This is a genomic window from Streptomyces sp. NPDC041713, from assembly GCF_055591085.1.
Genome location: NZ_JBVIZY010000005.1, coordinates 234,690 through 291,741, shown reverse-complemented (window position 1 = coordinate 291,741; position 57,052 = coordinate 234,690). Strand labels below are relative to the sequence as shown.

Genomic DNA, 57,052 nt, shown 5'->3' with positions numbered 1-57,052 from the left:
CTCGCGGCCGATGATCGGTCCGAGCGCGGCGGGCGGCGGGGCCAGGGAGTCCAGCATCCCGCGAGGGAACGGCCCCGCGGCCGCTTCCTCGACTCTGGCCCGCTGGGCGCCGGTCAGCCGCAGGCCGTCGAGCAGCAGCCTGAGGGTCTCCCGGCGCGGGTTCTGGGTGAGATCGAGTTCGAGATCGCGAATCGCCCGGACGCTCACGGACGACAGGTCGGCGAGCTGACTCTGGGTGACGCCGATGCGCCTGCGTGCTGCTTTGAGTACAGACCCGAGACTCGGCGACGCCTGCTGGTCCACCGCTCTCGTGCACTCGTCGTGGTTCTGTGACGAATTCAAAGGTCCTCGCTGGTGTGTCCCTTGCCATTGAAGGCAAAACCATCGCGAATGCGCACTCCGTCGCATTTTCCCCCGAAAGGCGACGTCTTTGCCTCTGTCTGCGAGGCGGCAGGTCACTGAGGTCGCCCAACTTACCGGCGGCCACCTGGCTTTATCAACACCCTGGACAACGGTCGTCGCTCTGCGTACTGTCGTGTCAGCGGGGCAACACCTTGCCTGGTATCTCGAAGCGCGATCATTCTCGCGCTCGGTTTCCCCGATCATTCAACGTGCGTCGCGACCGCCTCTGGCGGATAACGCCGGACGCAGCGGCCTGCTCGGTCCTTCTCGGGAATTGATCCCTCCGGCGGGCGACGCACATCTCCCTGACGACTGCAATGGCAGTGAGTCGGCCACGGAAGGAAATACAGGCAATGGAATCGTCGCCGCTGGCGCAGGAAATCGCAAAGCTGTGGGGAGAATTCATCGAGGATCACGAAGTCGAGGTGAACGACAACTTCTTCGAGATCGGCGGCAATTCACTCATCGGTATCCGGATCCTCGAACGGCTGTCGCAGGAGTACGGCGTCCAGCTGTCCGTGCGCGATTTCTATCTCGCGCAGACGCCGGCTCGGGTCGCCGAGCTGATCGAGCGGGCGAAGGCGCTGGCATGAGGCTGACGCCGGGCGCCGGCCGCGACATCGACCTGGACGCCGTCGATCTCCTCGACCTGGACCTCTTCACCTCGGGCGACCCGCACCTGATCTGGGACGTGATGCGGGAGAGGGCGCCGCTGCACCACCAGACCCTGCCGGACGGCCGGGAGTTCTGGTCGGTGACCCGCTACGACGACGTCTGCCGCGTCCTTGGCGACCACCGGGAGTTCACCTCCGAGCGCGGCACGGTGATCACCCATCTGGGACAGGACGACGTGGCGGCGGGCGTGCTCCTGACCTCCACCGACCCGCCCCGGCACACCGAGGTCCGCAGGCCGATCGCCCCCAAGCTCACCGCGCGGGCGGTGAGGTCCTGGGAGGACGGCATCCGGCGCGCGGTCGTACGCTTCCTCGAACCCGCTCTCGACGGCACCCCCTTCGACCTGGGCGAACAGGTACAACGCCTGCCGGCGATCGTCACGGGCCCGCTCCTGGGCATCCCGGAGAAGGACTGGGACGAACTCGTCCAGCTGACCTCGATGGTGATGGCCCCCTCGGACCCGCACTTCAAGCTCGGCAGCGAAGCGGCGACGCTGGCCATCTCCCACCACGAGCTCGTCGACTACGTGACCCAGTGGGTCAAGCGGCGCAGGTCGGAGGGGGCCGACGAGGAGAACGGCAGCCTGCTCGACCACCTGATGAGCGTCCGCGCGGGAGACGCCCCGCTGACCGACGAGGAGATCGCCCTCGACGGATACAGCATCCTCCTGGGCGCCAATATCACGACTCCGTACACCATTTCGGGCACGGTGCAGGCGCTCATCGACCACCCCGAGCAGTACGCGAAGGCGGCGGCCGACCTCTCCCTGGTGCCCAACCTCGTCGAGGAGGGGCTGCGCTGGACGTCGTCCGCGTGCAACTTCATGCGGTACGCGGTGCAGGACGTCGAGATCGCCGGGGGCACGGTGCCGGCCGGCGGGGCGGTCGTCGCGTGGATCGGATCGGCCAACCGCGACGCCTCCCGGTTCCCCGACCCGCACACGTTCGACATCACGCGCGACGGCGCCAAACGCCAGGTCGCCTTCGGCTTCGGACCGCACTTCTGCATCGGCGCACCGCTGGCCCGGATGACCCTGCGCATTTTCTTCGAGGAACTGCTCCAGCGGTTCAGTTCGATCGAGGTCGTGGGGGAGACGCAGCATCTGCGGTCGATTTTCATCGCAGGGATGACGCATTTCCCCGTCGTCGGCCACAAAAGAGTGTGAATTCCGGACCGAACCCGGAAGTCCGGCCGACTGATCGGCCGATCACCGGGTAGGCGAAGCCTGCCCGCGTGCGCGCCCCGACGATCGCCGGGATTCCCCTTCAGCCGGACTCATTCATTCCGGAGCGAGGGGGAAAGCGGCAGCCGAGTGCCGGTGCGGTGGCCGACGCCGCCACCGACGCCGCACCGCCCAACAAAAGGGGGTAAGTCGGGCGCCCCCTAGTTGCCTCCGTTCTGCCTCATGAGGTGCCGGTGCCCGTCAACGGCGGGTTCTAGTTTGGATTTCCGGGCTCCACCAGGCAGGGCCACCATCCTCGAGCTCACCCACCTTTATCCCGACCGGAGCAATGATGAGCGAAACCTCCTTGGATGCGGCGGAGAGCGCCGCATGGCTGACCGTGCGCAGTGAGCAAGGGCGGCACAGCATTTGGCCCGCCGGACTTTCCGTGCCCACCGGTTGGAGCGAGACCGGGCACCGCGGCGATAAGACAAGTTGCTTGGAATGGATTTCCCGGAATTGGGTGGACGCGCGCCCGGCCGGTGTGGGCCGGGTGCAGAGTTGAGCACCCGCGAGGGCGGCCGCAAATGGCTCGTCCGCAATACCGACCCCGACGCGCGGGCCCGGGTGTTCTGCTTCCCGGTGGCCGGAATGGGCGCTTCCGCCTATGCCGGCTGGCCCACCCGGATCGACGACATCGAGATCTGCCCCGTACAGCTCCCGGGCCGTGAGAACCGGATCACCTCGCCGGCGCACACGTCCATGGAGGAGTTCGTCAAGGACGCGGCCGACGCGCTGCAGCCGTACCTGGACAAGCCCTTCGCCTTCTTCGGGCACTGCTTCGGGGCGCGCCTGAGCTACGGCCTCGCGGTCGAACTCGCCTCCCGCGGCGGCCCGTTGCCCGTCCAGCTCTTCGCCTCCTCCTGTCTGGCCCCGCACCGCGGCGGCTACTTCGGCGGCGGCCGCTCCGGCCCGTTCACGCCTCAGACCACGGACGAGGAGTACATGGCGGAGCTGCGGTACGGCTGCGAGCAGCGCGGCGAGCCCACGCCCCCGTCCGAACTGCTCGAACTGTCCATCATGGTGCTGCGCGCGGACATCGAACTGACCTGCGGCTACCAGCCCCCGGGCCCGGACAGCACCCCCCTGGACGTCACCACCGTCTCCTGGACCGGTGACACCCACATGCGTCCCGAGGAGATGGACGAGTGGGAGGCGTACGGAAACGTGCGCCAAGTCCTGCTGACGGGCGACGACTTCACCCACCGATCGGCACCAGCGGACCTGCTTCAGGTCATCGCAGACGGTATCCCCGCATGAGGAGGAACGCGCACACCGTGAAGACAGCTGACCGGACTGCCCCGGCCGCCCCTCTCACCCTCACCGAGCTCTTCGCCCGGTCGGCCGCCGAGCACGGCGACTCCCCGGCCGTGTCGGACGACTCGGGCCGCCGTCTCACCTACGCCGAACTCGACCGCGCGTCGGCCGAGTTGGCCCACCGGCTCATCGCCGAGGGGGTGCGCCGCGAGGACCGGGTGGGCATCCACCGCGAGCGCGACGTCGACCTCGTCATCAACATCCTCGGCGTCCTGCGGGCCGGCGCGGCCTACGTGGCCGTGGACCTGCGCTACCCCAAGGCCCGCCGCGAGCTCATGCTCCGCGCCGCCGACGGCCGCGTCACCCTGATCGGGCCGGGCGAGCGGGAACAGCTCGGCGCCGACGTGCCCACCCTGGTCTGGGAGTACGACGCCGAGCGCGCCGCCGGCGCGTCCTCGGCGGGCCTGCCCGAGCCCGCGACGCAGGACGCGGCGTGCGTGCTGTTCACCTCCGGCTCCACCGGCACCCCCAAGGGCGTCGTGGTCGAGCACCACAACCTGGTGCACTTCGCGGTGAACCCGCTGCTGCCCGAGCTCAGCCCCGCCGACCGGGTGGCCCAGATCGCCAACATCTCCTTCGACACCTTCCACTGGGAGCTGTGGAGCTCGTTCTGGTTCGGCGCCGAGATCGTGATGATGCCCTCGGTGCCCGACCTGGTGAAGGGCGACCCGGGCCGCGAGCTGCGCCGCCGCCGCATCACCGCGCTGCTCTCGCCGACCATGGCCTTCAACCACATCGCGGCCGAGGACGCCGACGTCTTCTCCTCGCTCCGCGTGCTGCAGACCGGCGGCGACGTCGTCCGCCCCGCCGCCTGCCGCGACGTGCTCGCCAGCAAGTTCAAGGGCCAGCTCGTCAATCTGTACGGGCCCACCGAGGGCACCACCGCGGCGACCGCGTACACCATCGCCGAGGTCGCGCCGGACGCGACGAGCGTGCCCATCGGCGCCGGACTCGCCGGCGTCCAACTCCACGTCCTCGACGCGCGGTTGCAGCCGGTGCCCAAGGGCACGCCGGGCGAGCTGCACATCGGCGGAGCCGGCGTGACCCGCGGCTACCTGCACGATCCCGCCCGTACGGCGGAGCGGTTCCTGCCCGACCCGTTCGGCACCCCCGGATCCGTCATGTACGCCACCGGCGACCTGGTCAGCGAGCGCCCCGACGGCGTCCTCGACTACCTCGGCCGCAACGACGACCAGGTGAAGATCCGCGGCTACCGGGTCGAGCCGCGCGAGGTGGAGCGTTCGCTCCTGGCCTGCTCCGGCGTCCTCGACGCCGCCGTACTGCCGCAGGGCGAGGGCCAGGACAAGCGGCTCGTCGCGTTCGTCGTGCCGCAGGGCAGGACCACCATGCCCGAGGTGCGCGCGTACGCCGAGGCGACCATCCCCGACTACCAGGTGCCCTCCGAGTTCGTCCAGGTGCCGGAGATCCAGTCGACCCCGCACGGCAAGCGCGACACGGCGGCGCTCCTCGCGCTCCTGGCCGACCGGGACCGGCGCCGCAGCGACTACGTGGCCCCGCGCACGGACAGCGAGCGCTACCTCACCGAGGTCTGGGAGGAGCTGCTCGGCACCGAGCGGATCAGCGTCAACGACGACTTCTTCGAGCTCGGCGGCAACTCGATGCTGGCCTTCCGCATGAGCCGCCGCATCAGCCGCGACCAGGCCAAGGGCATCAGCCTGCAGGACGTGCTCGGCAGCACCGTGCTCTCCGACATGGCGCTCGCCGTCGACGCGGCGCAGAGCAAGGGACAGGGCGAATGACGCAGATGCTGAGTCCGGCCCCCGACATCGACCTCAACGACACCGAGGCCTTCGTCACCGGCGACCCCCACGAGCTGTGGGCGCGGCTGCGCAAGGAGGCCCCGGTCCACTGGAACCCCACCCCCGAGGGCGGGTTCTGGGCCCTGACCAAGTTCGACGACGTGCTGATGGCCTTCCGGGACACCGAGACGTTCAGCTCGGAGCACGGCACCGTCATCGGCGGCTCGTTCCGCAACGAGGTCGACACCGCGTCCGGGCGCATGCTCGTCACCTCCGACGCGCAGCGCCACCGGCAGCTGCGCCGCCGCATGCACCGGGTGTTCTCCGCGAAGATGATCGAGCGGGTCACGGAGACGGTCCGCGAGCGGGTCGCCGTCGCGCTGGACAAGGTGTGGGCCGACGGCGGCGGCGACTTCGCCGCCGACGTGGCCCGCGAGCTGCCGGCCGGCGGTCTGATGGCCCAGCTGGGCATCGGCCACGCCGACGCGCTGCACCTGCTGCGCCTCACCCAGACCATGATCGGCTACCGGGACCACGAGCACAGCCTCGGCATCGACCACGAGGGGCTGCGGCTCGCGACCGCCCAGGCGGACATCTTCGACTTCTTCCTCGACCTGATCGCCGACCGCCGGGTCAACCCGGGCGACGACGCGGTGAGCATCCTGCTCAAGCCGGAGCCGGGGGAGCGTGAACTCGACGAGGACTCGCTCCTGTTCAACCTGATGAACCTGGCCATCGGCGGCAACGAGACGACCCAGCACAGCGCCAGCGGCGGTCTGCTCGCGCTGATGGACGACCCGGCCGAGTGGGAGCGGCTGCGGGCGGACCCCAAGCTGATCGGCACCGGCCTGGAGGAGTTCGTCCGCTGGACGTCCACCGCCTCGTACGTGCAGCGGCAGACCACCAAACCGGTCGTGGTGCGGGGCGTCGAGCTGGCCGAGGGCGACTCGGTCACGCTGTGGACGGCGTCCGCCAACCGCGACGAGGACCAGTTCCCCGACCCGGACCGGTTCGACCTCGGCCGTACGCCCAACCGCCACGTCGGCTTCGCCAGCGGGCCGCACCACTGCATCGGCGCCGCCATGGGCCGCACCGCGCTCGCCGCCCTGCTCCAGGGCCTGCGCGAGCGGCCCGGCAGGCTGGTCCCGGCAGGCCCGACGGTCCGGCTCCGGTCGAACTTCATGCTGGAGTACAAGAGCGTGCCCGTCGGGGTGACCGCGGCATGACCGTCATGACCCGCTGGACCCTGCAGCCCGTGCCGGACGACGGGGACTACCTGGTCTTCGGCGTGCCGTACGCGGGCACCGGGGCCTCGTCGTTCAAGGCGTGGCCGCGGGAGCTCGGCGCCGGCCGGTTCTGCGCCGTGCAGCCGCCGGGCCGCGAGAACCGGTTCGGCGAGGAGAACGTCATCAGCCACCAGGAGTTCGCCGAGGGCCTGGTGGCGGAGATCGCCGACCGGCTCGACCGGCCGTACGCGCTGATCGGGCACTGCGGTGCCGTGCCGTTCCTGCTGCAGACCGCGGCCCATCTGGAGAAGCAGGGCCTGCCGGCTCCCCGGCGGATCTTCGCCTCCGGGTGGGGCGCCCCGCACCGGGGGCTCTACGGCAAGCTGAACTTCGTCGACCTGGACGAGGTCGACATGGCCGCCGAGATCGAGGAACGCAGCACCGCGCTCGGCTACCAACTGCCGGCTGAGTTCGTCGAGATGGCGGCGGACACGCTGCTCGCCGACGTGCGGCTGCAGCGCGGCTACCGGGCGGAGGCGCTCCCCAGCAGGGACGTCCCCGTCTCGGTGATCGCCTGGACGGATGACGCCGTCGTGCCCCGGGCCGAGGTCTGGCCCGGCTGGGACGAGTGCGCCGATGCCACGCTGCACGTCCTGGAGGGCGACCACTGGGAGTTCCTCCGCTTTCCCCGGGCGCTGCGCGACCTCATCGAGCACGAGATGACCGCCGTACGCAACGAGTAGGCCGCCACGGCGGACCGTGACGGCCAGAGCCCGCGCACGAACGCGGCGCGACGTGTCGCAGCGAGGCTGCGGAAACGCCAAAGGACCAGACATGCCCTTGCACGTGTTGGATCACCGAACCCCCGAGGACATCGACCAGTCGAGCCTGACCCTGACCGACCGGGAGCGCACCGAGGTGCAGGCCCTGGCGGAGGAGCTGCGCCGGTCTCCGGCCGTCGGTCCGGTCGACGATCCCCGATGGCTGGCGCGCGTACGGCAGCACAGCTGCCGCCTCCCGGTCCGGCTGCTGGAGGCCCTGCGCACCTTCCGTACCGAGCCCGGCCTCGGCGGCACCCTGCTGATCGGGAACCTCCCCATCGACGCACAGACGCTGCCCGACACCCCGTCGGTGCCGGACTCGGTGGAGCGCAGGGCCACCGTCCCGGCCGCGACGGCGATGCTCATCGGCCAGCAGCTCGGCGACGTGTTCGCCTTCCGCAACGAGAAGCACGGCGCGCTGGTGCACAACGTCGTGCCGGTCCCGGCGCTGGCCGACTCGCAGAGCAACGCCGGTTCCGTCGAGCTCGAACTGCACAACGAGAACGCCTTCCACCCGCACCGGCCGGACCTCATCGGGCTGCTGTGCCTGCGCAGCGACCACGAGGGCACGGCGGGCACCTCGTTCTCCTCGATCCGCAGGGCGCGGGTGCTGCTCGACGACGCCGACCTCGCGGTGCTGCGCCAGCCGCGATTCGTCACCGAGGCGCCGCCGTCGTTCCGCTCGGGCGACGCGACCGTCGCGCACCGCGTCCTGAACGGCTCCTCCGACGACCCGGACATCCAGGTCGACTTCAACGCGACCCGGGCCACCGACGAGGAGGCCGCCGCGGCGCTGGGCAGGCTCGGCGACGCGCTGACCGAGGTGGCGTCGAAGCTGGTGCTGCGCCCGGGTGACATGGCCTTTCTCGACAACCGCCTCGTGGTGCACGGCCGCACCGAGTTCACCCCGCGCTACGACGGCAGGGACCGCTGGCTCCACCGGGTCTACGTCCATCTGGACGGGCGGCGCAGCCTGTCGCACCGGATCGGCCCCGGACCCGTACTGGCCTAGGGCCCGTCCCAGTCAACCGCCCCGCGAGACTTCCGAAAAGGACACCGCACATGAACGCGACGGAGACGGCCGCCGACCCGTCGGCCGGCCCGGTGGAACCGAGCCTGGTGCGACACATACTCCTGGACATCTGGAGCACCACGCTCAAGCACGACGTGAGCGTGCACGACAACTTCTTCCAGGCCGGCGGCGACTCGCTGACGGCCCTCGCGACCATCGAGCAGATCAACCAGCGCCTCGGCTGGCAGCTCAACATGGGCGACCTGATGCGGTTCCAGTCCATCGCCGCGCTGAGCGCGGAGAAGGCGCAGCCGCAGGCCGCCAACGCCGAGCACGCGCTGATCCGGATGAGCAACCAGGGCTCGCGCACGCCGATCGTCTTCGTCCACGCCGGGCACGGCATGGTTGACGGCTACGGCCGGCTGATCCGGGAGCTGGGCACGGACCGCGCCTGCTACGGGCTGCAGTCGCCCCTCCTTGTCGAGGGCGCCTCGGGCGTGCCGGACGACATCCAGGGCCTGGCCGAGCTCTACGCGGACGTGCTGCAGGACGAGTTCGGCGAGGACGAGTTCCACCTCTTCGGCTCCTGCGCCGGCGGCGCGATCTGCGTGGAACTCGGCCGCATGGCCGCCGACCGCGGGCTCAGCATCGGCCGGACGGTCGTGGTCGACGGCTACCTCGAACTGAACCCGGCCAGTGTGATGTCCGACGACGAGCTGCTCGTGGACTTCTACGAGGGTGTCCTGCGCATGTCGGGGACGACGGAGCAGTTCCCCGGGATGACGCCGGAGAACGCCGACCTGGAGGTGGCGCTGCGCAACTCGGCCGCCGCGATGTTCGGCACCGGCCTGGGCTTCGACGACCGGGCCGAGGCGTTCTGCCGCCGCCTCTACACCTCCTTCATCAACACCTCGCAGGCGCTGGCCTCGTACCGTCCCGAGCCCGCGGACGTCGACCTGCTCATGCTGCTCGCCAAGGACAACTACACGCTGGACGACTGGCGTTCGGTCATCAAGGGCGAGCTGACGGCGGAGGTCCTGGACTCCGAGTTCTACGGCCAGCGGCTCTGCATCGAGGAGGCCTCCTACCTCGCGGCCCGCACCATCGACTACCTGGGCGAGAACTGAGCGGCATGGACAGTACAGCCACCAACCCGTTCGAGGACGCCGCCGGCGTGTACCTCGTGCTGCGCAACACCGCCGGCGAGTACTCCCTGTGGCCGGACTTCGCCGAGGTGCCGGCCGGCTGGAACACCGTCTTCGGCCCCGGGCCGCGGGCGGCCTGCGCCGAGCACATCGAGCGGAACTGGACGGACCTGGCGCCCGCGCGCCGGGGCGTCACGTCGGGGGAAGTGGCTTCATGACCACGCAAGTGCGGCGCTCGGACGCCGACGCCAGGGGAGCGGCACCGGCGACCGGTCTCGTCGCCCGGTTCGAGGAGCGGGCCGCGCGCGCCCCGCACGCGCCCGCCCTGATCGCCGGGGACGCCGTCGTGACGTACGGCGAGCTCGACGCGCGGGCCGAGCGGGTGGCGCGCCGGCTCCGCGCGCGCGGGGTCGGCCCGGAGGACGTCGTCGGGGTGCTCCTGCCGACCTCCCCCGACCTGGTCGCCGCGCTCCTCGGCACGCTCAAGGCCGGGGCGATGTATCTGCCCCTTGACCCCAACTACCCGCCGGACCGGCTCGCGTACATGGTGGCCGACGCCGCGCCGCGCGCGCTGCTCACCAGCGAGGACACGGCGGCCGCGCTCGACGGCCCGCTCGTGGCGGGGGCGGGCGCGGTCCTGTACCTGGACGGCCGGGCGGAGGACGTACGGGACCCGGCTCCGGACGACCGTGCCGGTGCCGATACCGGTACGGGTACCGATACCGGCACCGGCGCCAGTACCGCATACGAGCCGGACCGCGGCGCCTACACCATCTACACCTCGGGTTCGACGGGCCGACCCAAGGGCGTCGTCGTCACGCACCGTTCCCTGACGAACTTCCTGGACTGCCTCTCGGACCGGTTCCAGGTGCACTCCGGTGACGTGGTGTTCTCCACCACCTCGATCTCCTTCGACATCGCAGGGCTTGAGCTGTACCTGCCGCTGGTGAACGGCGCCGTGGTGCATCTGGTGCCGCGTGAGACCGCCGTGGACGGGGTGGCGCTGCGCCGGTACCTGGCCGAGGCCGGGCCCACGCTGGTGCAGGGCACCCCGGCGCTGTGGCAGCTGCTGCGGGAGGCGGGCTGGCGGCCCTCCGAACTGTCCGGCACGGCGCGCCTGTTGTGCGGCGGCGAGGCGCTGCCGCAGGATCTCGCCGATTTCCTCGCCACGGGTACGGCGGCGGTGTGGAACCTCTACGGCCCGACCGAGACCACCATCTGGTCGCTCCTCGCCCCGGTGGTCGCCGGGGAACCCGTCGCCGTCGGGACCCCGCTGTGGAAGACCGGGGTCCACGTCCTCGACGACCGTCTGGCGCCGGTGGCGCACGGCGAGACGGGCGAGCTGTACCTCTCCGGTGACGGCCTGGCCCGCGGCTACCACGGGCGCGGCGCCCTCACCGCGGAACGGTTCGTGGCCTGCCCGTTCGGCGGCGCAGGGAGCCGGATGTACCGCACCGGAGACCTGGTACGCCAACGCGCCGACGGCACCGTCGACTTCGTCGGCCGCGTCGACGAGCAGGTGAAGATTCGCGGCTACCGCGTCGAGCTCGGCGAGATCGAGGCGGCGCTGCGCCGGCTCCCGCAGGTCGCCCAGGCGCGCGTGGTGATGCGCGAGGACGGCCCCGGCCCGGCCCGCCTGACCGGGTACGTCGTACCGGCGGCCGGCCACGCCCCTACGGCGGACGAGCTGCGCCACGCCCTCGGCGCCTGGCTCCCGGCGTACATGGTGCCCGCCGGCATCGGCGTGCTCGACCGCTTCCCGCTGACCCCGGCCGGCAAAGTCGACCGCAAGGCCCTGCCGCCGGTGGACTTCTCCACCGCCGCCGCGGGCCGCGCCCCCGCCACCCCGCAGGAGCGGGCGCTCGCCGCGCTGTTCGGCGAGGTGCTGGGACTGGACGGCGTCGGCGCCGACTCCGGCTTCTTCGACCTCGGCGGCAACTCGCTCCTGGCCACCCGTCTTGTCTCCCGCGTCCGGGCCGAACTGGGCGTCGAGATCCCGATCCGTACCGTCTTCGACGAGCCCACCCCCGCGGCCCTCGCGCTGCGGCTCACCGACGCCGAGCAGGCACGGCCCGCCCTGCGCGCGATGGACCGCGGCGCCACGCTGCCGCTGTCGTACGCCCAGCGCGGCCTGTACTTCCTGCACCGGATGGAAGGCCCGAGCGCCACCTACAACCTGCCCGTCGCGGTACGGCTGACCGGGGAGCTCGACCCGGCGGCGCTGCGCGAGGCCCTCGCCCATCTGCTGCGGCGGCACGAGAGCCTGCGCACCCGGTTCGCGGACGGGCCCGCCGGCGCCGAACAGGTCGTGGTGGACGCGTCGGATCCCGCGGTGGCGGCCGCCGCCGACCTCTCCGTGCACGAGATCACGGACCAGGAGCTGCCCGCCGCCCTCGACATCGCGGCGGGGCACCTCTTCGACCTCACCACCGACATCCCGGTACGCGTGGACCTGTTCCGCACCGGCGCCGGTGAACACGTGCTGCTGCTGTGCGTCCACCACATCGCCAGCGACGGCGCGTCGCTGGCCCCGCTGGTGCGCGACCTCTGCGACGCGTACGCGGCCCACCGCGCGGGCACGGCCCCCACGGCGCCGCCCCTGACCGTCCAGTACGCCGACTACACGCTGTGGCAGCGCGAACTCCTCGGCTCGGCCGACGACGCGGACAGCCTCATGGCGAGGCAGGTGGCCTACTGGCGCGCCCAACTCGCGGGCGCCCCCGAGCTGTTGGAGCTGCCCACCGACCGCCCGCGCCCCGCCACGGCCACGTACCGCGGTGACGTGGTGCCCTTCGAGGTGCCCGCGGAGCTGGCGGACCGTCTCGCGGAGCTGGCCCGGCGCGAGGGCGTCAGCCTGTTCATGGTCCTCCAGGCGGCCCTCGCGACCCTGCTGACCAAGCTCGGGGCGGGCACCGACATCCCGCTGGGCAGCGTCCTCGCCGGGCGCGGCGACCGCGCCGTCGACGACAACGTCGGCTACTTCGTCAACACCCTGGTGCTGCGCACCGACACCTCCGGCGACCCGGCCTTCACCGACCTGCTGGCCCGGGTCAGGACCTCCAACCTGGCCGCGTACGAGCACCAGGACCTGCCGTTCGAGCACCTCGTCGAGGTCCTCAACCCGGCCCGCGGCACCAGCCACCACCCGCTCTTCCAGGTCCTGCTGGTCCTGCAGAACAACGTGGCCCCGCAGTGGCGCCTCGACGGGCTGACGGCCGCGCACGAGGTGGTGCCGACCCGCACGTCGAAGTTCGACCTGACCTTCGAGCTGACCGAGCGGTTCGACGCGGACGGACGCCCCGACGGGCTCGGCGCCGAGATCGAGTACGCGACCGACCTCTTCGACCGCTCCACCGCCGAGACCCTGACCGAACGGCTGCTGCGGGTGCTGCGGTCGGTGGCCGACGACCCGGACCGCCCGCTGGCCGCCGTCGACGTCCTCGGCCCCGCCGAGGAGCACCGGATCCTGCGGGAGTGGAACGACACCGGCCTGGAGCTGTCCGGGGCGACCTACCCGCAGCTGCTGGCCGAGCAGGTGGCCCGTACCCCCGACGCCGTCGCGCTCGTCCACGAGGACACCGAGCTGACCTTCGCCGACCTCGACCGCCGGTCGAACCGGATCGCGCACTGGCTGATCGCCCGCGGCGTCGGCCGCGACGACGTGGTCGGACTCGCGATGCGGCGCCGCCCCGAGCTGCTGCCCGCGCTGCTCGGCATCCTCAAGGCGGGCGGCGTGTATCTGCCGCTCGACCCGGACTACCCGCCGGACCGGCTGGCCTTCATGGTCGCGGACAGCGCGCCGCGCATGCTCCTGACCACGAGCGACGTCGTCGCCAAGCTGCCCGAGGAGGCGCGGCGGGTGCCGCGCCTGGAGTTCGACGACCTCGCCGCGCTGGACGAGGTGGCGCGCTGCCGCACGGACGCGCCGACGGACGCGGACCGCCGCGCGGAGCTGCGCCTCGACGACCTGGCGTACGTCATCTACACCTCCGGCTCCACCGGGCGCCCCAAGGGCGTCGCGGTCACGCACCGCGGCATCCCCAACCTCGCCCACAGCTACCTGGAGCGGTTCCGCCTGGCGGAGGGCTCGCGGTTCCTGCAGTTCTCCTCGATCAACTTCGACCCGACCTTCTGCGAGCTGTGCTGCACGCTGCTGGCCGGCGCGACCGTCGTGCTCACCTCGCCCGACGACCTGCTCTCCGCCGACCGGCAGCGCGAGGTCATGGCCAGGTACCGGCCGACGCACATCACCTTCTCGCCCACCATCCTCGGCGGCATGGCCGAGGACGCGCTCGCGGACTGCGGCAACGTGATGGTCGCCGGCGAGGCCTGCCTGCCCGCCCTGGCCGCCGCCTGGGCGCCGGGCCGCCGGATGATCAACGCGTACGGGCCGACCGAGGCCACCGTCGACACCCTGTACTGGGAGTGCGGCAGCGGCCCGGACGGCTTCGAGGACGCGACGGTGCCGGTGGGCCGCCCGCTGAGCAACACCAGTGTGTACATCCTCGACGCCGCGCTGCGTCCGGTGCCGCCCGGCGTCACCGGTGAGCTGTACATCAGCGGCGCGGGTCTGGCCCGCGGCTATCTCGGCAGGCCGGCCCTGACCGCCGAGCGGTTCGTGGCCTGCCCGTTCGGGCCCGCGGGCGCGCGGATGTACCGCACCGGCGACCTGGCGCGCTGGCGCGTGCACGGGGAGAGCGGGGTGGTGGACTTCGTCGGCCGCGCCGACGACCAGGTCAAGATCCGCGGGATGCGCATCGAACTCGGCGAGATCGACGCCGTGTTGAAGGACCACGCGCAGGTGGCACAGTCCGCCGTCGTCGTCCGCGAGGACACCCCGGGCCATCAGCAGCTCGTCGGTTACGTGGTCTCCCCGGCGCACGACGCGAGCAGCGAGCAGCACGGCCTCGCCACCGAACTGCGCCGCCACGCGGCACACCGGCTGCCGGCCCACATGGTGCCCGCCGCCGTCGTCGTCCTGGACGCGCTGCCGCTGACGCCCAACGGCAAGCTGGACCTGCGGCAGTTGCCCGCGCCCGACTTCGGGTCCCGGGCGGGACGGCCGCCGGCCACACCGCGGGAGAAGACGATGGCGGCGCTCTTCGCCGACGTGCTCGGCCTGGCGGAGGCCGGCGCCGACGTCCGCTTCTTCGACCTCGGCGGCGACAGCATCCGGTCCATCCAACTCGTCAGCAGGGCACGCGCGGAGGGCTTCCTGCTCACTCCCCGCGACGTGTTCCACGACCAGACGGTCGAGGCGCTGGTGGCCCGCGCCGCGCAGAACGCCGAGGCGCGCCCCGCGGAGGACGGCGCGGCCGTGGACGTCGACGCCTGGGAGAAGATCCTCGGGACGCCCGACCCCGCGTACCCGGTGTCCGAGGCCCCGCCTGCGAGCCGGGGCCGCCTCACCCGGCGCGTGGCCGGCCGGGACGCCGAGCAGCTGCTCACCGGTCTGCCGCACCTCTACCGCTGCGCCCCCGAGCACATCGCACTGGCCGCGCTCGCGCCCGTGCTCATCGAGTGGCGGCGCACGTATCTCCCGCAGGCCGGGGCCTGGTTGCGGCTGGACGTGGCCACGGCGACGCGGCCGGCCGCGCATCCGGTACGTCTCAACCCGGGCGCCCCGGACCTGGCCAAGGCCCTGGCCGAGCCGCCGTACCTGGCGCGCGTCCTGAAGCGGGTCAAGGAGCAGGTGCGGGCGGTGCCGGACGGCGGCCGCGGCTATCCGGCGCTGCTCGCCGACCCGGAGGCCGCGCGGCGGTTGTCGGCGTACGGGGCTTCCCAGGTGGGCCTGAGGCTGCTGCCCGCCGGTGCGGCCGGTGACGGCGACGGCGACGGCGTGCCGGGGGCCGGGGACGACGGCGGCACGGGCCACGCCCTGCGCGTCGATGTCCGGCCGGACGCGGACGGCACGGCCCTGGAGACCGTGTGGCACTGGGACGCCACCCGGTTCACGGAGGCCGCCGTGGGCGCGCTCGCCGACCGGTGGACGCTCTTCCTGGGCGCGCTGGCCGACCTCGCGGACCACCCGGAGCTCGGCGGACTGACCCCGTCGGACGTCCCGCTCGTCGACGTCAGGCAGCCGGCCGTCAACCAGCTGGAGAGCGACTACCCCGGCCTCAGCGACATCCTGCCGCTCGCCCCCCTGCAGCAGGGCCTCCTGCTGCACACCGCCGTCACCGGTGAGGGCCCCGATCCGTACCAGAGCCAGACCGTGTTCGACCTGGACGGGCCGCTGGACGCCGAGCGGCTGCGGCGGACCGCGCACGCGCTCCTCATGCGGCACGACAACCTGCGCGCCGCGTTCATCCACCGCGGCCTGCAGGCCCCCCTGCAGGTGGTGTGCGACCGGGTGGAGGTGCCGTGGACCGTGCACGATCTGTCCGGGCGCACCCCCGCGGAGCAGGAGCACGCGGAGGGGGAGATCCTCGCCGCGGACCTGGGCCTGCGCTTCGACCTGGCGGTGGCCCCGCTGATGCGCTTCACCCTGCTGCGCCTGGGCGCCGAGCGGCACCGGCTGCTCGTCAGCGACCACCACATGCTGCTCGACGGATGGTCGACGCTGCTGGTGTGGCAGGAGTTCTTCGCCCTGTACCGCGGTGAGGAACTGCCGAAGGCGCCGCTCTTCCGCGACTACTTGGCGTGGCTCGCGGCGTGGGACCGCGAGGCCGCGGTGGCGGCGTGGCGGGAGTATCTGGCGGGTGTCGACGGGCCGACCCGGGTCTGTGCGGCCAAGCCGGCGGCGGACGTCGCGCTGCGCGCCACGGGTGTCACGGTCCCGGCGGAGCTGACCGAGGCATTGCAACTGCGGTGCGCGCAGGCCGGGGTGACGCTCAGCTCGGCCGTCCAGACCGCGTGGGGTGTCGCGATCGGCCGGCTCACCGGGCGCGACGACGTGGTGTTCGGCAACACCGTCTCCGAACGGCCCGTGGACCTGGACGGCATCGAGTCCATGGTCGGGCTCCTGCTCAACACCGTGCCGCTGCGGGTGAGCCGCCGTCCGGGCGAACCGGTCGGCGACACCGTGGCCCGGGTGCACGAGGCGCAGCTGGAGACGTTGCCCCACCGCTCCCTCGAACTCTCCGAGATCCAGCGGCTGGTGGGCGCGGGCGAACTGTTCGACGCCTGTTACGTCTTCCAGAACTACCCCGCAGGAACCCTGGAGGAGACCGGCGCCGACGGGCTGCGGGTGCGGGAACAGGCGCAGGACCCGCAGGACACGAGGGGGCTCCCGCATTACCCGCTCAGCATCACGGTGATTCCGGGCCGGGAACTCGACATCACCGTCGGATACCACCCCGAGGTGTTCGACGACCACCAGATCAGTGCGCTCAAGGAGTCCCTCATCGGTACGCTCGAATCGATCGCGGCAGGAAAAGAATGAAGAACTTTCTGACAATGGTCCGCGAACTTCCGTTCGCGATGAAGGTCTTGCTGGCCTGCAACGCCGCGAGAAGCCTGAGTTTCTTCGCGATCCTCGCCTACATGCCCATCTACCTGTACGACACGGTGGGCATGAACGGTTCGACCATCGGCTATGTGATCGGTGGCAGCGTACTCGTCGGCACGATCGCGAGCGTGTACGGCGGCTATCTCGCGGACCGGGTCACGAAGATCAACCTGGTCATCGTCCTCGACATCGTGATCATCCTGCTCTATCTCAGCCTGACGGTGATCCACGATCCGTTCACGGTCACGGCCGTGCTGCTGCTCACCAATGTCGCCTCCTCGACCATGGGGGTCGCGGGCAGCGCCCTGCTCTCCGATCTGGTCCCGCCGGAGAATCGCACCAAGGTGTTCTCGCTGCGGTATTCGCTGCAGAACATCGGCGCGGCGGTGGGTCCTTTCCTGGGCGTCGCCGCGGTCGCGGTCGGATCCGGCGGACCGTTCGTCCTCAGCGTCGGCATCATCGGTGCTTCTCTGCTGCCCCTCATTCTCTTCCGCGGCCGGTTCCTGACCGCTGTCGGCGAGAAGCCGCATTCCGCGGTGGAGGAGCCGGCCGAAGAACCGGTCCTCGAGCGGGTCGAAGAGGAGAGCGAGGAGGAGACCCCCAAGTTCCGCCAGGTCCTCAAGGTGATGGGGACGGACCGCCGCCTCGCGTACTTCACCATCGGCGGCATTCTCAGCATCGTGGCGTACGGGCCGCTGCTGACCTTCATGTCGCAGTACCTGATCATGGTCGAGGACCGCGCCACCGCCTACGAGCTGGTCGCCTACATCTCGGCCGCCAACGCCGTGGTGGTCATCACCTCCCAGTACGTCCTCGGCAGCCGGCTCAAGCAGGACACCCTGCTCAGGTGGCTGACCATCGGCACCGCCGCCTTCGTCGTCGGGCTGCTCGCGATGTCGCTCTCCACGAACGCCGTCGTCCTCGTCGTCGCCGTGGCGATCTTCAGTCTCGGCGAGGTCATCGTGGTGCCCGCCGAGTTCACCTTCATCGACTCCATCGCGCCCGAGAAGCTGCGCGGCAGTTATTTCGGCGCACAGAACCTCATTCACATCGGCATTTCCCTCGGCCCGATCCTCTGCGGTTTCCTCCTCCAGCACTTCGCACCGGTCGTCATGTTCTACGTCCTGATCGCGATCGTCGTCGCCAGCTGGTGGTTCTACGTCATCGGCTGCCGGGCCACGACACCTGTTCGTGCATCAGTGAAGGTGGAGACTTCCGCATGAGCTTCGAGGAGATCACCCAGAAGACGTACTGCCCCTTCGCCAAGCCGTCGAAGATGGGCCCCGGAATCACCATCAAGACCGCCGACGTCAGAAGTGAGCTGAAGGAGCACCGGGAGGCCATAGCGGAATTCTTCCGCACCGCCGCCGAGCTCTCCCGCGACGGCATGATCCTCACCTTCGAGGACCCGTCGCTCGGCAGCACGCTGGACGCCCTGGTGGAACTGACGCGGTGCTTCTACACCACGCTCGACGAGATGTTCGTCAGCGTCTACATCCCCGACGATCCGCGGCCCGACGAACGCTGGTACGCGATGATCGAGGGCGAACTGTTCTTCGTCGTGTCCTTCGCCCCCTGCTATCCGGAGACCTCGCCCCGGTACACGTACGGCGATCAGCGGACCTATTTCCTGGTGCAACCCTGCAGCACGTTCGAGCGGCAGGCGAAAGCGATCGACAGGCAGCGCGTGGGAATCCAGCGCGCTTTCGCCGCGGTCGGCAAACCGTACGACGCGCGACTGGCCAATGTGCCGAACGACATGTTCAAGGCGGTCATGCCGATTGCCCCCCTCGACCGTCACATCGCGTGGTGGGCCACGGAAGACGACACAGCGGAAAAGTAGTTGTGGCGTGGGCGCGCACGAGACCAGAAACGAGACGTAAATGAGTCAGTACCACGGCATTCTGTGCTACGACCTGTCCACCGAGGAAATATCCTCCCTGCACCAGTTGCTCGACGAACCGAACGTGGCACGGAACGATCCGGGCGACCCGGCGTTCTACGACAATGCCTGGGAGCTGGTGGCGCGGGTACCGGCCGGACTGCGCCGGTTCCTGGAGGAGTTCCGGCGCAACGACGCGGCCGCCGCCTTCATGCTGCGCGGCTTCGGCGTCGACGACGACGCCGTCGGCCCGACGCCCCGCAACTGGGCCGAGGCCGCCGCCGCGGGCCGCACCCGCAGGGAGGAACTCTTCCTCGCGCTGATGGGCGAGTGCCTCGGCGAAGTGTTCAGCTGGCCCACCCTGCAGTCCGGGCGGCTGATCCAGAACGTGCTGCCCATCGCCGGCGAGGAGGGCGAGCAGAGCGGGCACGGCAGCGATGTGCTCCTCGAATGGCACACCGAGGACGCGTTCCACCCCTACCGCTGTGACTATCTGGCCCTCTTCGGTGTCCGCAACCACGACCGGGTGCCGACGACCCTGGCCTCGGTCCGGGACGTGGAGCTGTCGGCGGACGCCCGGCAGGTGCTGTCCGAGCAGCGGTTCTACATCCTGCCCGACGACGAGCACCTGCGTCAGCTCGCCGTCCAGCGGCCCAACGACCCCGGGCTGCTGCGGGTGCGTGCGATGCGGGACGACCCCAAGCCGGTCGCCGTGCTCTTCGGCGCCGCGGAATCCCCGTACCTGCGCATCGACCCGTTCTTCATGCGCTGCGTCGACGGTGACGCCGAGGCGGAGCGGGCGCTCAAGGAGCTGGTGACGGAGCTGGAGCGCGCGCAGCAGGACGTGGTGGTCGAAGCGGGCAACCTGCTGGTCGTCGACAACTACCTTGCCGTGCACGGCCGTCGGGCGTTCACGGCACGGTACGACGGCACCGACCGCTGGCTGCAGAAGGCCGTGGTCACCCGTGACCTGCGCAGGTCACGCTCCGCGCGGGAGTCCGCCGCGGGACGCCTTGTCGTCTGACCCCGGCGGTGGCGGCCCACGCGGCCGCCACCGCGGCACGGCCGCAGTGGCGGACACCACATGTGGGCTTGGGGGGCAGCCACTACTGTGAGCCGTATGACAGCCCACTCGGATGACGACGGTGACCACGAGGACGCCCCCTCGCCCGGGGAGGACGTGGCCGGCCAGGAGCGTGACTACTTCGAGAACCGGCGCCTCATCCAGGAGTTGGACGACGACGACGCCGGACGGCGGGAGCGGCGCCGGCTGAGGGTGCAGGAGCGGAAGATGCACCTGCGGGTCCGCATGCACCGCTACCAGCGCCAGCAGGACCCGGGGCCCCTGCAGCGGGACATGGTGCTCCCGCCGCTGCCCGCGGACGACGATTCCTACGGGCAGGACCCCGCGGACTTCGACGACGACCGGGACTAGGGGTCCTCGCGGGCCTCAGGGTTTCCTCGCCACGGCCCCGAACTGGGGGAGCGTCGGGGCGGCACCGTCGTCGGGGCGCCAGTGTGCGCAGGAGACCAGGCCCGGCGTCAGGAGGTCCAGGCCCTCGAAGAACGCGGCGATCTCCGTGCGGGTGCGGGCGGTGATCGGCGGGGTTGCGTTCTCGTTCCAGAAGCGCATGGCCTCCACGTTGCCCTCGCCGTCGAGGTCGGCGTCCGTGGTCGGATGGGTCAGGACGAGGAAGCTGCCGGACGGGACCGCGGCCATGAAGCGGCGCACGATCTCCCGTGCCTCGTCCGTGTCCGTGACGAAGTTGAGGATGCCCAACAGCATGACCGCCACGGGGCGTTCGAGGTCCAGCGTCGACGAGGCGCTCGCGATGACGTCGTCCGGGCGGCGGATGTCGGCGTCGATGTAGTCCGTCGCCCCCTGCGGGGTGCCGACCAGCAGACTGCGGGCGTGGACGAGGACGATGGGGTCGTTGTCGACGTAGACGATGCGGGACTCCGGGGCGACCCGCTGCGCTATCTCATGGGTGTTGTCCAGGGTCGGCAGCCCCGTGCCGATGTCCAGGAACTGGCGCACCCCGCGCTCCGCGGTCAGGAAGCGGACCGCGCGGCCGAGGAACTCGCGGTCCGCCCGCGCGACGTCCCGGATCACCGGGAACATCGTGGCGACCTGGTCACCGACCTGCTGGTCGACCTCGTAGTGGTCCTTGCCGCCGATCCAGTAGTTCCACACCCGCGCGTTGTGGGCGATCCCGGTGTTCAGCCTGTCCGACACGTCCGACGGGCGCTCGTTCCCAGTCACTTCGTCCCCAGTCCTCTCCCCACACGGCCCGTACGTCCCTCGTACGGTCCTCGCGCGGGCCCCGTCATTGTCGTGCTTCAGGACGACGGTGTACGGGAGTTGGGGGCGGTGGTCGTTGCCTGTTCCTCCGCGAGGCGGCGCGGGCGGGTCGTCAGGATCAGCGGGGCGTCCTCCGTGACTGCGACCGTGTGCTCCGAGTGGGCGGTGCGGGAGCCGTCGGCGGAGCGGATGGTCCAGCCGTCCGGGTCGTACACGATCTTGTCCGTGCCGCGGGCGAACCAGGGCTCGATCGCGATCGTGAGGCCCGCCCGGAGCTTCCAACCCCGGTCGGGGCGGCCGTCGTTGGGGATGTGCAGGTCCTCGTGCATGGTGCGGCCGATGCCGTGGCCGCCGAACTCCAGGTTGACCCGGTAGCCGTACTCCGCGGCCACCGCGCCGATCGCCGCCGAGATGTCGCCGATGCGGTTGCCGGGGCGGGCGACCCGGATCGCGGAGTCCAGGGCGACCTCCGTCGCCTCGATCAGCCGGACGTCCTCCGCCGCCGGCGTGCCGACGATGACGGTGTGGGCCGAGTCCGCCGACCAGCCGTCGATGGTCACGGCCATGTCCATGGTCAGCACATCGCCGTCGCGCAGCTTGTACGGGTGCGGCAGGCCGTGCAGCACCGCGTCGTTGACCGACAGGCACACCACGTTGCGGAAGGGGCCCTTGCCGAACGACGGGGCGTAGTCCCAGTAGCAGGACACCGCGCCGCGCTCCTCGATGCGGCGGCGCGCGTGGTGCTCCAGGTCCATCAGGTCGACCCCCACCGCGGCGAGGTCGCCGAGCTCCTCCAGGACCTGGCCGACGAACCGGCCGGTCACGTGCATGCGCTCGATGTCCCTGGGCGACTTGTGTTCGATCACTGCGGTCCTCTGTTCCCCGAGGTGGCGTCCGGCCATGCTTGGTCGGCTGCTGGCCGGTATATTTATACCAGGGAGTGTCGGGGGGCTGGGCGGTTGCCGGTCGAACACGGGCGCCCCTACCCTGTCCGCATGGTTCGCCACCCGCTCGCCCCCGAACAGATCGAGGCGGGCCGACGCCTCGGGGCCGCGCTGCGTGCCGCCCGGGCCGGGCGCAGCCCCGTCGACGTGGCCCTCGCGGCCGGGATCTCGCCGGAGACCCTCCGCAAGATCGAGACCGGCCGGCTGCCCACGCCGGCCTTCGGCACCGTCGTCCGTCTCAGCGAGGTGCTCGGCGTACCGCTCTCCGAGCTGGCCCGCGTCTGGCGCGTCGCTCCGGACGAGGGCGCCGGGCCGGGGCTCGGGGCCGGGTCGGGCCTGGCGCTGAGCGAGGCGTCGTGACCCGCGGGCTCGCGCCCGTGACCCCGTACTCCGTGACTCCGTGACCCGTGACGCCCGCTATTCGATGACGAGCTCCACCGGGATGTTGCCGCGGGTCGCCTTCGAGTAGGGGCAGAACGCGTGCGTCTTGCGCAGGAGCTCCTCGCCCGCGGGGCCCTGCAGGTGGTCCGGGAGCTCGGCCCGCATGACCACGGCGAGGCCGAAGCCGCCGTCGGTGTCCTTGCCGATGCTGACCTCGGCGGTCACCGACACGTCCGTGACGTCGATCTTCTCCTGACGGGCGACGTTGCCCATCGCGCTCGCGAAGCACGCGGCGTACCCGGCGGCGAAGAGCTGCTCGGGGTTGGTGCCCTGGCCGTCGCCGCCCAGGGCCACGGGGAAGCCGAGTCGCAGGTCGATCTGGCCGTCGGAGCTGACGGCACGGCCCTCGCGCCCGTTGGCGGTGGCCACGGCGGTGTACAGCGCGTCCATGGTGTCCCTCTCCTCGTTCTGTGCTGCGTACGTCGGTGTGTGTTGCGTACGAGAAGTAGAGCACGCAATTCAGTTGTGCACAACTCAATGGGGCGTCGAGGTAGCCTGGCCGCATGGAGAAGGCACAGGCCGGGTCAGGCAGGGACGACATGGGCGACAGGGGCGGCGTACGGGACGAGCAGGACTTTCTGCGGCTCGACGAGCAGATCTGCTTCTCGCTGCACGCGGCCACCCGCGCCTTCAACGGCGTCTACCGCACCGCGCTGAAGGATCTGGGGCTCACCTACCCGCAGTACCTGGTGATGCTCGTGCTCTGGGAGCACGGCGAGCTCCCCGTCAAGAAGATCGGGGAGCGGCTGCGGCTCGACTCCGGCACGCTCTCGCCGCTGCTCAAGCGCCTGGAGGCGGCCGGCCACGTGGAGCGGCGGCGGAGCCCGGAGGACGAGCGGTCCGTGACCGTCCGGCTCACCGATGACGGGGTCGCGCTCCGCGAGAAGGCGCGGGCCGTGCCCCGCGCCATCGCCGAGGCCACGGGGCTTTCGCTGGCGGAGGTCAGGGATCTGCGCGCCCGGCTCGACGCGCTGACCGACGCCCTCGACGCCGCGGGCTCCGGCGCCGGAATTCGGGCGGGGCGAGTGTCGGGCGCCTGCGGGGGCTGACCGCGTGGGGTCTGTCGAGGGAGGGCGGATGTCGACCGCCCCCCGGCGTGCGCCCCGCCCTACGCCCTGGCCCTACATCCCCGCCCCGAACACCGCCCCCGTCGTCGTCACCACCGCGCACTTCCCCGCCGCCCAGCGCAGCGCCATCGCGTGGTCGTCCGCCGAGAAGTCCGCCACCGCGTCGGCCACGACGAACGCCTCGATGTCCTGCATCCACGCGTCGCACGCCGTCATCAGCACGCCGATGTGGGCGTAGACGCCGGTGACGACCAGCTGGTCGCGGCCCTGTTCGCGCATCCGCTCCAGCAGGTCCGTGCGGACGAAGCCGCTGTACTTCCACTTGGTGAGGACCGTCTCGGCGGGCGTCGGGCCGATCTCGGCCGCGATGGCCGCCGCGTGCGCGTCGTCGGGCAGCCCGGAACCCCAGAAGTCCTGCTGGAGTCCGCGCTCGGCGGGGGTCTGGCCGCCCGGCTGTGCGGTGTGCAGGACCGGCACGCCGAGTTGGGCCGCCGACCGCTTCAACTCCGCCACATTGGCGAGGAGTTCGGGTACGGGGGAGGCCGTCCGGTCGTACGCGGAGAGGAAGTAGTTCTGCAGATCGTGTACGAGGAGGACGGCGCGGGACGGGTCGACCGTCCAGTCGACGCGGTTCGCCGGCAGCGCGTCGGCCGACGGCATCGGATAGGGCGTGATGGCGGGCAGGGCCATGGTGGTGGGGTGTTCCGTTCCGGTCAGGCCGATGGGGCGGGGGAGGAGGGGGAGGAGTACGGGGACGGGGTGGACGGGGGAGGCGCGGCGGACGCGGGGGTGCGGGCCGACGCCGCGCGCAGGTCCTTCTTCGAGATCTTGCCGACCCCCGTCTGCGGGAACGCCGTCACGAACTCCACCCGGTCCGGCACCTTGTAGGAGGCCAGGCCCCGTTCGCGTACGAACTTCTTGACCGCGACCGGCTTCAGCGGCGCCGCGTCCGCGCGCAGGATCACGTACGCGCACGTCCGCTCGCCCAGGTACGGGTCGGGCTCGGCGACCACGTTGGCGTCGTGCACGGACGGGTGGGCGAGGAGGTGGTTCTCCACCTCCTCGGCCGCGATCTTCTCGCCGCCCCGGTTGATCTGGTCCTTGGCCCGTCCCTCGACGACGAGATGGCCGGTCCCGGTACGGCGTACGACATCGCCCGTACGGTAGAAGCCGTCCGCCGTGAAGGAACGCGCGTTGTGCTCGGGCGCCTTCCAGTAGCCGCGGATCGTGTACGGGCCGCGGGTGAGCAGATGGCCCGTCCCGCCCGTCGGCACGTCGTTGTCCTCGTCGTCGACGACGCGGATCTCGTCGTCCGGCGAGATCGGGCGGCCCTGCGTGGTGACGATCGTCTCCGTGTCGTCGTCCAGGCGCGTGTAGTTGACCAGGCCCTCCGCCATGCCGAAGACCTGCTGCAGCGTGCAGCCCAGCGCCGGCTTCACCCGGCGCGCCGCCTCCTCGCTGAACTTCGCGCCGCCCACCAGGAGGACCTCCAGGCTGCTCAGGTCGTACGGGGTGGTGGGCGCCGCCTCCGTCCAGAGCAGGGCGAGCGGCGGGACCAGGCCCGTGAGGGTGACGCCCTCGGCCTCGATGAGGGGGAAGGCGGCCTCGGGGCCCGGCCGCGGGCAGAGCACGACGCGGGCGCCCGCGTACAGCACGCCCAGCGAACCCGGCGACGACAGCGGGAAGTTGTGCCCGGCGGGCAGGGCCACGAGGTAGACGCTGTCCTCGTCGACCCCGCAGATCTCGTTCGAGCCGCGCACCGAGTAGAGGTAGTCGTCGTGGGTGCGCGGGATCAGTTTCGGTACGCCCGTGCTGCCGCCGGAGAGCTGGAGGAACGCCAGGTCAAAGGGGGCGGGGGGATCCGTGATGGGGGCCGGTTCGGCGGTGACGTCCGACAGCGCCTCGAACGGTCCCGGGTCGCCGTCGGCCACGAACACGTGCCGCAGCGTGGGGACTTCGTCCACGAGCTTCGCCGCGAGCCCCCGGTAGTCGAAGCCGCCGAGTTCCTGTGGGATGACGTACGCCGCGGCCTCCGTGAACGCGCAGAAGTAGCGGATCTCCGTCTCGCGGTGCGCGGGCAGCGCGAAGACCGGGAGCGCCCCGATGCGGAACAGGGCGAAGACGGTCTCGAAGAACTCGGCGATGTTGGGCAGTTGGACGACCACCTTGTCGCCCTTGGCGATGCCTCGGGCCAGCAGGCCCGCCGCCAGGCGGTCGGCCCGGTCGTCGAGCTCGGCGTAGGTCCAGCGGCGTGGCGCCGGGCCCGCCGGGTCCACGATCGCCACGCGGTCGGGGTGGTCGGCCGCGCGCTCGCGCAGCATCTCGCCGAAGGTCTCGCCGCGCCACCAGCCCGCGGCGCGGTAACGGGACGCGAACTCCTCGGGCCAGGTGGGGGCTTCGGGGTGAGTGGGGGCCTGGGGGTGGGTGAGCTTTTTGGGGGTGTACGCGTTCACAGGGTCGCTCCCACCGCGTTCAGGAACGTACGGAACTTCGCGCCCGTCTCCGCCGTCTCCGCCGCCGGGTCCGACGCGGCGACCACGCCCGCGCCCGCGTACAGCCGCAGACTCCGCTCCCCGGCCTCCGCGCAGCGGATCGTCACCACCCACTCGCCGTCCCCCTGCGCGTCGCCCCAGCCGACGACACCCGTGAAGAAGCCGCGGTCGAACGGTTCCGTCGCGCGGATCACCTCCCGCGCGGTCGCCGTCGGCGTGCCGCACACCGCGGGGGTGGGGTGCAGGGCGCAGGCCAGTTCCAGCGCGGACACGGCCGGGTCGGTGAGCGTGCCGGTCACCGTCGTCGACAGGTGCCACATCGTCGCGGTGCGGACGAGGGTGGGGCGGGCCGGCACGGTCAGCTCCGTGCAGTGGGCGGCCAGCGCCTGGTGCACGCCGTCCACCACGACCGCGTGCTCGTGCAGGTCCTTGGCCGACTCCAGGAGGGCGGCCGCCCTGCGCACGTCCTCGGCGAGGTCGGCGCTGCGGGGTGCCGAGCCGGCGAGCGGGTTCGCCACGATCGTGTGGCCGCGGCGCGAGACGAGGAGCTCGGGGCTGGCGCCGATGAGGGTGCGGCCCGGGGCCGTGGGCAGCGCGAAGACGTAGCCGGCCGGGTCGCGGCGGGCCAGGCGCTGGAGCATCGCGGGGAGGTCGAGCGGGGCGGGCGCGGTGAGTTCGAGGGTGCGGGCGAGGACGACCTTGCTGAAGTCGCCGCGCCACATGCGGTCCACCGCGGCGGCCACGCCCGCGCGGTACTCCTCCGGGGCGGGGACCGGGCGGATGCGCCAGCCGGTCGCGTCCGGTGTCTCCGTCGGCAGGGCGATCAAGGGGTCCGCGGCGAGTGGGGGCGCGGTGTGCGACGTTTCGGGGACGGTGAGGGCGGCGGGGGCGGTGGGGTCGAAGGGGATCGCGCCGATGACGTACGGGTCCGCGACTCCGGCGCGGTGTGCGGCGGTCAGGGTGGCGGTGACGCGGTGCGGCAACGGTCTCTCGTCGTGCGGGACGTGGGCGTGTACGCCGGTGGTGAGCAGGGTGCGGGTGGGGGTGCCGAGGAAGTGGGCGGTCGGGGTGTAGGCGGCCAGGAGTGCGGTGGCTGCGCCTGCCACGGGGTGGGGGTGCGGGTGCGGGTGCGGGTGCTCGGGGGTCTTGGCGGGTGGGGCGACCTCGGGTGCGGTCGGCACGGGGGCTCCAATTCTTGGGTGGGGGACAGGGGTTCGGGTGTAGGTCTGGGTGCGGTGCGGTGCGGTGCGGTGCGGTGCGGTGCGGTGCGGAGTGGTGTGGGTGGCGTTTGCCTCTGGGGGCGGGTGCGGCCGTTGTGCCTTGGGTTCGTTTTTGGGTGCGGGGCCGCGGGGGTATGTGCGTACTCGCTATCCACTGCTCGCCACGCCTCGTGGACAACGAGGCCACCGTGCGCTCGGTGCTCCGTGCGCACATACCCCCACGTCCCCTCCCGTCTCGTACGCGGGTGCCGGGCCGTGGGGCGGCTCTGCTTTTTTCAGCGCAGGGTTGCTCCGCCGTCCACGTACAGCTCCTGGAGTGTGATGTGGCGGGCGCGGTCCGACGCCAGGAACAGGACCGCTTCGGCTATGTCCTGGGGGGTGGCTATGCGGCCCAGGGGGATGCCCGTGCGGTACGTCATGAGGTCGCCGTCCAGGACGCCGGGCGGGGGCTCGGGGGACGTGGCGTCGGGCCAGAGGGCGCGCTGCATCGCGGTGTCCGTGGTGCCGGGGGCCACGACGTTGCAGCGCACACCGGTGCGGGCGATCTCCAGGCCGAGGCACTTGGTGAAGGCCGTCGCCGCCGCTTTGGACGCGGCGTACGCGGCCATGCCCGTGCGGGGGATGCCCGCGGCGTTGGAGCCCACGGTGATGATGCAGCCGGAGCCGCGTGCCGTCATGTGTGCCGCGGCCGCGCGGGAGGTGTGGAAGACGCCGGTGGCGTTCACCGCGAAGGTGTCGGCCCAGTCGGCGTCGGTCAGTTCGAGCGCGGGGGAGCTGCGGAGGATGCCCGCCACGTTCACCAATAGGTCCAGGGCGCCGTGGGCGCGGACGATGTCGGTGACGGTGTTGGTCACGGTGGTCGCCTCGGTTACGTCCATGACTCGGGGCGTGACCGTGCCGGTCGACTCGCTTGTGGCGTGGGCGAGTTCGTCGATGCCGGGCGCTTCGCGGTCGGTGGCGATGACGTGTGCGCCCCGTGCCGCCAGGGCGGCGGCGACCGCCGCGCCTATGCCCTGGCCCGCGCCGGTCACCAGCGCCGTGCGCCCGGCGAACTCGTCGGTGGGTGACGCGTTCGGTATGTGCTCGGGCATGGTGCCTCTCCCAACTTGTTAGGTGAGCCTAACCTAACTTACCGATTTGGTGGGTCGTTGTCGGCGGGTAAGGGCGGGGGTCTTCTGCGGGTCCCTGTGTTACCTTGCGAGTGGTACGTGTGTACGCCCCGTCTCGGGCGCCCGTACCTCCCGGCCTCTGTCGGGGTCTTTCGGACCATCGCTTCGGTCCTTTTTCCTCTGCTGTTGAAACGCAGTTCTCTTTTCGTCCGTTGTTGCGGGGCGTGGTCATGTGCCGCCCCGCGCCGGGCCCGCCTGTCCGCGAAAGGGCACACCTCTCATGACCATCACTGAATCTGTAACTTCCGTCGCCTGTACGGGAGTTCTCGACGTCGGGCGCGACGGGCGGGGGTTCCTCCGGGGAGCCGACTGCCTGCCCCGAGCCCATGACGTGCAGGTACCCGCCGCCGTCATCCGGCAACTCGGGCTGCGCACCGGCGACTTCGTCGAAGGCGTCTGCGGGCGGCCGCGCGTGCTCGCCGGGGCCGAGCGGGTCAACGGGCGGGCGGTCGGCGCCCTGCGCGGCCGGCCCCGCTTCGCGGACCTCACCCCGCTGCATCCCCGCGAACGGCTCCACCTGGAGCTGCCCGGCGGGCCCGTCGCCGGGCGGCTCGTCGATCTCGTCGCGCCCCTCGGCAAGGGGCAGCGCGGGCTGATCGTCGCCCCGCCGCACACCGGCAAGACCGTGCTGCTCCAGCAGATCGCCGCCGCCGTCGCCCGCAACCACCCCGAGTGCCACCTCATGGTCGTCCTCCTCGACGAACGGCCCGAGGAGGTCACCGACATGCGGCGCTCGGTCCGCGGCGAGGTGCTCGCCTCCACCTTCGACCGGCCCGCCAAGGAACACATCGCCCTCGCCGAACTCGCCGTCGAGCGCGCCCGGCGCATGGTCGAGGACGGGCGGGACGTCGTCATGCTCTTCGACTCGCTGACGCGGCTGTGCCGCGCGTACAACAACGCGGCCTCCAGCGGCGGCCGCACCCTCAGCGGCGGCGTCGACGCCTCGGCCGTGCAGGGGCCCAAGCGGCTCTTCGGCGCCGCCCGGCTCGCCGAGGAGGGCGGCTCCCTCACCCTGCTCGCGACGGCGCTCGTGGAGACCGGATCACGCGCCGACGACTACTACTTCGAGGAGCTGAAGAGCACCGGCAACATGGAGCTGTGGCTCGACCGCTCCATCGCACAGCGCCGCGTCTTCCCCGCCGTCGACGTCACCCCTTCCGGCACCCGCCGCGAGGAACTGCTCGTGCCCGGCGAGGAGTTGACCGCCATGCGCGGGCTGCGCCGGGCCCTGCGCGGCCGGGACGGGCAAGGCTCCCTGGAGGCGCTGCTCGAACAGCTCGCGAAGACCCCGAGCAACGCGGCGTTCCTGCGTCAGGTGCGCCAGACCGTGCCGGGGGCGCACGTCCGGGCGGACGCTACGGCCGCGTGACGTGCACGCGGTAATCGCCGTCGTCGTTCACGCCCGCCACCGTCACCCGGATCCCCGTCTTGCGGTCGGTGAAGGTCTCGCCGACGCCGTAGGTCGCGTCGGACAGCTCCGCGTGCACGTTGGGGCGGTGCGTGCAGCCGCCGCTGTCGGGCTTGGAGTCCGAGACCGTGATCGGGCCGTGGCCGGTGTCGACCTCCGCGTCCACCCGGTAGACCAGGACGCCCGGCTTGCACACCGCCTCGTCGTTGCCGCCCTCGGTGCGGGCCTCGATCGCGAACCCCGCCTTCTCGTCCAGCGGGGCGAACGCCAGCTTCGTGCCGCCGGTGCGGGACAGCGGGGACAGCACGTGCTCGGTGGTGCCGGAGCTCGCGGCGCAGCTGACCTGGTCGTCGTCGAGCCAGCCCAGCTTCCACTTGTGCCAGGCCACCAGGTCGTTGTTGGCCCCCCAGTCCTCGCTCATGATGTCCCAGTGCCCCGCCGCGCCGCCGCCCTCCTGGGTGTAGAGGTCGGGCAGGCCGAAGACGTGGCCGTTCTCGTGCGGCAGGACGCGGTATCCCGTCTCGCCGTAGCTGCCCGAGCCGTCGTCCTGGCGGCTGTAGACGAACGACGCGTTGGAGACGGGGACGCCGTCCGCGACGGGAGCCTCGTGGTTGCCCGCGAAGGTCACCGACAGGACGGTGTCGAGGGCGGAGGGGCCCGCGTTCGGGGTGATCAATATGTTCACGAGGTCGTACGAGCGGAAGTCCACGTCCGGGTCGGCGGTCGCCACGATGTCCTCGACGAGCGTGCGGTAGCCGGGGTCGAAGGGGGCGCCGCGCTCTATGCCGTACTTCGCGAAGCTCTTGGGCATCCGCAGCCAGTGCTTGATCGGGGCTTCGGGGCGGTAGTCGAGGCGCCCGTACGAACTGGTTTTGAACCACTTCGACGTCTGCGGGAAGAACTCCGCGAGCCGGTCGAGGGCGCTGCCCTCGCCCTGTGCGTCGGAGAAGTCGATCATGAGGTTCAGGGCCCGGACGGTGCCGGTGGAGCGGGCGTAGCCGGGCGATGTGGGCACGCCCTCCGACATCTGCACGCCCATCGCGCCGCTGATCATGCAGGGGGCGAGCGTGGCGCCGCGGGTCAGGGCGACCGGTCCTGCCGCGCTGGGCGACTTCTCCATCAGGCGGCCGGTGCTCGCCGACGTGGTGAGCGCGAGGGCGAAGGCCGAGAGGGAGGCGAGGGCGGCGCTGCGTATGTGTCGCCAGGTCGGCTGCTGCATGCGTGGCCTTCCGCTCCGCGGCAGCCGCCGGTCCTGGCTGCACCCTGTCCGATCACCCTCTGCCGGGGGGTGCGCGTGCGCTCGCTGGGTGCGACCGATCGTGGGTTTCTCGCCGGAGCAGGTGTGACGCAGACCACATGGATCCAGGTGGGTGACGGGAAATATCCGGGGACTGTCTCCCCGTTTAGACCTGTGTCCGCGCGAAACGGGGAAGCACTCCCCGGATCGCCGGAGCCGGGGCCCAGCGGGGCCCCGGACGAAGACCCACCGACCGAGGAGCAGCCGTGGACACCGCCACCGAGCCGCAGCGCCGCGCCACCCGCCCGCGGGCCGACGCCCTGCGCAACCGGGAGCGGATCGTCGCCGCGGCGCGCGAGATGTTCGTGGAGTACGGAGCCGACGTACCCCTCGACGAGGTCGCGCGCCGGGCCGGCGTCGGCAACGCCACGGTCTACCGTCACTTCGCCGACCGCGGCGAACTGGTCCGCCAGGTCGTCCGCACGGTGATGGAGCGCGTCACGGCCCTCGCCGAACAGGGCATCGCCACGGCGGATGCCGACGAGGGCGCCGCGTACGGCGCGCTGCGCACCTTCGTGCACGCCGCGGCCGAGGAGCGGATCGGCGCCATGTGCCCGATCCTCTCGCCCGAATTCGACCCCTTCCACCCCGAACTCCTCGATGCCCGCGAACAGTTGGAGCGGTCCATCGAAGACCTCATGGAGCGGGCCCGCGCGGCCGGGCAGCTGCGCACCGACATCGCCGTCGGAGACCTGATGGTCGCCCTCTCCCAGCTCACCCGGCCCCTGCCCGGCACGGCCTGCCCGAGCATGGACCGTTTCATCCACCGCCATCTGCAGCTGTTCCTCGACGGCCTGATGGCGCCCGCCCGCTCCGACCTCCCGGGGGAGGCGGCGACCCTGCGGGGCCTCCGGCAGGACTGACCCGCCCGATCCCGCCTCTCACCCGCTTCATCCCGTACGTCGTTCGTTCTTCACCACTCCGTACCGCTAGGTGGCTACTCCCATGTCCGAAACCGCCCTCAAGCCCGGCACCGGGCCCGACGCCAACCGCTGGAGAGCGCTCGTCTTCATCGCTCTCGCGCAGCTGATGGTCGTGCTCGACGCGACCATCGTGAACATCGCGCTGCCCTCCGCCCAGCAGGATCTCGGCATATCCGACGGCAACCGCCAGTGGGTCATCACGGCCTATGCGCTCGCCTTCGGCGGTCTGCTGCTCTTCGGCGGCCGCATCGCCGACCTGTGGGGCCGCAAGCGCACCTTCGTGACCGGCCTCATCGGCTTCGCCGCGGCCTCCGCGCTCGGCGGCGCCGCGACCGGCGAGGCCATGATGCTGGGCGCCCGCGCCCTGCAGGGCGTCTTCGGCGCGCTGCTCGCGCCCGCCGCCCTCTCGCTGCTCGCGGTGATGTTCACCGACGCCAAGGAGCGCGCCAAGGCCTTCGGCATCTACGGCGCGATCGCCGGTGGCGGCGGCGCCGTCGGCCTGATCCTCGGCGGCTTCCTCACCGAGTACCTGAACTGGCGCTGGACCTTCTTCGTGAACATCCCGTTCGCGGTGATCGCCGCCCTGGGCGCGTACTTCGTCATCCGTGAGCCGGCCGGCGGCCGCAACCGCTCGCCGCTCGACATCCCCGGCGTCGTCCTCTCCACCCTCGGCCTGGTCTCGCTGGTCTACGGCTTCACCCGCGCCGAGTCCGCCGGCTGGTCGGACTCCGTGACCATCACCATGTTCGTCGCGTCGGCCGTGCTGCTCGCCGCGTTCGTCCTCACCGAGGCCAAGGTCAAGTCGCCGCTGCTGCCGCTGCGCGTCCTGACCGAGCGCAACCGCGGCGGCGTCTACCTGTCGCTCGGTCTCGCGGTCATCGCGATGTTCGGCCTGTTCCTGTTCCTCACGTACTACCTGCAGATCGTCAAGGGCTTCTCGCCGGTCAAGACCGGCTTCGCCTTCCTGCCGATGATCGTCGGCATGATCACGGGCTCCACGCAGATCGGCGCCCGCCTGATGACCCGCGTCCCGCCGCGGCTCCTGATGGCCCCGGGCTTCCTGCTCGCCGCCCTCGGCATGCTGCTCCTGACGCAGCTGGAGATCGGCACCTCGTACGCCGGTCTGATCCTGCCCGCGCAGCTGATGCTGGGCCTGGGCATGGGTACGGCGTTCATGCCGGCGATGTCCCTGGCCACGCACGGCGTCCAGGCCCGTGACGCGGGTGTCGCCTCCGCGATGGTCAACACCTCGCAGCAGGTCGGCGGCGCCATCGGCACGGCCCTGCTGAACACCATCGCCGCGTCGGCGACCACCGCGTACCTCACGGACCACGCGTCCCTGGCCGCCTCCAACCCCCGGCTCCTCCAGGCGCAGGCCATGGTCGAGGGCTACACCAGCGCCATCTGGTGGGCGGTCGGCATCCTCGCGGTCTCCGCGCTGATCGCCGCGACGTTCATCACCACCGGCGCCCAGGGCGGCAACGCCTCGGCCTCGTCGCAGGACGGCGTCGAGGACGAGGTGAAGGTGCCGGTGCTGGCGCACTGACCCGGTTCGTGAACAGCACCTAGCGGAGCCAGGGGAGGTCCGCCCCGGCCTCCTTCGGCTGAAGTCCCTCGGCGACGATCGTCATGATCTCGCCGAGGGACTTCTGCTGTTCCGGGGTGAGCCGGTCGAAGAGGGCCCGGCGGACGGCGGTGACGTGGCCGGGCGCGGTCCTGCGCAGCACCTCGAACCCCTCGTCGGTGAGGATCGCCAGCTGGCCGCGCTTGTCCGAGGGGCAGTCCTCGCGCCGGACCCAGCCGCTCTTCTCCAGGCGGGCGACCGCGTGCGAGAGACGGGACCGGGTGATCTTCATGATCTTGGCCAGTTCGGTCATCCGAAGCCGCCGCCGGGAGGCGTCGGACAACTGGACCAATATGCCGTAGTACATGTGCGGCATGCCCGCGTCGCGCTGCAACTGCCGGTCGAGGGCGTCGTCGAGAAGCGTGGTCGCCTGGAGGTAGGCCCGCCAGACGCGCTGCTCGTCGCCGTTCAGCCAGCGCGGCTCGTCGGCCGGGGAAGAGGTCGCTGCCGTATCCATGTACCCCACTGTACGAGGCCTGTCCTTGAACATTGAACAAACCAGGCGTACGGTTGCCCGTGAAGCTGCTTGAGACTTCAAGTAAGCAGGTAACGCCCGCAGGTCTCCACGCGAGACTTCACGCCAGAGGATGAGGTGCGCGATGACCCGCATGCCTGCCCTGTACCTCAGCCACGGGGCCCCGCCGCTCGCCGACGACCCGGTGTGGCCCGGCGAACTGGCCGCCTGGTCGGCGCGGCTGCCGCGGCCCCGCGCGATCCTGATGGTCTCCGCCCACTGGGAGGAGGCCCCCCTCGCGCTGTCCGCCACCGAGACGCTGCCCCTCGTGTACGACTTCTGGGGCTTTCCCGAGCGCTACTACGAGGTGACGTACGCGGCGCCCGGCGCGCCCGGACTCGCCGCCTCCGTACGGAAGTTGCTGCGCGCGCCCGGCACGCCCGTACAGGACATGCCGGACCGCGGGCTCGACCATGGCGCGTACGTCCCGCTGGTGGAGATGTACCCGGACGCGGACGTCCCGGTGCTCCAGATGTCGCTGCCGACCCTCGACCCGCGCCGCCTCATGGACATCGGCCGCAGGCTGGCCCCGCTGCGGGACGAGGGCGTGCTGATCGTGGGCAGCGGCTTCTTCACGCACAACTTGGCCGCGCTGCGGCAGGGCGGCGTCCCCGCCTGGTCGGCGGAGTTCGACGCGTGGGGCCACGAGGCCCTGGAGTCGGGCGACGTCGACGCCCTCCTCGACTTCGGCCACACGTCCCCGGCGGGCCACCTGGCCCACCCGCGCACGGAACACTTCGCCCCCCTCTTCGTCACCCTCGGCGCGGCGGCCGCGACGGGCGACCTGACCACCCAGCACAGCGTGATCGACGGCTTTTGGATGGGCTTGGCGAAGAGATCGGTGCAGTTCGGCTGAGGGCTCGCGAGGGCCGGATGACCTCGCCGGGCGCTGTGGTGCCGCTAAGGGGCGCGGGGAACTGCGCGCCCAGCCCCACACGGCCCGCAGACGAAAAACCACCTGGTGGGGCAGGGGGATGAACTCGCCGGGCAACTCGGGCGCGCCAGGGGCGCGGGGAACTGCGCGACCAGCCCCACACCACCCCCCAGACGAAGAACCGCCACCCTCAGCGGAGCGGCACGCTGAGCTCGACCGCCCGCAGGGCCGCCCCCAGCGCCCACTGATCCCCCACGTCCAACGCCGTGTCCGCGAACTTGATCACGTGCTCGTCCCCATGGGCGAGCGCCCGCTCGAAGACCTCCTCGGCGACGAGGTCACCAGAGGGCTCGTACGCGACGGCCTCATCCGGCGCGTACATGGCGGTGACGGCAGCCGACGCCGTCCAAGCCGCCCGCAGGCTCGGCACCCACAACCCGCGCGGCAACGCGGGAAGCACGCGGAGCACGGCGTTGGGCGCCGTCGCCGCGTGCACCAGCATCGTCTCCTCGCCATGACCGTGCGTGGCGTACCGGTGCGTGGCCGCCCGGACGAGCTCGGTGAGCAGCCGCCGCGCCTCCTCGGGGTCCGTCACCGCGGAGCCCCACCGCGGCAGCGCGTTCACCCGGCCGAGCCGCTCGGGAAAGCTGCCGGCCGCGCGTTCGGCGATGGGCGGCACCGCCTCCAGCGCGTCGGCCGCGCTGAGGGCCCCCGGCAACGGGGTGAGGGCGCCGAGCGGCCGGTGCCGGGCGGCCCAGTAGCCGAGCCCATGCGCGAGCTCGGCGAGCCGCGGCTCGGCGATGTCACCCCGCGCCGGACCACCCCCGTCCCGCTCCGGGCCACCCGCCCCCAGGGCCCGCACCGCGTGCCCCACCCGAATCACCGGATGCGTGGACCCCCCGTACAGACCGGGCAGCAGCCGGGGCCACCACGTGGCGAGCACGTCACGCCACGGCTCCGCCGCCAGCTTCCGGCGGAAGTACGCGATCCAGTCCGCGGCCCGGCGCGGATCACCCAGCGCGGCCCGCCAGCCGGCGTCGGTGACCGGCTCGAGCGAGGCGGGGAAGTCCTCCAGCTTCGGGGCGTAGAGATCGAGCCACCGGTGGACGGCGCCGCCCTGCCCGCGCGCGGCGAGCGCCTCGACGGCCATCGGCGCGTGGTTGGTGAGCCGCCCCAGCCGCTCGGGCCCGGAGGTGTGCAGCCGCTGCAGAGCTTCGTCGAGGGTGCCTGTGGTGTCGGTCATGCGGGGACGGTAGGCGCCCCGGGCGGTCGCACGTATCGGGCGCGGGTCCGAGAAACCGGCATCCTGACGGGGCGCACGACCTAGGTCCCCGGACCGAGCGGCCGCTCGTACCAGGCGACGTCCCAGTACCGCCCGAACTTCCTGCCCACTTCCCCGTACGTGCCGATGTGCCGGAAGCCGAAGCGCTCGTGCAGGCGGACCGAGGCCTCGTTCGGCAGGGCGATGCCCGCGTACGCGCGGTGCAGGTCCTCGCCCGCCAGGGCGTCGAAAAGGGCCCGGTAGAGGAGGGTGCCGATGCCCCGGCCCGCGGCGTCGGGGGCGCAGTACACGCTGACCTCCACGGAGGTGGCGTACGCGGACTTCGGACGGAGAGGACTACTCGTCGCGTAACCGAGCACCCGAGAGGGGCGGAGACCGGAATCCGGCCCCTGAGCAACCAAGAGACGGTGCGGGCCGTCTTTGGGGTGGGAGAGCAGCCAAGGGCGGCGCTCTTCCGGACGGAAGACGACGGTGTCGAAGGTGACGGCCGTCTCACGCACGTAGTGGTTGTAGAGGTCCGTCAGGGCTTCGAGGTCGGCCTCATCGCCCGGCCTGACCTGCACCTCCGTGCTGTCCGACGGCATCTGGCCTCCCATGTGGCGCCACAGGGTACTGCACCGTCAGGAAAAAAGATGCGCGGCTTGGGAATTCTGTCCTGATTCCAGTCGTTGTTTCCATCGGATGCCGGGCACCCGAGGGTGTGCCATCCACCACAGAGGCCCCACCAGTGGGCCGACCAGGAACCCCATAGATCGCAAGGGAGCACGCATGGCAACCCGTGCCGTCGCCCGTCGTAAGTCCGCCTCCGGCGAGACCGACGCGGCACGCAGTGTTCGCGCCGTAGGCGGGGAGATCGCCGACCGCGACCTGGTCGGCATGTACCTCGACGAGATCGCGCGTACGCCACTGTTGGACGCAGCCAAGGAAGTGGAGCTCTCCCAGGTCATCGAGGCGGGGGTGTACGCGGGGAAGATCCTGGCCGGCGAGGTCGAGGACAGCAAGGTGACCGCGGACCGCGAGGAGCTGGAGGCGCTGGTCGCCGACGGCGAGCGGGCCAAGGACGTCTTCATCCGGTCGAACCTCCGTCTGGTCGTCGCGGTCGCCCGCCGCTATCCGCGCAGCGGCCTGCCCCTGCTGGACCTGATCCAGGAGGGCAACGCCGGCCTGGTGCGCGCGGTCGAGAAGTTCGACTACGCCAAGGGCTTCAAGTTCTCCACCTATGCCACCTGGTGGATCCGCCAGGCCATCACCCGCTCCATCGCCGACCAGTCCCGCACCATCCGCCTCCCCGTCCACCTGGTCGAGGAGCTGGGCCGGATCCGCCGCGTGCAGCGCGAGTTCAACAGGGAGAACGGCCGGGACCCGGAGCCCGCGGAGATCGCCGCGGAGCTGTCCTCGACGCCCGAGCGCGTCACGGACGTCCTGGACTGGGCGCGCGACCCGGTCTCGCTGAACATGGGCGTGGACGACGACGGCGACACCCAGTTCGGCGACCTCCTGGAGGACACCTCCGCCGTCTCGCCCGAGCAGTCCGTCCTGTCGCTGCTGCGCAGCGAGGAGCTCGACGGCCTCCTCGGCCGCCTCGACCAGCGCACGGCCTCCATCATCAAGATGCGGTACGGCATCGAGGACGGCCGCGAGCGGACGCTGACGGAGGTCGGCAAGGAGCACGGCCTGACCCGTGAGCGGATCCGCCAGATAGAGAAGCACGCGCTGCTCGAGCTGAAGAAGTTGGCGCGGGACACGGGGTTCGACGCGGCGGCCTAGGCGGCCGGCCTTGTGCGGTCACTCCTCCTGCCCCGGTGTCGGGACCCCGGCGCCGGGGGGTCTGTCTGCCACGTCCTGGTAGGCCGTTTAGCGAGTGCGTCGCGCTTCGCGCGTTTTACCCGCCCGCCCGCCCTTTTTCACCGAGTGAGCGGGTCAGGCGGGTGGTCATGTCCGCGATGCAGTCCTTCAGCTCCCTTGGCCCGTGCACCGTGAAGTCGCAGTCCATGACGGCCAGGCGGAGCGCCAGCCACTCCACGGAGTCCGACGCCGTGCAGCGCAGCCGGCAGCTGTGCTCGTCCAGCGGTTCCACCGGGCCCAGCGCCGAGGGCAGCCGTGCGATGACGAACGCCGCGGGCGCCGCGAAGGTGACGTCCAGGTCGTGCGTCTGCCGCCCGCGCCACATCGCGTCCCGGATGAACTCCGCGGCGTCCCCCTTCGGCAGCTCCCGCGGCGCGAACCGCGCGCCCGTCGCGAAGGGCTCGCTCACCCGGTCCACCCGGAAGGTCCGCCAGTCCTCGCGGTCGATGTCGTATGCCACCAGGTACCAGCGCCGCCCCGTCGACACCAGCCGGTACGGCTCGGTGAGGCGGCGCGACTGCGTGCCGTCGCCCGACCGGTAGGCGAACCGCAGCCGCTCGTGCCCGGCCGCCGCCGACGCCATCACGGTCAGCGTCTCCGGTGCGATGCTCGCCCCGTCCCCGCTGGTCAGCGGCGTCGTGGCGATCTGCAGCGCGGAGACCCGGTGGCGCAGCCTCGCGGGCAGCACCTGTTCCAGCTTGGCGAGCGCCCGTACCGACGCCTCCTCCACGCCCTCCACCGCGTGGCCCGCCCCGGCCCGCAGGCCGACCGCGATGGCCACCGCCTCCTCGTCGTCCAGGACCAGCGGCGGCATGGCCTTGCCCGCCACCAGGCGGTAGCCACCGGCCGCGCCCTGGCTGGCCCGCACCGGATAGCCGAGGTCGCGCAGCCGGTCGATGTCGCGCCGCACCGTGCGCCTGCTGACCGCGAGCCGCTCGGAGAGCTCGGCGCCGGGCCACTCACGGGGGGTCTGCAGGAGCGAGAGGAGCTGGAAGAGCCGGGCCGGGGTGTCGGTGCCGGCCGCCGTACCGTCCGTCGTCGTCATGCGTCCAGGATGCCGGAGATATAGGTCACGAGCTGGCCTATATGGCCTCTAGCCTGGCGGGCATGACTTCACCTAGCACCACTTCCGTACCCGGGACGCCGGTGGCCGCCGGCGACCGGCGGCGCTGGTTCGCGCTGGCCATCGTGATGACCGCCGCCTTCATGGACCTGGTCGACGTCACGATCGTCAACATCGCCATCCCGTCCATCAAGCAGGACACGGGCGCCTCGTTCAGCCAGATCCAGTGGATCACCGCGGGGTACGCGCTCGCCTTCGCCGCCGGCCTCATCACCGGCGGACGGCTCGGCGACATCCACGGCCGCAAGCGGCTCTTCCTCATAGGCATCACCGGATTCACCGTCGCGTCCGCGCTCTGCGGCTTCGCGGCCAACCCGGAGATGCTGGTCGCGTCGCGCATCCTCCAGGGCGGGATGGCCGCGCTGATGGTGCCGCAGGTCCTCTCGATCGTGCACGCCACCTTCCCCGCGCACGAGCGCGGCAAGGTCTTCGGCCTCTTCGGCATGGTCGTCGGCCTCGGCGCGGTCTCCGGACCGCTGCTCGGCGCGCTGCTCACCGAGTGGAACATCTTCGGCCTGGAGTGGCGGCCGATCTTCCTCATCAACCTGCCGGTGGGCGTCGCGGGCGTGCTCCTCGGCCGGAAGTTCATCACCGAGTCCAAGGCGCCGCGGGCCCTCAAGCTCGACCTGGTCGGCGTCGTCCTGGTCACGCTCGGCCTGCTGATGCTGCTCTACCCGCTCACCCGCGGCCGCGAGCTGGACTGGCCGGTGTGGGGTCACGTCATGATGGGCGGCGCCTTCGTCGTCTTCGGCGCCCTCGTCGCGTACGAGAAGCGGAAGGCCGCGAAGGACGGCTCGCCGCTCGTGGAACTCTCCCTGTTCAAGGTGAAGAGCTTCGCGGCGGGCATCGCGGTGCAGACCGTCTTCGGTGTCGCGCTCGGCATCTTCTTCCTGGTCTGGACCCTCTACATGCAGGTCGGCCTCGGCTGGACCGCGCTGCGCGCCGGTCTGACCGGGGTGCCGTTCTCGATCGCGGTCTCGGCCGCGGCCGGCCTCTCCGTGCAGAAGCTCGTGCCCCGCTTCGGACGCAAGGTGCTGCAGGCCGGCGCGCTGACGATGGCGGCCGGCGTGCTCATCTACATCTGGGAGGCCGGCCGGTACGGGGCGGACATCGCGCCCTGGCAGATGGCGCTGCCCCTCGTGGTGATGGGTGTCGGCATGGGCCTGATCGTCGCCCCGATCACCGACGCGGTCCTCTCCGACGTACCGCAGGAGCACGCCGGTTCGGCCTCCGGTCTCATCAACACCGTGCAGCAGATGGGCAACGCGCTCGGCCTCGGCCTGGTGTCGGTCGCCTTCTTCGGAGTGATCGACGAGCGGGTCGCGCCGTACCGGATCCCGGCCGAGTTCGTGGACGGCTTCCAGAACGCCCTGTGGTGGGTGACCGGCGTCCTCGTCTTCATCTTCCTGCTGATGTTCGCGCTGCCCGCGAAGCCGCGGCAGCATGTCGAGGGCGGGGCCGGCGAGGAGGTCTCGCCGGGCGAACTGCCCGAGAAGGAGCCCGCGTTGACCTCCTGAGCCCGGGGCTCGGGGTTCGGGGTTCGGGGTTCGACGGTCAGGGGCAGTCGGTGGATCGGCCGCGATCCGGTGGGGAGCCTCAGAGCTCCGCCCGGGTCGCCGTCGTGTCCAGGGCCTCCAGGACGGCCCTCGGGTCGCCGTCCTTGGCCACCGCCTCGCCGATGTGCCGGCGGACGGCGCTCCTGACCTTCGGCCACGAGCCGAGGTTCGTCGGCTGGAACCGCGCCTGCGGCATCTGGTCGATGAACTCCCGCATCGGCCGCTGCTTGGGATTCTCGCGCAGCGCCTGGGCCGCCGAACTCGTCACCGGCAGCGCGGTTCGGCTGCCGCCGTACTCCAGCGCGGACTTGCGGCCGTAGAGGAAACCGAGGAACGCGCCGCACTGCTCGCGCCGCCCGTTCTGCCGGAACGCCATCAGCCAGTCGTTGAGACCCACCGGCGGCGCGGCGCCCCCGTTCTTCTCGGGGAACGGGGCGTGCGCGTACGGGAATCCGGCCTTGTCGGCGGCGCCCATCAGGACCGGGTGGGCGATCATCATGCCGATCTTCCCGCGCAGGAACTGGGCGTACGCGTCCGTCCTCGTCAGCGACTTCGGGTCGGCGCCCGCCAGACCGGGCCGGACCAGGTTGTCGCGGAGCCAGGTCAGGGTGGCGATGTTGCCGGGGGTGGCGAAGTCGTAGCCGGTGAGCCCCGCGTAGCCGCCGCCGTCGGCCAGCAGCCAGGCGAGCGCCTCGTCCTCGGCGGCCTCGGGGCCCAGCTGCAGCCCGTAGGGGGTGGGCACGCCAGCTGTCTTCAACGCCCGCGCGGCGTCGCGCAGTTCGGCCCAGGAGCGGGGCGCGGTGACGCGGGCGCGCTTGAAGAGGTCCTTGTTGTAGAAGAGGCGCGGGGTGCTGGCGAGGAAGGGCAGGCCGTACTGGACACGGTCGACCATGCCCGCCTCCGCGTACGAGCGGATGAAGTCGCCCTCGGTACGGACGTCGAAGAGATCGGACGCGCCGTACAGCTTGTCCTGTTCGGCGTACGGGGCGAAGAAGTTGGACTGGGCGATGTCGGGCGCGTCACCGTCCCGCACGCGCCGGGCCAGGGTCCGGTCGAGCTCGGCGAACGGGACGCGTTCGACGCTGACCCCGATGTCCGGGTGGACCTTCTTGAAGGCGGCGGTCAGACTGCCCCACTGGTCGCCGATCGAGGAACCCACGCTCTTGTCGTAGCTGGCCACGAGCACCTTGAGCGGGCTGTCGGTCTCGGCGGAACAGCCGCTGAGTCCGCCGGCACCGAGCGCGGTGACGCCGGCGAGACCGGCCGTGTGGAGAAGGAACTGCCGACGACGCACCGCTGTTGCCACCTCTTGCTCGCACCGTGCGCGCGGGTGGGTGGGTACGGGGGCTCCGCCGCGGGGGCGTGCGGGGTGCGCGCGCCGCTGGGGGCGTGCGAACCTTCGCGTCCTCGTGGCCGCCGCCTGCCCGGTGAGGGGCCGACTGCGTCCAGCGGGGGGAGCGCTGTTCCGCTGGGAGAGCGCTGCTCTGCTCGGAGGGCGCTGTCCCGCTGGGGGAGCACCGTCCCGTTGCGAGAGCAGTGCTCTGCTGGGGGAGCGTCGTCCCGTTGCGAGAGCAGTGCTCCGCGGGGAGAGCGCCGTCCCCTTGGGGGAGCGCCGTCCTGTTGCGAGAGCGCTGCTCTGCTGGGGAGCGCCGCCTCGTTAGAGAGCGCCGTCCCGTCGCGAGAGCACCGCTCTGCAAGGAGAGCGCCGTCCCGCTAGGGGAGCACCGTTCCGCCGCGAGAGCACTGCCCCACAAGGGAAGCACCACCCCGTCGCGAGAGCACCGTCCAGTTGGGAGGGCCGCTGACACCCGTCCCGCGCCTGACGGTGGCAGATTCTGTCATACGGGCATTACGTGACGTCGACCGCCCGGTAGCGGACGCTGGCATAACCTGCCAGGCATGCCTGCAAGTTCGCTGACGGAGCGCCGCAAGAACGAGACCCGCCTGGACATCGCCCGCACCGCCGCGGCGCTCTTCGTCGCGGACGGGCTGCGGGCCACCCGCGCCGAGGACATCGCCCGCGCGGCCGGCGTCGCGCCGCGCACCTTCTACCGCTACTTCGCCACCAAGGAGGAGTCGGTCGCCCCGCTCTTCGCCGCGGGCGCGCAGCAGTGGGCCGAGGCGGTGCGCCGGGCGCCCGCGGACCTGCCGGTCCCGGACGCGCTGCGGCACGCGGTGGCCGACGCGCTGGGTGCCGGGGACGCGGCGGCGGTGGAGTCCCTCGACTGGGTCCGGTCGTTGCTGCGCATGTCGGAGCGGAGCGCGGCGCTCCGCTCGGTCTGGGCGGACGCCTGCCACGCCTCGGAGCAGACGCTTCTTGCGGTCCTCGCGGAACGGGTGGCAGGGGCGGAACACGCGACAGGGGCGGAACGGGTGGGCGGGGTCGAGCTGTCCGGGTCGGAGGAGGCGGGGATGGCGCTGCGGCTGGCGGCGGGCGTCGCGAGTGCGGCCGTGCGGGTCGCGGTGGAGAGCTGGGCGGCGGGGGAGGAACCGGCGCGGGGCGCGGGGGGTCCGGCGGCGCTGGCGGAGCGGTGCCTCGGTGCGCTTGACGGGTTCCGGTGGCCGTAGGGCCGTAGGGCTGCAGGGCTGCAGGGCTGCAGGGCCGACGCTACGACCCTCCCCGTGCGAGGGGACTTACGTCGACCTCGGGTAGGTCCAAGGGGGCCCACGCCCACCGTACGAAAGTCCGTTTGTGTCCGATGAGGGTCCGAACCCGTTTACTTTCCCGTACCTCACCCGTACTCTGCGAGTGAAACCACATGCTCGGACATTCGGCGGAGGCAAACGGACATGTACGCACCGGAGCGGCAGCAGGAGATCCTGCGCCTGGCGCGTGACGGCGGGCGGGTCGACGTGCTGTCGCTGGCCGAGGAGTTCCGGGTCACCGCCGAGACCATCCGGCGCGACCTGAAGGCCCTCGACCGGGCCGGACTCGTGCGCCGCGTGCACGGCGGGGCCATACCGGCCGGGCGGCTCGACTTCGAACCGGACCTCGCCGAGCGCGAGGGCACCGCCGCCGACGAGAAGGACCGCATCGCCCGCGCCGCCCTCGCCGAGCTGCCCGCCGAGGGCAGCGTCATCCTCGACGCGGGCTCGACCGTCGCGCGGCTCGCGGCGGCACTGCCGCTGGCGTCGACGCTCACGGTCGTCACCCACGGCCTGCCCACCGCCGCGCGCCTCGCCGACCACCCCGGCATCCAGCTCCACCTCATCGGCGGCCGCGTCCGGCAGCGCACGCGCGCCGCGGTCGACGCGTGGGCGCTGCGGGCGTACGGGGAGATCCGCGCGGACGTCCTCTTCCTGGCCGCCAACGGTTACTCGGCGCAGGGTGGCCTCACCACCCCCGACCTCGCCGAGGCCGCCGTGAAGCGGGCGGCGGTCGCGGCGGCCCGCCGCGTCGTGCTGCTCGCCGACTCCGCCAAGCACGGCCAGGAACACTTCGCCCGCTTCGGCGACCTCACAGACGTGGACCTGCTGATCACCGACACGGGCCTCGGTGAGGACGAGGCGGCCGCCATCGAGGCGGCGGGCACGGAGGTCGTACGCGCATGAGTACGCGTACGAGTACGAGCAATGGCACAACCCCGAGTACGAGTACGACCCCACGCCCGAGCAAGGAAGCAGCAGCGGTACCCGCATGATCCTCACCGTCACCCCCAACCCCTCCCTCGACCGCACCTACGAGGTGCCCGCGCTCGATCGGGGCGAGGTCGTCCGCGCCACCAGTGACCGGATGGACCCGGGCGGCAAGGGCGTCAACGTCTCGCGGGCCGTCGCAGCGGCGCAAGTGCGGACGGTCGCCGTCCTTCCGCTGGGCGGCGCCCCCGGCGCGCTCGTCGCCCAACTCCTCGACGAGCAGGGCATCGAGGTCGCCCCGGTGCCGGTGGCCGGGCAGACCCGTTCCAACATCGCGGTCGCGGAGCCGGACGGCACGCTGACGAAGATCAACGCGCCGGGCCCGGAACTGTCCGACGGTGAGCGGGAGTTGCTGCTCGCCACGGTCGGTGAGCGGTCGGCGGGCGCGGACTGGATCGCCTGCTGCGGCAGCCTCCCGCGCGGCCTGCGGCCGTCCTGGTACGCGGAGCTGGTGGCCCGCGCGCACGCGGCCGGCGCCCGGATCGCCCTCGACACCTCGGGCCCCGCGCTGCTCGCCGCGCTCGCCGAACGCCCCGACGTGGTGAAGCCCAACGCCGAGGAGCTCGCCGGTGCCGTCGGCCGCCCGCTCGCCACGGTCGGCGACGCGGTGAAGGCCGCGGAGGAGCTGCGGGGCCTCGGCGCCCGCGCGGTCCTCGCCAGCCTCGGCGCCGACGGTCAGCTTCTGGTCGACGAGGCGGGCGCCCACTTCGCGAGCGCGCCCGTCGACGCCGTACGCAGCAACGTCGGCGCCGGCGACTCCTCCCTGGCCGGCTTCCTGATCGCAGGCGGCACCGGTCCGCTGGCGCTCGCCTCAGCGGTGGCACACGGAGCCGCCGCAGTCCAACTACCGGGCAGCGCGATGCCGACGCCGGCGGACCTGCTGCCGGGTGCGGTCACGGTGACGGCGGAGGTCCCGCTGGACCGCGCACTGAGGGAACCGGTCTCGTGAGGGCGCCGACGCGGGTACGGTCCGCTGCCGTGTTCCTTGCGGTCACCGGGACCGCTCGGGTTCGCCTCGGCCGGGGCGCACGGGACCGCCGCGGCGCAGCTGTCGGCGAGCGCGATGCCGCCGCCGGCGGATATTGCGCCGGGTGCGGTCGCGGTGACGGTCGAGGTTCCGCTGGAGTCAGCGGGGCCGCTCGGGTCCGCCTTAGCTGTGGCGCATGGAGGCGCCGTCCAGCTGCCCGGCAGCGCGATGTCGACGCCGGCGGACTCTGCGCCGGGTGCGGTCGCGGTGACGGCCGAGGTTCCGCTGGAGTCAGCGGGGCCGCTCGGGTCCGCCTTAGCTGTGGCGCATGGAGGCGCCGTCCAGCTGCCGGGCAGCGCGATGCCGGCGCCGGCGGACCTCGTCCCGGGTGCGGTCGCCGTGACGGCCGAGGTTCCGCGGGATCGCGCGCTGACGGAACCCGTCTCGTGAGGGCGTCCCCGCGGTCCGTTGCCGAACTCTCTGTCCTGCCGCCTGCCACCGTCCTCCCCCAAACCCCCGCCCCAGCCCCCGCCCCCCGGGCGATACGCGTGCGAAGGAGCCCGCGATGACCGAGATGATCACCGCGGACCTGGTCGACCTCGAACTCGACCTGTCCGCCGAAACCAAGGAAGCCGCGGCGCGTTCGCTCGCCGAGCGCATGGTGGCCCTCGGGCGCGTCAGCGACCTGGACGGGTTCCTCGCCGACGTGGCGGCCCGCGAGGCGCAGATGCCGACCGGCCTGGACGGCGGCATCGGCATCCCGCACTGCCGCAGCACTCACGTCACCGAGCCGACCCTCGCCTTCGGGCGCTCCACCCGCGGCATCGACTTCGGCGCGCCGGACGGCCCCGCCGACCTGATCTTCCTGATCGCGGCCCCGGCGGGCGCGGACGACGCCCACCTGACGATCCTCTCCTCGCTGGCACGGCAGTTGATGGACGCGGAGTTCACCGGGGCGCTGCGGTCGGCGCCCACGGCTCAGGAGGCGGCCGCGCTGATCCGGGGCGAGGCGAGCCCCGGCGCCGGGCGGGACGAGGACGGCTCCGGCGACGCCCCCGACGCGGAGGCGCCCGGCGCGGTGGAGCCCGGCGCCGAGGAACTCGGCGCCCCCGCGCCCCCCTTCCGTATCGTCGCCGTCACCTCCTGCCCCACCGGCATCGCGCACACCTACATGGCCGCCGAGTCGCTCGAGAACGCCGCCCGCGAGGCTGGCGTCGAGCTGACGGTCGAGACGCAGGGCTCGGCCGGCTTCACCCGCCTCGACCCGGCGGTCATCGCCGCCGCGGACGCGGTGATCTTCGCCCACGACGTCCCCGTACGCGACAAGCCCCGCTTCGCGGGCAAGCCCACCGTCGACGTGGGCGTGAAGGCCGGCATCAACCGTCCCGCCGAACTCATCGCGGAGGTACGGGAGAAGGCGGCACGCGGCGAGACGACCGCCCCCACCGGAACGGCCCCCGTCGACAACGCCGGTGACGCCGACGACGGCTACGGCACCAAGCTGCGCAAGTGGCTGATGTCCGGCGTCAGTTACATGGTGCCGTTCGTCGCCGCCGGCGGCCTGCTCATCGCCCTCGGCTTCGCCATCGGCGGCTGGAAGATCGACAAGGCGCCGTCCGTCGCCGAACACTTCATCTGGACGGACCACACCAGCTGGGCCGCGCTGCTCTTCCAGATCGGCGGGCTCGCCTTCGCCTTCCTGGTCCCGGTCCTTGCCGGCTACATCGCGTACGGGATGGCCGACCGGCCGGGCCTCGTGCCCGGTTTCGTCGGCGGTTCGGTCGCCGTCACCATCGACGCCGGCTTCCTCGGCGGTCTCGCCGCGGGTCTGCTCGCGGGCGCCGTCGTCATGGGGATCCAACGCGTCCGCATCCCGGCCGTGCTGCGCGGCATCATGCCGGTGGTGGTGATCCCGCTGATCTCCTCGGCGGTGGTCGGCTTCCTGATGTTCCTCGTCGTCGGCAAGCCCATCGCGTCCCTGCAGAGCGCGCTGACCGACTGGCTGGAGGGGCTCACCGGGGCCAACGCGATCATCCTCGGCGTGATCCTCGGCCTGATGATGTGCTTCGACCTCGGCGGCCCGCTCAACAAGGTGGCCTACGCCTTCGCGGTCGGCGGCCTCACCCACCCGACCGACGGCTCTCTGAAGGTGATGGCCGCGGCGATGGCGGCCGGCATGGTCCCGCCGCTCGCCATGGCGCTCGCCACGACGGTCCGCGGCCGCCTCTTCACCAAGACCGAACGGGAGAACGGCAAGGCGGCCTGGTTCCTCGGCGCCTCCTTCATCACGGAGGGCGCGATTCCGTTCGCGGCGGCCGACCCGCTGCGCGTCATCCCGGCGTCCATGGCGGGCGGCGCGGTCACCGGCGCCCTGTCGATGGCGTTCGGCTGCACGCTGCGCGCCCCGCACGGCGGCGTCTTCGTGGTCCCGCTGATCGGCCAACCGCTGCTGTACCTGGTCGCCGTCGCCGCGGGTGTCGGTGTCTCGACGGGTGTGGTCGTGCTGCTCAAGGGGGCCAGGAAGACGGCCCCTTCGGGCGAGGGTGCGGGCGAGGGCGCGGGCGAGGGCGCGGAGTCGGCGAGTGGCGCCCCGCTCGGGGAGGCGTCCGACGGCAAGCGGGAGTCCGTGACGGCCTGATCGACGACGGCCTGATCGACGACGGCCTGACCTATGGCCGAGCGATCGATGTGCCCTGGGCCTCAAGAGGCCTCAAGAGGCCCAAGCGGGTGCGGAACTCGGGAATCCGGAGTGTGCGACTTGCGTCACTTCGGGACCTAAGTCCTATTACCCCCTGTCGTAAGCCACCGCCCCTGTTGTCTACTGGGCCGCATGCTCCAGGATGTATCGACCATTCAGCAGATAGGCGTGGCCGTGCTCGCCGTGGCGACCGTGGTCTGGGCCGTCGGCCTGGTGCGGGTGATGCGCAGGGAGCGGCCCGGCCGTCCGGGCGGATTCGAGCGGTTCGACCGGTTCGACCGGTTCGACCGGTTCGAGCGTCTCGACGTGGAGGGGTGGGGCCAGGCGCAGCCGCTCCACGCGCTGCCGGTCCAGCAGGGGCCGCCGCGCGCGGAGACCGTGGAGCTCACGGCGGACGAGCGGGACGCCTTCGCCGGTCTGGTACGGCAGTTCGGCGAGGGCCGCGGGCGCGCCTGACGCCACGGGGGCGCGACGCCACGGGGGTGTGACGCGACGGGGCGTGCCGGTCCAGCCGGCCTTCCCGGTCCCACCGGGTTCCGCGGCCGACCCTTACGCCTCCGCCGCCCGCCGCTGCCCCCGCCCTTGCCCCTGGCTCCGTTCCCGCTCCCGTTCCCGTCCCCGCTCTTGGGCCCAGTCGCGCGCCCTGCGCTCCATCGCGGCGCGGGCCGCCGCCTCCGTGTCGTACACCTCGCACCTGTGCCGTCCGTCGGGCGTGAGGGTGTGTTCGACCTCCCACAGGCTGGTCTCGCCGCCGTCGAAGAGCAGGAACGCGTGCTCGTAGAGCGAGAAGCACATCCGGATCTCGCCGGCCAGGCAGGGGCGGCCGAAGGCCTGCGTGATCTGGTGCGCGAACGCGGTACGCAGCAGCCGTTCGACGCTCGTGCCCGGCCGGTCCGCGTCGGGGTTCTCGGCGCGGCGCAGCAGCCGGCGGGCGTGGTCCGCCGAGCCGTCCGGCACGTACGTGTGCCGGGGTTCGGGGTCGGCCGGGAGGTGGAGCACGACCGGCCGGCCGCACACCGGCGGATCGGGCGGCAGCGGCAGCCGCGACGTGGCGACGCCCGCCTCCTCCTCGTCGGTGTAGATCTCGTGCCTCGGCGGGCCGCCCGGCGCCGTGTTGTGGACCAGCTCCCAGAGCGTGAGCACCGACGCGTCCGCGAGCAGCCAGGTGTGTCGGTACGTCTCGCGGTGCAGGCCCGAACTGTGGTGCGCCGAGTGCAGCGAACTGTCGTACGCGAGCGCCGAGTCGAGGCGCGCGACGACCTCGTCCGGCAGGTCGAAGGAGTTCATCGCACGGCCGAGGAGTCGCTCGAGGTGTTCCTCCGGGGAGTGTGGTTCGGGCGACTCGGGTGGCTCGTACGCGGTGTCGTACGGAACGCTCAAGGCTTCTCCCGGCGTTGCTACATGTCACCTGGTGAGTGCATACCGTAGCCCCTGGGTCGGACATCATGCCCGGGAACGGGAAAACGCGCGAGCCACGCGGGAAGTTCCCGCGTGGCTCGCTCAGTTGGGGGACGCCACCGAGGCGTTTCCGCCCAGGTCACAGGCGTGCCTGCCCGTGTCCCGGGCGTGCCCGCCGATGTCGCAGGCGGCTCGCGTCAGCTCGCGCTGCCCGCCGTCCACTCGCTCCAGGACATGTTCCAGCCGTTGAGGCCGTTGTCCGGGGCGATGGTCTTGTCGGGCGAGCCCTTGACCGTCACGACGTCGCCGATCAGGGAGTTGCTGAAGAACCAGGCGCCCTGGGTGTTCGGGTCGCCCGCACCCCGCGCGTCCTGCAGGCCGACGCAGCCGTGGCTGGTGTTGGCGCTGCCGAAGATCGAGGGCGAACCCCAGTAGTTGCCGTGGATGAACGTGCCCGACGAGGACAGGCGCATCGCGTGCGGCACATCCTTGATGTCGTACTCGCCGCCGAAGCCGACCGTGTCACCGTTCATCCGGGTCTGGGTGAACTTCTCCGAGATGACCATCTTGCCGTTGTACGTCGGGTTCGACGGGCTGCCCGCGGAGATCGGGACGGTCTTGATGACCTTGCCGTCCCGCTCGACCGTCATCTTCTTGGCCTGGACGTCGACGGTGGAGACCTGCGCCCGGCCCACCGTGAAGGTGACCGTCTTGTTCTGCACGCCGGTGGCGCCGTTCGCGCCCTTCACGCCGTCCAGGTTGATCTTCATCGTGACCTTGGAGCCGGCCTTCCAGTACTCCTCCGGGCGGAAGTCCAGGCGCTGGTTGCCGAACCAGTGGCCGACGACCTGCTGGCCGCTGCTCGACGTCACCGTGATGTGCGACTGGACGTCCTTCTTCTCCGTGATCGCCTTGTCGAAGGTGAAGGAGACCGGCATGCCGACACCGACGGTCGCGCCGCCGTCCGGCGTGTAGGTGCCGATGAAGCTGTTGGCCGAGGAGACCGTCGTGAACGTCGCGTTCTCCGTCGCCGCGTTGCCCTTGGCGTCCTTGGCGTCGGCGGTCACCTTGTACTTCGTGCCGCGCTCCAGCTGGGACTTGGGCTTCCAGCTGGTGCCGTCGCCGGAGATGGTGCCCTCGACCGCGGCGCCGGACGTCACGGACGTCATCTTCACGCTCGTCAGCTTGCCGCCGGTGACCTTGACGCCGGTGGCGTTGATCGAGGCGTCGGTGGCGCCGTCCTTCGACGAGATGGTGATGTCCGCGCCCTTGGCGGCCGAAGTCCCGCCCTGCTTGTCGTCCTTGGCGTCCGCGTCACCCCCGCAGGCCGACAGGGTCAGCGCGCCCACGGCGGCGAGCGCGGTGGCGGCCAGCAGGGCACGGCGCCGGGGGTTGACTATGACCGACCTTGTCACGGGCTGCTCCAAGTACGTGTTCTGATCCAGTACGAGTAAAGAGCGACCTGTGCGGGTCAGAGGTTCCCGCGGCACGGTGTGAGTGTGGGCACATTGCGGGGGCCTCACGGAGCCTCAACGGGCGTCGTGTGAAGGTGGTTTGCCCGTATTGCAGCTTTTATCGCACCGCCCCCTCGGCTTCGTATGCGTAGAGGTCGCGGTACGCGGGGAAGGTGCCGCCCGGTGTCCGCACGGACTCGGCCGCGAGCATCGCCCGCACGATCGCCGCCGTCACCATGTCCGCGCCCGCGGCCAGGATCTCGTTGAGGGCGAGGGGGCGTTCGACGGGCAGGGCGTGCGCCCCGGTGGCGAGGGCGAAGACCGTGTCGCCGTCGTTGAGGAGGTGGACGGGCCGCACCGCGCGCGCCATGCCGTCGTGCGAGGTGCCGGCCAGCTTCTGCGCCTGGGCCTTGGTGAGTTCGGCGTCCGTGGCGACGACGGCCAGCGTGGTGTTCAACGGGGGCGCCCCGTTCTCCGCCGCGGCCTCGTCGAGGCGCCGCGTCGCCTCCGCGTGGACCTCGGGCGCGGGGTAGGCCACCCGCCGCCCCGCGAAGTACCTCCCGTACAGCACGCCCGTCTCCGGATCGACCCCCGAGCCCGCGGCGTTCGCCACGACCAGCGCGGCGACCGTGATCCCCGAGTCGAGGCGGACGCTCGCGCTGCCGACACCGCCCTTGAACCTGCCGACCACCGCCCCGGTGCCCGCGCCGACGTTGCCCTCCTCGACGGGGCCGAACTCCGCCTTGCGCGCGGCCGCCTCGACCGCCGCCCGGCCGGCCCCCGCGTCGGGCCGCGCCCCGAAGTCGCCGCCCCGTCCCAGGTCGAAGACGCAGGCGGCCGGGACGACGGGGACGACGTGGGACGGCTCCGGGCCGACCCGCACGCCCCGGTGCCGCTCCTCCAGCCACCCCATCACCCCGGACGCGGCGTCCAGGCCGTACGCGCTGCCGCCGGTGAGGACGACGGCCTCGACGCGCTGCACCAGATTGCGCGGGTCCAGGGCGTCCGTCTCCCGGGTGCCGGGCCCGCCCCCGCGCACGTCCACGGCGGCGACGGCACCGCCCTCGGGCGCGAGGACCACGGTGGTCCCGGTGAGCCGCCCGCCCCCGGCCCACGTGGCATGCCCGACCCGGAGCCCGGCGACGTCGGTGAGGGAGCCGGGGGCGGGGGTGTGGGGGTCGTGGGGTGGGCGCGGGGTCGAGAGGTTGGAGGCGGAGGTTGCCGCGGGAGCGGGCTGAGAAGCCTGAGAAGGCTCGGAGGACGCAGGGGGCTCAGAGGTCATGAGGTAGGCGTACCACCCCCGCTCACCGCCAACCAGGGTGCGGCGCCCGGACAGCGAGCCTCCGGGGCGGCACCGGGCTCGGGGTGGCGTCGACCCTTCAGGGGCGGGGCCTGAAGTCCCGGCACCTTCCCCCTCTTTGGCCTGCTCAGGACGTGCCGTACGCCTCTGCTGCCGTGAGCCCGCGCGCGTGATCGTGGAGGTGTCAGGCCCCGGAGCAAGGTCGGGACCCTGAGCGAACTGGGAACCAACATGAGATCGCCTGCCGCCCAAGCGACGCGGACCGCGCCGACGGGCACCTCGTACGACCCCGCGCAGTACCGGCCCGGCAAGACCATCACCGACTGGGAGCCGGAGAACGAACTCTTCTGGAAGTCCACCGGCCGCAGGGTCGCCGCGCGCAACCTGTGGATCGCGGTGCCCGCCCTCCTCGTCGCCTTCGTGGTCTGGCAGGTCTGGTCGGTCACCGCGACCAACCTCAAGGACGTCGGCTTCGGCTTCTCCACCTCCCAGCTGTTCTGGCTGACGGCGGTACCGGGCCTGACCGGCGGCACGGCCCGCATCCTCTACACCTTCCTCGGCCCGATGATCGGCCAGCGCCGGTTCACCGCGCTCTCCACGATCGTCCTGGTCGTCCCGCTGATCTGGCTCGGCATCGCGGTCCAGAACCCCGACACCTCGTACGGCGTGATGATCGCCATCGCGGCCCTGTGCGGCATCGGCGGCGCCAACTTCGCCTCGTCCCTGGCCAACATCGGCTTCTTCTTCCCGAAGAAGGACAAGGGCAACGCCACCGGCATCAACGGCGGTCTCGGCAACCTCGGCGTCTCCGTGGTCCAGCTGCTCACCCCGATCGTCATCACCAGCTCGGTCATCGCGGTCGGCTCCGCCCAGCACAAGGCCGACGGCACGCCGGTCTGGCTGCAGAACGCCGCGTTCCTGTGGGTGCCGGTCCTGGTGATCCTGGCCGCCGTTGCCTGGTTCGGCCAGAACGACCTCAAAGTCGCCTCCACCCCCTTCAGCCAGCAGAAGATCATCTTCAAGCGCAAGCACAACTGGCTGATGACCTGGCTCTACGTCGGCACCTTCGGCTCCTTCATCGGCTTCGCCGCGGCCCTGCCGATGCTCATCAAGACCACGTTCACCCCGATCGACGCGGCCTACTCCGCGGCCACCTACGCCTGGATGGGCCCGGCCGTGGGCGCGCTGGCTCGCTGGGCCGGCGGCTGGATCGCGGACAAGATCGGCGGCGCGCGGGTCACCATCATCTCGTTCGTCGGCATGGCGCTCTCGATCATCGGCGTGATCAACTTCCTGCCCTCCGGCGGCGACAACGGCAACTTCTGGGGCTTCTTCGCCTGCTTCCTGTGTGCGTTCTTCTTCTCGGGCATCGGTAACGGCTCCACGTTCCGCCAGATCCCGGTGATCTTCCGCAACCAGCACCTGAAGGGCCTGACCGAGGGCACGCCCGAGTACACGAAGGCGCTGAAGCAGTCGGAGATGGAGGCGGGCGCCGTCACCGGCTTCACCTCCGCCATCGCCGCGTACGGCTTCTTCTTCATCCCGGCGATGTTCGCCAACTTCGCGGTCACCAGCGCGATGTGGGGTTTCGTGGCCTTCTACGTCAGCTGCATCGCGGTCACCTGGTGGTGCTACGCCCGCAAGGGCGCGGAGTCGCCGAGCTGACGCCCCGGGAGGCGTGAGCGGCACGGTCCGGGCGGGCCGGGTGTGGGAGCACTCGGCCCGTCCTCTTTTTGTCGTTTCGTGCGGTGCCTTCGACCCTTCCGGCGCGTACCACGGGATTTCGGGGAAATTCTTGTGAATGTGTTCACAAGCGAACTTGGGTCCAAAGTCCCGAAGGAAAGGCCAGGTCAGCATGGGTGCACTCGCATTTACCCGCGGCGGAAAGGGACCTCCGTCCCCCGAACGAGGACCATTGCGGCCCCTTTGGCCGGGTGAACAGGAGTGGAATGGAGGCGTAGCGAAGAAGCGATACGGAAGGTGCGGGTCATGACTGCCACTCCTGCGGAAACGACAGTGAACGGCGAGGCCTGGGAAGGCTTCAAGGGCGGTCTGTGGCGGGACGCCATCGACGTCCGCGACTTCGTGCAGCAGAACTACGCCCCGTACGAAGGGGACGACTCCTTCCTCGCCGGCCCGACCGAACGCACCACCCAGGTCTGGCAGAAGCTCCTCGCGATGTTCCCCACGGAGATCGAGCGCGGCATCCACGACGTGGACGTGAAGACCCCCTCGCGCATCGACGCCTTCAAGCCGGGCTACGTCGACGGCACCGCCGCCGACCACCGGGACCTGATCGTCGGCCTGCAGACCGACGCCCCGCTCAAGCGCGCCATCATGCCCAACGGCGGCTGGCGCATGGTCGAAGGCGCACTCAACGCCTACGGCTACGAGGCCGACTCCGAGGTCAGGGACGTCTACACCCACCTGCGCAAGACCCACAACGAAGGTGTCTTCGACGCCTACACGCCCGAGATCCGCGCCTGCCGCTCGTCCGGCATCATCACCGGCCTGCCCGACGCCTACGGCCGTGGCCGCATCATCGGCGACTACCGCCGCGTCGCCCTCTACGGCGTCGACCGCCTGATCGCCACGAAGGAGGCGGACAAGGCCGCCCTCGGCGAACAGTGGGCGACCGAGGACGTCATCCGCGGCCGCGAGGAGATCTCCGAGCAGATCAAGGCCCTCAAGGAACTGAAGGCCATGGCGCTGTCGTACGGCTACGACATCGCACAGCCCGCCACCACCGGCCGCGAGGCCATCCAGTGGCTGTACTTCGCCTACCTCGCCGCGGTGAAGGAGCAGAACGGCGCGGCCATGTCGATCGGCCGCATCGACAACTTCCTCGACATCTACCTGCAGCGCGACATCGAGGCGGGCCGCCTCACCGAGGCCGAGGCCCAGGAGTTCATCGACGACTTCGTCATCAAGCTCCGCATCGTCCGCTTCCTGCGCACCCCCGAGTACAACGAGGGCTTCTCCGGCGACCCCACCTGGGTCACCTGGTCGATGGCCGGCATCGGCGAGGACGGCCGCCCGCTCGTCTCGCGCACCACCTTCCGCGCCCTGCAGACCCTCTACAACCTCGGGCCGGCACCCGAACCGAACCTGACGGTCTTCTGGTCGCAGCGACTGCCGCGGGGCTTCAAGGAGTTCGCCGCCAAGGTCGCCATCGACACCTCGGCCATCCAGTTCGAGTCCGACGAGCTGATGCGGCCCAAGTACGGCGACGACACCGCCATCGCCTGCTGCGTCTCGGCGATGGCCGTCGGCAAGCAGATGCAGTTCTTCGGCGCCCGCGTCAACGTCGCCAAGGCCCTCCTCTACGCGATCAACGGCGGCCGCGACGAGAAGTCCGGCAAGACCATCGTCGAGGGCTTCACCCCCATCGAGGGCGAGTACCTGGACTACGCGGAGGTCGTGCGCGGCTACGACCGGATGCTCGACTGGCTCGCCAAGACGTACGTCCACGCCCTCAACGTCATCCACTACATGCACGACAAGTACGCCTACGAGCGCATCGAGATGGCGCTGCACGACCAGGAGATCCTGCGCACCATGGCGTGCGGCATCGCGGGCCTCTCGGTCGCCGCCGACTCCCTCTCGGCGATCAAGCACGCCAAGGTGAAGGTGATCCGCGACGAGACGGGTCTCGCCGTCGACTACGAGATCGAGGGCGACTACCCCGCCTACGGCAACAACGACGACCGCGCCGACGAGATCGCCCGCCGCATCGTGCACGACTTCATGGAGAAGGTCCGCAAGCACCCGACCTACCGCGACGCGGTGCACACCCAGTCGGTGCTGACCATCACCTCGAACGTCGTCTACGGCAAGAAGACCGGCAACACCCCCGACGGCCGCCGCGCGGGCGAGCCGTTCGCCCCCGGGGCCAACCCGATGAACGGCCGCGACGAGCACGGCTACATCGCCTCCGCGATGTCGGTCGCCAAGCTCGACTACGACGACGCCGAGGACGGCATCTCGCTGACCAACACCATCACGCCGGACGCGCTCGGCCGCACCCCCGAGGAGCGGATCGCGAACCTCGCCGGCGTCCTGGACGGCTTCATGGCGAGCGACGGCTTCCACATGAACGTCAACGTGCTGGACAAGGCGACGCTGCAGGACGCCATGGCGCACCCGGAGAACTACCCGCAGCTGACCATCCGGGTCTCCGGATACGCGGTGAACTTCATCCGGCTCACCCGTGACCAGCAGCTCGACGTCATCAACCGCACCTTCCACGGCTCCCTCTGAGCCCCCGGCCCCCACCAGGGGGCCGCCCCCGATCCGCGGCCCCGGGGCCGGGCCCTCACCCCGGCCCCGGGCGCCGCGCACACCACGCCCAGCCAGTAGTCCGGGAGTTCCGTCATGGCTGTTCTGCTCGGTACCGACATCCCCGTACGCCCCCGCGGCGGCGACGAGGACGCGGCCACCCCCGCGGCGGCCGCCACCCACCGCCCCGTCACCGGCTCGGTCCACTCCTGGGACCTGTCCACCGGTGTGGACGGACCGGGGACACGCTTCGTCACGTTCCTCGCCGGGTGCCCGCTGTCCTGTCTGTACTGCCACAACCCCGACACCTGGCGGATGCGCGACGGCA

The 57,052-nt window shown here is 71.5% G+C and carries 48 protein-coding genes (2 of these 48 only partly in view); 31 read left to right on the top strand and 17 right to left on the bottom strand.

What is annotated here, in order from left to right; all coding sequences use genetic code 11:
• Window positions 1–408 carry the beginning of an AAA family ATPase gene (locus ACZ6CV_RS17740; protein ID WP_469251694.1) on the bottom strand. It extends 1,008 nt beyond the left edge of the window, so 408 of the gene's 1,416 nt are visible here — the first part of the coding sequence; its start codon is at window positions 406–408; its stop codon lies beyond the left edge, outside the window.
• Between the two features lie 347 nt (window positions 409–755).
• Between ACZ6CV_RS17740 and ACZ6CV_RS17735 the strand changes: the two genes are divergently transcribed.
• The 15 genes from ACZ6CV_RS17735 (at window position 756) to ACZ6CV_RS17665 (ending at window position 20,347) form a co-directional block, all read left to right on the top strand.
• Window positions 756–995 carry a phosphopantetheine-binding protein gene (locus ACZ6CV_RS17735; RefSeq protein WP_362372718.1) on the top strand — a complete coding sequence of 80 codons (240 nt, stop codon included), beginning with the start codon at window positions 756–758 and terminating at the stop codon, window positions 993–995.
• Window positions 992–2,242, top strand: coding sequence for a cytochrome P450 (locus ACZ6CV_RS17730; protein ID WP_469251693.1), 1,251 nt, complete (start codon window positions 992–994; stop codon window positions 2,240–2,242). Before ACZ6CV_RS17735 ends, ACZ6CV_RS17730 begins: the two co-directional genes overlap by 4 nt.
• A gap of 346 nt (window positions 2,243–2,588) precedes the next feature.
• The gene (locus ACZ6CV_RS17725; RefSeq protein ID WP_469251692.1) at window positions 2,589–2,804 is read left to right on the top strand and encodes an MbtH family NRPS accessory protein; all 216 of its coding nucleotides are present in this window, start codon (window positions 2,589–2,591) and stop codon (window positions 2,802–2,804) included.
• On the top strand, window positions 2,801–3,559 hold the full coding sequence (locus tag ACZ6CV_RS17720) for a thioesterase II family protein (protein ID WP_469251691.1): 759 nt from the start codon (window positions 2,801–2,803) through the stop codon (window positions 3,557–3,559). The genes ACZ6CV_RS17725 and ACZ6CV_RS17720 overlap by 4 nt, the downstream gene beginning before the upstream one ends.
• A 17-nt stretch (window positions 3,560–3,576) precedes the next feature.
• Window positions 3,577–5,376 (top strand): non-ribosomal peptide synthetase, encoded by a 1,800-nt coding sequence (locus tag ACZ6CV_RS17715; RefSeq protein ID WP_469251690.1) that lies wholly within the window; start codon window positions 3,577–3,579, stop codon window positions 5,374–5,376.
• Window positions 5,373–6,602, top strand: a complete 1,230-nt coding sequence (locus ACZ6CV_RS17710; protein WP_469251689.1) for a cytochrome P450 — start codon at window positions 5,373–5,375, stop codon at window positions 6,600–6,602. The genes ACZ6CV_RS17715 and ACZ6CV_RS17710 overlap by 4 nt, the downstream gene beginning before the upstream one ends.
• Window positions 6,599–7,345, top strand: a complete 747-nt coding sequence (locus ACZ6CV_RS17705; protein ID WP_469251688.1) for a thioesterase II family protein — start codon at window positions 6,599–6,601, stop codon at window positions 7,343–7,345. Before ACZ6CV_RS17710 ends, ACZ6CV_RS17705 begins: the two co-directional genes overlap by 4 nt.
• 91 nt (window positions 7,346–7,436) lie before the next feature.
• Complete coding sequence (locus tag ACZ6CV_RS17700) at window positions 7,437–8,435, top strand: TauD/TfdA family dioxygenase (RefSeq protein ID WP_469251687.1); 999 nt, start codon at window positions 7,437–7,439, stop codon at window positions 8,433–8,435.
• Window positions 8,436–8,485: 50 nt separating this feature from the next.
• Entirely contained in the window at window positions 8,486–9,562 is a 1,077-nt protein-coding gene (locus tag ACZ6CV_RS17695; protein WP_469251686.1) for a thioesterase domain-containing protein, read from the top strand.
• Window positions 9,563–9,567: 5 nt separating this feature from the next.
• Window positions 9,568–9,798: an MbtH family protein gene (locus tag ACZ6CV_RS17690; protein ID WP_469251685.1), complete on the top strand. Its 231-nt coding sequence runs from the start codon at window positions 9,568–9,570 to the stop codon at window positions 9,796–9,798.
• Window positions 9,795–16,964 (top strand): amino acid adenylation domain-containing protein, encoded by a 7,170-nt coding sequence (locus ACZ6CV_RS17685; protein ID WP_469251684.1) that lies wholly within the window; start codon window positions 9,795–9,797, stop codon window positions 16,962–16,964. Before ACZ6CV_RS17690 ends, ACZ6CV_RS17685 begins: the two co-directional genes overlap by 4 nt.
• The gene (locus ACZ6CV_RS17680) at window positions 16,961–18,253 is read left to right on the top strand and encodes an MFS transporter (protein WP_469251683.1); all 1,293 of its coding nucleotides are present in this window, start codon (window positions 16,961–16,963) and stop codon (window positions 18,251–18,253) included. The genes ACZ6CV_RS17685 and ACZ6CV_RS17680 overlap by 4 nt, the downstream gene beginning before the upstream one ends.
• The gene (locus ACZ6CV_RS17675; RefSeq protein ID WP_469251682.1) at window positions 18,250–18,873 is read left to right on the top strand and encodes a hypothetical protein; all 624 of its coding nucleotides are present in this window, start codon (window positions 18,250–18,252) and stop codon (window positions 18,871–18,873) included. The genes ACZ6CV_RS17680 and ACZ6CV_RS17675 overlap by 4 nt, the downstream gene beginning before the upstream one ends.
• Window positions 18,874–18,913: 40 nt before the next feature.
• Complete coding sequence (gntD, locus tag ACZ6CV_RS17670) at window positions 18,914–19,936, top strand: guanitoxin biosynthesis L-enduracididine beta-hydroxylase GntD (protein WP_469251681.1); 1,023 nt, start codon at window positions 18,914–18,916, stop codon at window positions 19,934–19,936.
• A 96-nt stretch (window positions 19,937–20,032) separates the two neighbouring features.
• A complete protein-coding gene (locus tag ACZ6CV_RS17665) occupies window positions 20,033–20,347 on the top strand; it encodes a hypothetical protein (protein ID WP_469251680.1) in 315 nt (104 codons plus the stop codon).
• Window positions 20,348–20,362: 15 nt separating this feature from the next.
• On the opposite strand, the gene ACZ6CV_RS17660 is transcribed toward ACZ6CV_RS17665, so the two are convergent.
• Together ACZ6CV_RS17660 and map are read right to left on the bottom strand one after the other, a co-directional pair.
• Window positions 20,363–21,148 (bottom strand): SAM-dependent methyltransferase, encoded by a 786-nt coding sequence (locus ACZ6CV_RS17660; RefSeq protein WP_469251679.1) that lies wholly within the window; start codon window positions 21,146–21,148, stop codon window positions 20,363–20,365.
• 104 nt (window positions 21,149–21,252) lie between these two features.
• Window positions 21,253–22,080: a type I methionyl aminopeptidase gene (gene map, locus ACZ6CV_RS17655; protein ID WP_469251678.1), complete on the bottom strand. Its 828-nt coding sequence runs from the start codon at window positions 22,078–22,080 to the stop codon at window positions 21,253–21,255.
• A gap of 129 nt (window positions 22,081–22,209) precedes the next feature.
• Between map and ACZ6CV_RS17650 the strand changes: the two genes are divergently transcribed.
• Entirely contained in the window at window positions 22,210–22,518 is a 309-nt protein-coding gene (locus ACZ6CV_RS17650; protein ID WP_362372752.1) for a helix-turn-helix domain-containing protein, read from the top strand.
• Between the two features lie 57 nt (window positions 22,519–22,575).
• Here the strand turns inward: ACZ6CV_RS17650 and ACZ6CV_RS17645 are convergent, their stop codons facing one another.
• Window positions 22,576–22,989 carry an organic hydroperoxide resistance protein gene (locus ACZ6CV_RS17645; RefSeq protein ID WP_355807573.1) on the bottom strand — a complete coding sequence of 138 codons (414 nt, stop codon included), beginning with the start codon at window positions 22,987–22,989 and terminating at the stop codon, window positions 22,576–22,578.
• 149 nt (window positions 22,990–23,138) lie between these two features.
• Here ACZ6CV_RS17645 and ACZ6CV_RS17640 point away from each other — a divergent pair, with 149 nt between their 5' ends.
• Window positions 23,139–23,648: a MarR family winged helix-turn-helix transcriptional regulator gene (locus ACZ6CV_RS17640; protein ID WP_469252013.1), complete on the top strand. Its 510-nt coding sequence runs from the start codon at window positions 23,139–23,141 to the stop codon at window positions 23,646–23,648.
• Window positions 23,649–23,720: 72 nt separating this feature from the next.
• Here ACZ6CV_RS17640 and ACZ6CV_RS17635 read toward each other — a convergent pair whose 3' ends face one another.
• From ACZ6CV_RS17635 to ACZ6CV_RS17620, 4 genes are all read right to left on the bottom strand, one after another.
• Window positions 23,721–24,356 (bottom strand): isochorismatase family protein, encoded by a 636-nt coding sequence (locus ACZ6CV_RS17635; protein WP_469251677.1) that lies wholly within the window; start codon window positions 24,354–24,356, stop codon window positions 23,721–23,723.
• A gap of 23 nt (window positions 24,357–24,379) precedes the next feature.
• Window positions 24,380–26,119 (bottom strand): (2,3-dihydroxybenzoyl)adenylate synthase, encoded by a 1,740-nt coding sequence (locus tag ACZ6CV_RS17630; RefSeq protein WP_469251676.1) that lies wholly within the window; start codon window positions 26,117–26,119, stop codon window positions 24,380–24,382.
• A complete protein-coding gene (gene dhbC, locus ACZ6CV_RS17625; protein WP_469252012.1) occupies window positions 26,116–27,264 on the bottom strand; it encodes an isochorismate synthase DhbC in 1,149 nt (382 codons plus the stop codon). Before dhbC ends, ACZ6CV_RS17630 begins: the two co-directional genes overlap by 4 nt.
• A gap of 389 nt (window positions 27,265–27,653) precedes the next feature.
• Window positions 27,654–28,469, bottom strand: coding sequence for a 2,3-dihydro-2,3-dihydroxybenzoate dehydrogenase (locus tag ACZ6CV_RS17620; protein ID WP_469251675.1), 816 nt, complete (start codon window positions 28,467–28,469; stop codon window positions 27,654–27,656).
• 298 nt (window positions 28,470–28,767) lie between these two features.
• On the opposite strand from ACZ6CV_RS17620, the gene rho reads away from it, so the two are divergent.
• Window positions 28,768–29,916, top strand: a complete 1,149-nt coding sequence (gene rho, locus ACZ6CV_RS17615; protein ID WP_469251674.1) for a transcription termination factor Rho — start codon at window positions 28,768–28,770, stop codon at window positions 29,914–29,916.
• On the opposite strand, the gene ACZ6CV_RS17610 is transcribed toward rho, so the two are convergent.
• The gene (locus ACZ6CV_RS17610; RefSeq protein ID WP_469251673.1) at window positions 29,903–31,174 is read right to left on the bottom strand and encodes a M6 family metalloprotease domain-containing protein; all 1,272 of its coding nucleotides are present in this window, start codon (window positions 31,172–31,174) and stop codon (window positions 29,903–29,905) included. The two genes, rho and ACZ6CV_RS17610, sit on opposite strands and share 14 nt — an antisense overlap.
• A gap of 284 nt (window positions 31,175–31,458) precedes the next feature.
• On the opposite strand from ACZ6CV_RS17610, the gene ACZ6CV_RS17605 reads away from it, so the two are divergent.
• Both ACZ6CV_RS17605 and ACZ6CV_RS17600 read left to right on the top strand, forming a co-directional pair.
• Complete coding sequence (locus tag ACZ6CV_RS17605) at window positions 31,459–32,115, top strand: TetR/AcrR family transcriptional regulator (protein ID WP_469251672.1); 657 nt, start codon at window positions 31,459–31,461, stop codon at window positions 32,113–32,115.
• Window positions 32,116–32,197: 82 nt separating this feature from the next.
• Window positions 32,198–33,721 carry an MFS transporter gene (locus ACZ6CV_RS17600; RefSeq protein WP_469251670.1) on the top strand — a complete coding sequence of 508 codons (1,524 nt, stop codon included), beginning with the start codon at window positions 32,198–32,200 and terminating at the stop codon, window positions 33,719–33,721.
• A 19-nt stretch (window positions 33,722–33,740) separates the two neighbouring features.
• On the opposite strand, the gene ACZ6CV_RS17595 is transcribed toward ACZ6CV_RS17600, so the two are convergent.
• Window positions 33,741–34,256: a MarR family winged helix-turn-helix transcriptional regulator gene (locus ACZ6CV_RS17595; protein ID WP_469251669.1), complete on the bottom strand. Its 516-nt coding sequence runs from the start codon at window positions 34,254–34,256 to the stop codon at window positions 33,741–33,743.
• Window positions 34,257–34,398: 142 nt separating this feature from the next.
• Here ACZ6CV_RS17595 and ACZ6CV_RS17590 point away from each other — a divergent pair, with 142 nt between their 5' ends.
• Window positions 34,399–35,169 (top strand): dioxygenase family protein, encoded by a 771-nt coding sequence (locus ACZ6CV_RS17590; RefSeq protein WP_469251668.1) that lies wholly within the window; start codon window positions 34,399–34,401, stop codon window positions 35,167–35,169.
• A 208-nt stretch (window positions 35,170–35,377) separates the two neighbouring features.
• Here the strand turns inward: ACZ6CV_RS17590 and ACZ6CV_RS17585 are convergent, their stop codons facing one another.
• Complete coding sequence (locus tag ACZ6CV_RS17585) at window positions 35,378–36,430, bottom strand: questin oxidase family protein (protein ID WP_469251667.1); 1,053 nt, start codon at window positions 36,428–36,430, stop codon at window positions 35,378–35,380.
• 80 nt (window positions 36,431–36,510) lie between these two features.
• Complete coding sequence (locus ACZ6CV_RS17580; RefSeq protein WP_469251666.1) at window positions 36,511–37,053, bottom strand: GNAT family N-acetyltransferase; 543 nt, start codon at window positions 37,051–37,053, stop codon at window positions 36,511–36,513.
• Window positions 37,054–37,237: 184 nt separating this feature from the next.
• Between ACZ6CV_RS17580 and ACZ6CV_RS17575 the strand changes: the two genes are divergently transcribed.
• The gene (locus tag ACZ6CV_RS17575; RefSeq protein ID WP_469251665.1) at window positions 37,238–38,236 is read left to right on the top strand and encodes a sigma-70 family RNA polymerase sigma factor; all 999 of its coding nucleotides are present in this window, start codon (window positions 37,238–37,240) and stop codon (window positions 38,234–38,236) included.
• A 115-nt stretch (window positions 38,237–38,351) separates the two neighbouring features.
• Here ACZ6CV_RS17575 and ACZ6CV_RS17570 read toward each other — a convergent pair whose 3' ends face one another.
• Window positions 38,352–39,359 (bottom strand): helix-turn-helix transcriptional regulator, encoded by a 1,008-nt coding sequence (locus ACZ6CV_RS17570; RefSeq protein ID WP_469251664.1) that lies wholly within the window; start codon window positions 39,357–39,359, stop codon window positions 38,352–38,354.
• Window positions 39,360–39,421: 62 nt separating this feature from the next.
• Between ACZ6CV_RS17570 and ACZ6CV_RS17565 the strand changes: the two genes are divergently transcribed.
• Entirely contained in the window at window positions 39,422–40,954 is a 1,533-nt protein-coding gene (locus tag ACZ6CV_RS17565) for an MFS transporter (RefSeq protein ID WP_469251663.1), read from the top strand.
• Between the two features lie 79 nt (window positions 40,955–41,033).
• Here the strand turns inward: ACZ6CV_RS17565 and ACZ6CV_RS17560 are convergent, their stop codons facing one another.
• A complete protein-coding gene (locus tag ACZ6CV_RS17560; protein ID WP_469251662.1) occupies window positions 41,034–42,287 on the bottom strand; it encodes an extracellular solute-binding protein in 1,254 nt (417 codons plus the stop codon).
• 605 nt (window positions 42,288–42,892) lie between these two features.
• Between ACZ6CV_RS17560 and ACZ6CV_RS17555 the strand changes: the two genes are divergently transcribed.
• From ACZ6CV_RS17555 to ACZ6CV_RS17535, 5 genes are all read left to right on the top strand, one after another.
• Window positions 42,893–43,561, top strand: coding sequence for a TetR family transcriptional regulator (locus tag ACZ6CV_RS17555; RefSeq protein WP_469251661.1), 669 nt, complete (start codon window positions 42,893–42,895; stop codon window positions 43,559–43,561).
• Between the two features lie 222 nt (window positions 43,562–43,783).
• Window positions 43,784–44,545 (top strand): DeoR/GlpR family DNA-binding transcription regulator, encoded by a 762-nt coding sequence (locus ACZ6CV_RS17550; protein WP_469251660.1) that lies wholly within the window; start codon window positions 43,784–43,786, stop codon window positions 44,543–44,545.
• 85 nt (window positions 44,546–44,630) lie between these two features.
• Entirely contained in the window at window positions 44,631–45,578 is a 948-nt protein-coding gene (gene pfkB / locus ACZ6CV_RS17545) for a 1-phosphofructokinase (protein ID WP_469252011.1), read from the top strand.
• A gap of 583 nt (window positions 45,579–46,161) precedes the next feature.
• A complete protein-coding gene (locus ACZ6CV_RS17540; protein ID WP_469251659.1) occupies window positions 46,162–48,234 on the top strand; it encodes a PTS fructose transporter subunit IIABC in 2,073 nt (690 codons plus the stop codon).
• A gap of 192 nt (window positions 48,235–48,426) precedes the next feature.
• On the top strand, window positions 48,427–48,750 hold the full coding sequence (locus tag ACZ6CV_RS17535; RefSeq protein WP_469251658.1) for a hypothetical protein: 324 nt from the start codon (window positions 48,427–48,429) through the stop codon (window positions 48,748–48,750).
• A gap of 93 nt (window positions 48,751–48,843) precedes the next feature.
• Here the strand turns inward: ACZ6CV_RS17535 and ACZ6CV_RS17530 are convergent, their stop codons facing one another.
• The 3 genes from ACZ6CV_RS17530 to ACZ6CV_RS17520 form a co-directional block, all read right to left on the bottom strand.
• Complete coding sequence (locus tag ACZ6CV_RS17530; protein WP_469251657.1) at window positions 48,844–49,674, bottom strand: DUF6227 family protein; 831 nt, start codon at window positions 49,672–49,674, stop codon at window positions 48,844–48,846.
• Window positions 49,675–49,889: 215 nt separating this feature from the next.
• The gene (locus ACZ6CV_RS17525; RefSeq protein ID WP_469251656.1) at window positions 49,890–51,107 is read right to left on the bottom strand and encodes a L,D-transpeptidase; all 1,218 of its coding nucleotides are present in this window, start codon (window positions 51,105–51,107) and stop codon (window positions 49,890–49,892) included.
• A 157-nt stretch (window positions 51,108–51,264) separates the two neighbouring features.
• Window positions 51,265–52,428, bottom strand: a complete 1,164-nt coding sequence (locus ACZ6CV_RS17520; protein ID WP_469251655.1) for a P1 family peptidase — start codon at window positions 52,426–52,428, stop codon at window positions 51,265–51,267.
• A 249-nt stretch (window positions 52,429–52,677) separates the two neighbouring features.
• On the opposite strand from ACZ6CV_RS17520, the gene ACZ6CV_RS17515 reads away from it, so the two are divergent.
• The 3 genes from ACZ6CV_RS17515 to pflA all read left to right on the top strand — a co-directional run.
• On the top strand, window positions 52,678–54,111 hold the full coding sequence (locus ACZ6CV_RS17515) for a NarK family nitrate/nitrite MFS transporter (protein WP_469251654.1): 1,434 nt from the start codon (window positions 52,678–52,680) through the stop codon (window positions 54,109–54,111).
• Window positions 54,112–54,435: 324 nt separating this feature from the next.
• Complete coding sequence (gene pflB, locus ACZ6CV_RS17510; RefSeq protein WP_469251653.1) at window positions 54,436–56,706, top strand: formate C-acetyltransferase; 2,271 nt, start codon at window positions 54,436–54,438, stop codon at window positions 56,704–56,706.
• Between the two features lie 114 nt (window positions 56,707–56,820).
• A protein-coding gene (pflA, locus tag ACZ6CV_RS17505) for a pyruvate formate-lyase-activating protein (RefSeq protein WP_469251651.1) crosses the window boundary here: on the top strand, window positions 56,821–57,052 show its 5' end (the start). 590 nt of this gene lie beyond the right edge of the window; only the first 232 of its 822 coding nucleotides appear in the window; its start codon is at window positions 56,821–56,823; its stop codon lies beyond the right edge, outside the window.

Excerpts from the sequence above, each read along its gene's own strand:
- ACZ6CV_RS17695 (WP_469251686.1), top strand. The coding sequence starts at position 8,486 with ATGAACGCGACGGAGACGGCCGCCGACCCGTCGGCCGGCCCGGTGGAA.
- ACZ6CV_RS17600 (WP_469251670.1), top strand. The coding sequence starts at position 32,198 with ATGTCCGAAACCGCCCTCAAGCCCGGCACCGGGCCCGACGCCAACCGC.
- pfkB (WP_469252011.1), top strand. The coding sequence starts at position 44,631 with ATGATCCTCACCGTCACCCCCAACCCCTCCCTCGACCGCACCTACGAG.
- ACZ6CV_RS17675 (WP_469251682.1), top strand. The coding sequence starts at position 18,250 with ATGAGCTTCGAGGAGATCACCCAGAAGACGTACTGCCCCTTCGCCAAG.
- ACZ6CV_RS17565 (WP_469251663.1), top strand. The coding sequence starts at position 39,422 with ATGACTTCACCTAGCACCACTTCCGTACCCGGGACGCCGGTGGCCGCC.
- ACZ6CV_RS17550 (WP_469251660.1), top strand. The coding sequence starts at position 43,784 with ATGTACGCACCGGAGCGGCAGCAGGAGATCCTGCGCCTGGCGCGTGAC.
- ACZ6CV_RS17725 (WP_469251692.1), top strand. The coding sequence starts at position 2,589 with ATGATGAGCGAAACCTCCTTGGATGCGGCGGAGAGCGCCGCATGGCTG.
- ACZ6CV_RS17685 (WP_469251684.1), top strand. The coding sequence starts at position 9,795 with ATGACCACGCAAGTGCGGCGCTCGGACGCCGACGCCAGGGGAGCGGCA.
- ACZ6CV_RS17585 (WP_469251667.1), bottom strand. The coding sequence starts at position 36,430 with ATGACCGACACCACAGGCACCCTCGACGAAGCTCTGCAGCGGCTGCAC.
- ACZ6CV_RS17535 (WP_469251658.1), top strand. The coding sequence starts at position 48,427 with ATGCTCCAGGATGTATCGACCATTCAGCAGATAGGCGTGGCCGTGCTC.
- ACZ6CV_RS17595 (WP_469251669.1), bottom strand. The coding sequence starts at position 34,256 with ATGGATACGGCAGCGACCTCTTCCCCGGCCGACGAGCCGCGCTGGCTG.
- ACZ6CV_RS17690 (WP_469251685.1), top strand. The coding sequence starts at position 9,568 with ATGGACAGTACAGCCACCAACCCGTTCGAGGACGCCGCCGGCGTGTAC.
- ACZ6CV_RS17650 (WP_362372752.1), top strand. The coding sequence starts at position 22,210 with ATGGTTCGCCACCCGCTCGCCCCCGAACAGATCGAGGCGGGCCGACGC.
- ACZ6CV_RS17735 (WP_362372718.1), top strand. The coding sequence starts at position 756 with ATGGAATCGTCGCCGCTGGCGCAGGAAATCGCAAAGCTGTGGGGAGAA.
- ACZ6CV_RS17730 (WP_469251693.1), top strand. The coding sequence starts at position 992 with ATGAGGCTGACGCCGGGCGCCGGCCGCGACATCGACCTGGACGCCGTC.
- ACZ6CV_RS17700 (WP_469251687.1), top strand. The coding sequence starts at position 7,437 with ATGCCCTTGCACGTGTTGGATCACCGAACCCCCGAGGACATCGACCAG.
- ACZ6CV_RS17590 (WP_469251668.1), top strand. The coding sequence starts at position 34,399 with ATGACCCGCATGCCTGCCCTGTACCTCAGCCACGGGGCCCCGCCGCTC.
- rho (WP_469251674.1), top strand. The coding sequence starts at position 28,768 with ATGACCATCACTGAATCTGTAACTTCCGTCGCCTGTACGGGAGTTCTC.
- pflB (WP_469251653.1), top strand. The coding sequence starts at position 54,436 with ATGACTGCCACTCCTGCGGAAACGACAGTGAACGGCGAGGCCTGGGAA.
- ACZ6CV_RS17665 (WP_469251680.1), top strand. The coding sequence starts at position 20,033 with ATGACAGCCCACTCGGATGACGACGGTGACCACGAGGACGCCCCCTCG.
- ACZ6CV_RS17640 (WP_469252013.1), top strand. The coding sequence starts at position 23,139 with ATGGGCGACAGGGGCGGCGTACGGGACGAGCAGGACTTTCTGCGGCTC.
- ACZ6CV_RS17580 (WP_469251666.1), bottom strand. The coding sequence starts at position 37,053 with ATGCCGTCGGACAGCACGGAGGTGCAGGTCAGGCCGGGCGATGAGGCC.
- ACZ6CV_RS17705 (WP_469251688.1), top strand. The coding sequence starts at position 6,599 with ATGACCGTCATGACCCGCTGGACCCTGCAGCCCGTGCCGGACGACGGG.
- ACZ6CV_RS17680 (WP_469251683.1), top strand. The coding sequence starts at position 16,961 with ATGAAGAACTTTCTGACAATGGTCCGCGAACTTCCGTTCGCGATGAAG.
- ACZ6CV_RS17635 (WP_469251677.1), bottom strand. The coding sequence starts at position 24,356 with ATGGCCCTGCCCGCCATCACGCCCTATCCGATGCCGTCGGCCGACGCG.
- ACZ6CV_RS17610 (WP_469251673.1), bottom strand. The coding sequence starts at position 31,174 with ATGCAGCAGCCGACCTGGCGACACATACGCAGCGCCGCCCTCGCCTCC.
- ACZ6CV_RS17575 (WP_469251665.1), top strand. The coding sequence starts at position 37,238 with ATGGCAACCCGTGCCGTCGCCCGTCGTAAGTCCGCCTCCGGCGAGACC.
- gntD (WP_469251681.1), top strand. The coding sequence starts at position 18,914 with ATGAGTCAGTACCACGGCATTCTGTGCTACGACCTGTCCACCGAGGAA.
- ACZ6CV_RS17515 (WP_469251654.1), top strand. The coding sequence starts at position 52,678 with ATGAGATCGCCTGCCGCCCAAGCGACGCGGACCGCGCCGACGGGCACC.
- ACZ6CV_RS17555 (WP_469251661.1), top strand. The coding sequence starts at position 42,893 with ATGCCTGCAAGTTCGCTGACGGAGCGCCGCAAGAACGAGACCCGCCTG.
- ACZ6CV_RS17620 (WP_469251675.1), bottom strand. The coding sequence starts at position 28,469 with ATGCCCGAGCACATACCGAACGCGTCACCCACCGACGAGTTCGCCGGG.
- ACZ6CV_RS17540 (WP_469251659.1), top strand. The coding sequence starts at position 46,162 with ATGACCGAGATGATCACCGCGGACCTGGTCGACCTCGAACTCGACCTG.
- ACZ6CV_RS17520 (WP_469251655.1), bottom strand. The coding sequence starts at position 52,428 with ATGACCTCTGAGCCCCCTGCGTCCTCCGAGCCTTCTCAGGCTTCTCAG.
- ACZ6CV_RS17645 (WP_355807573.1), bottom strand. The coding sequence starts at position 22,989 with ATGGACGCGCTGTACACCGCCGTGGCCACCGCCAACGGGCGCGAGGGC.
- ACZ6CV_RS17570 (WP_469251664.1), bottom strand. The coding sequence starts at position 39,359 with ATGACGACGACGGACGGTACGGCGGCCGGCACCGACACCCCGGCCCGG.
- ACZ6CV_RS17710 (WP_469251689.1), top strand. The coding sequence starts at position 5,373 with ATGACGCAGATGCTGAGTCCGGCCCCCGACATCGACCTCAACGACACC.